This is a genomic window from Vibrio sp. 10N.222.49.C9, assembly GCF_041474985.1.
GTDB classification, from domain to species: Bacteria; Pseudomonadota; Gammaproteobacteria; order Enterobacterales; family Vibrionaceae; genus Vibrio; species Vibrio crassostreae_C.
This window is the reverse complement of sequence record NZ_JBFRVD010000024.1, coordinates 1-57671: the sequence shown is the minus strand read 5'-3', so window position 1 is coordinate 57671 and position 57671 is coordinate 1. Positions and strand designations below refer to the sequence as shown.

57 protein-coding genes and 1 riboswitch (1 of these 58 running past the window's edge) are annotated in these 57671 nt (G+C 44.8%); of the genes, 37 read left to right on the top strand and 20 right to left on the bottom strand.

From position 1 onward, the window contains the following. From pckA to hslR, 3 genes are all read right to left on the bottom strand, one after another. Positions 1–1618 carry the 5' portion of a phosphoenolpyruvate carboxykinase (ATP) gene (gene pckA / locus AB4585_RS11105; RefSeq protein WP_017062492.1) on the bottom strand. 8 nt of this gene lie to the left of the window's left edge, so the window shows 1618 of its 1626 coding nt (coding positions 1–1618); the start codon lies at positions 1616–1618; its stop codon lies off the left edge, out of view. A 337-nt stretch (positions 1619–1955) separates the two neighbouring features. Beyond that, positions 1956–2849 (bottom strand): Hsp33 family molecular chaperone HslO, encoded by an 894-nt coding sequence (gene hslO / locus AB4585_RS11100; RefSeq protein ID WP_017063067.1) that lies wholly within the window; start codon positions 2847–2849, stop codon positions 1956–1958. 18 nt (positions 2850–2867) lie between these two features. After that, the gene (hslR, locus tag AB4585_RS11095) at positions 2868–3254 is read right to left on the bottom strand and encodes a ribosome-associated heat shock protein Hsp15 (RefSeq protein ID WP_017062490.1); all 387 of its coding nucleotides are present in this window, start codon (positions 3252–3254) and stop codon (positions 2868–2870) included. Between the two features lie 331 nt (positions 3255–3585). On the opposite strand from hslR, the gene gspC reads away from it, so the two are divergent. The 12 genes from gspC (at position 3586) to AB4585_RS11035 (ending at position 15119) form a co-directional block, all read left to right on the top strand. After that, entirely contained in the window at positions 3586–4467 is an 882-nt protein-coding gene (gene gspC, locus AB4585_RS11090; protein ID WP_372123825.1) for a type II secretion system protein GspC, read from the top strand. A 41-nt stretch (positions 4468–4508) separates the two neighbouring features. Beyond that, on the top strand, positions 4509–6533 hold the full coding sequence (gene gspD, locus AB4585_RS11085; protein WP_372123823.1) for a type II secretion system secretin GspD: 2025 nt from the start codon (positions 4509–4511) through the stop codon (positions 6531–6533). Continuing rightward, complete coding sequence (gspE, locus tag AB4585_RS11080; RefSeq protein ID WP_065585034.1) at positions 6533–8035, top strand: type II secretion system ATPase GspE; 1503 nt, start codon at positions 6533–6535, stop codon at positions 8033–8035. Before gspD ends, gspE begins: the two co-directional genes overlap by 1 nt. Position 8036: 1 nt before the next feature. Then, positions 8037–9257 (top strand): type II secretion system inner membrane protein GspF, encoded by a 1221-nt coding sequence (gspF, locus tag AB4585_RS11075; RefSeq protein ID WP_010433558.1) that lies wholly within the window; start codon positions 8037–8039, stop codon positions 9255–9257. A gap of 88 nt (positions 9258–9345) precedes the next feature. Beyond that, positions 9346–9789: a type II secretion system major pseudopilin GspG gene (gene gspG, locus AB4585_RS11070; protein WP_017062485.1), complete on the top strand. Its 444-nt coding sequence runs from the start codon at positions 9346–9348 to the stop codon at positions 9787–9789. Between the two features lie 79 nt (positions 9790–9868). Beyond that, positions 9869–10462: a type II secretion system minor pseudopilin GspH gene (gene gspH, locus AB4585_RS11065; protein WP_372154382.1), complete on the top strand. Its 594-nt coding sequence runs from the start codon at positions 9869–9871 to the stop codon at positions 10460–10462. After that, the gene (gene gspI, locus AB4585_RS11060) at positions 10449–10844 is read left to right on the top strand and encodes a type II secretion system minor pseudopilin GspI (protein WP_017062483.1); all 396 of its coding nucleotides are present in this window, start codon (positions 10449–10451) and stop codon (positions 10842–10844) included. The genes gspH and gspI overlap by 14 nt, the downstream gene beginning before the upstream one ends. Next, positions 10831–11598, top strand: a complete 768-nt coding sequence (gene gspJ / locus AB4585_RS11055) for a type II secretion system minor pseudopilin GspJ (RefSeq protein WP_017063073.1) — start codon at positions 10831–10833, stop codon at positions 11596–11598. The genes gspI and gspJ overlap by 14 nt, the downstream gene beginning before the upstream one ends. After that, positions 11582–12631: a type II secretion system minor pseudopilin GspK gene (gspK, locus tag AB4585_RS11050; protein ID WP_017062481.1), complete on the top strand. Its 1050-nt coding sequence runs from the start codon at positions 11582–11584 to the stop codon at positions 12629–12631. The genes gspJ and gspK overlap by 17 nt, the downstream gene beginning before the upstream one ends. Then, the gene (gene gspL, locus AB4585_RS11045; protein WP_017062480.1) at positions 12600–13829 is read left to right on the top strand and encodes a type II secretion system protein GspL; all 1230 of its coding nucleotides are present in this window, start codon (positions 12600–12602) and stop codon (positions 13827–13829) included. The genes gspK and gspL overlap by 32 nt, the downstream gene beginning before the upstream one ends. Before the next feature lie 20 nt (positions 13830–13849). Beyond that, a complete protein-coding gene (locus AB4585_RS11040) occupies positions 13850–14338 on the top strand; it encodes a type II secretion system protein M (RefSeq protein ID WP_017062479.1) in 489 nt (162 codons plus the stop codon). A gap of 1 nt (position 14339) precedes the next feature. Beyond that, positions 14340–15119, top strand: coding sequence for a type II secretion system protein N (locus AB4585_RS11035; RefSeq protein WP_372169815.1), 780 nt, complete (start codon positions 14340–14342; stop codon positions 15117–15119). A gap of 119 nt (positions 15120–15238) precedes the next feature. On the opposite strand, the gene cysQ is transcribed toward AB4585_RS11035, so the two are convergent. From cysQ to AB4585_RS11015, 4 genes are all read right to left on the bottom strand, one after another. Next, on the bottom strand, positions 15239–16066 hold the full coding sequence (gene cysQ, locus AB4585_RS11030) for a 3'(2'),5'-bisphosphate nucleotidase CysQ (protein WP_017062477.1): 828 nt from the start codon (positions 16064–16066) through the stop codon (positions 15239–15241). A 36-nt stretch (positions 16067–16102) separates the two neighbouring features. Further along, positions 16103–16654 (bottom strand): ADP compounds hydrolase NudE, encoded by a 552-nt coding sequence (nudE, locus tag AB4585_RS11025; protein WP_017062476.1) that lies wholly within the window; start codon positions 16652–16654, stop codon positions 16103–16105. Positions 16655–16943: 289 nt separating this feature from the next. Next, positions 16944–17528, bottom strand: a complete 585-nt coding sequence (gene nfuA, locus AB4585_RS11020; protein ID WP_004741449.1) for a Fe-S biogenesis protein NfuA — start codon at positions 17526–17528, stop codon at positions 16944–16946. A 109-nt stretch (positions 17529–17637) separates the two neighbouring features. Beyond that, positions 17638–18351: a ComF family protein gene (locus tag AB4585_RS11015; protein WP_170962812.1), complete on the bottom strand. Its 714-nt coding sequence runs from the start codon at positions 18349–18351 to the stop codon at positions 17638–17640. Positions 18352–18444: 93 nt separating this feature from the next. Here AB4585_RS11015 and bioH point away from each other — a divergent pair, with 93 nt between their 5' ends. Together bioH and AB4585_RS11005 are read left to right on the top strand one after the other, a co-directional pair. Beyond that, on the top strand, positions 18445–19221 hold the full coding sequence (gene bioH, locus AB4585_RS11010; RefSeq protein ID WP_017063077.1) for a pimeloyl-ACP methyl ester esterase BioH: 777 nt from the start codon (positions 18445–18447) through the stop codon (positions 19219–19221). A gap of 353 nt (positions 19222–19574) precedes the next feature. Further along, entirely contained in the window at positions 19575–20048 is a 474-nt protein-coding gene (locus tag AB4585_RS11005; RefSeq protein WP_372154383.1) for an ATP-dependent Lon protease, read from the top strand. Between the two features lie 126 nt (positions 20049–20174). On the opposite strand, the gene AB4585_RS11000 is transcribed toward AB4585_RS11005, so the two are convergent. Beyond that, positions 20175–22505, bottom strand: a complete 2331-nt coding sequence (locus AB4585_RS11000) for a Tex family protein (protein WP_372169813.1) — start codon at positions 22503–22505, stop codon at positions 20175–20177. Between the two features lie 662 nt (positions 22506–23167). Beyond that, a complete protein-coding gene (gene greB, locus AB4585_RS10995) occupies positions 23168–23650 on the bottom strand; it encodes a transcription elongation factor GreB (protein WP_017062470.1) in 483 nt (160 codons plus the stop codon). Positions 23651–23828: 178 nt separating this feature from the next. Between greB and ompR the strand changes: the two genes are divergently transcribed. After that, the gene (gene ompR, locus AB4585_RS10990) at positions 23829–24548 is read left to right on the top strand and encodes a two-component system response regulator OmpR (RefSeq protein WP_008218409.1); all 720 of its coding nucleotides are present in this window, start codon (positions 23829–23831) and stop codon (positions 24546–24548) included. 153 nt (positions 24549–24701) lie between these two features. After that, the gene (gene envZ / locus AB4585_RS10985; RefSeq protein ID WP_102398527.1) at positions 24702–25997 is read left to right on the top strand and encodes a two-component system sensor histidine kinase EnvZ; all 1296 of its coding nucleotides are present in this window, start codon (positions 24702–24704) and stop codon (positions 25995–25997) included. 276 nt (positions 25998–26273) lie between these two features. On the opposite strand, the gene recG is transcribed toward envZ, so the two are convergent. The 4 genes from recG to gmk all read right to left on the bottom strand — a co-directional run bounded on the left by recG (position 26274) and on the right by gmk (position 31711). After that, positions 26274–28352 (bottom strand): ATP-dependent DNA helicase RecG, encoded by a 2079-nt coding sequence (gene recG, locus AB4585_RS10980; RefSeq protein WP_372169811.1) that lies wholly within the window; start codon positions 28350–28352, stop codon positions 26274–26276. A 177-nt stretch (positions 28353–28529) separates the two neighbouring features. Next, a complete protein-coding gene (spoT, locus tag AB4585_RS10975; protein WP_017062467.1) occupies positions 28530–30656 on the bottom strand; it encodes a bifunctional GTP diphosphokinase/guanosine-3',5'-bis pyrophosphate 3'-pyrophosphohydrolase in 2127 nt (708 codons plus the stop codon). Positions 30657–30695: 39 nt separating this feature from the next. Next, complete coding sequence (gene rpoZ / locus AB4585_RS10970) at positions 30696–30968, bottom strand: DNA-directed RNA polymerase subunit omega (protein WP_009848003.1); 273 nt, start codon at positions 30966–30968, stop codon at positions 30696–30698. 119 nt (positions 30969–31087) lie between these two features. Continuing rightward, positions 31088–31711 (bottom strand): guanylate kinase, encoded by a 624-nt coding sequence (gene gmk, locus AB4585_RS10965; RefSeq protein ID WP_017062466.1) that lies wholly within the window; start codon positions 31709–31711, stop codon positions 31088–31090. 348 nt (positions 31712–32059) lie between these two features. Then, a riboswitch (purine riboswitch) is annotated at positions 32060–32159 on the top strand. A 58-nt stretch (positions 32160–32217) separates the two neighbouring features. On the opposite strand from gmk, the gene AB4585_RS10960 reads away from it, so the two are divergent. The 3 genes from AB4585_RS10960 (at position 32218) to AB4585_RS10950 (ending at position 34759) form a co-directional block, all read left to right on the top strand. After that, positions 32218–33588, top strand: coding sequence for an NCS2 family permease (locus AB4585_RS10960; RefSeq protein WP_017062465.1), 1371 nt, complete (start codon positions 32218–32220; stop codon positions 33586–33588). 221 nt (positions 33589–33809) lie between these two features. Further along, positions 33810–34235, top strand: coding sequence for a phosphate-starvation-inducible protein PsiE (locus AB4585_RS10955; RefSeq protein WP_017062464.1), 426 nt, complete (start codon positions 33810–33812; stop codon positions 34233–34235). A gap of 311 nt (positions 34236–34546) precedes the next feature. After that, positions 34547–34759 (top strand): cold-shock protein, encoded by a 213-nt coding sequence (locus tag AB4585_RS10950; protein ID WP_017071067.1) that lies wholly within the window; start codon positions 34547–34549, stop codon positions 34757–34759. A 332-nt stretch (positions 34760–35091) separates the two neighbouring features. Here AB4585_RS10950 and AB4585_RS10945 read toward each other — a convergent pair whose 3' ends face one another. After that, on the bottom strand, positions 35092–35958 hold the full coding sequence (locus AB4585_RS10945) for a YicC/YloC family endoribonuclease (RefSeq protein WP_048618554.1): 867 nt from the start codon (positions 35956–35958) through the stop codon (positions 35092–35094). A 248-nt stretch (positions 35959–36206) separates the two neighbouring features. Here AB4585_RS10945 and rph point away from each other — a divergent pair, with 248 nt between their 5' ends. Both rph and pyrE read left to right on the top strand, forming a co-directional pair. Continuing rightward, the gene (gene rph / locus AB4585_RS10940) at positions 36207–36923 is read left to right on the top strand and encodes a ribonuclease PH (protein WP_009847983.1); all 717 of its coding nucleotides are present in this window, start codon (positions 36207–36209) and stop codon (positions 36921–36923) included. Between the two features lie 107 nt (positions 36924–37030). Continuing rightward, entirely contained in the window at positions 37031–37672 is a 642-nt protein-coding gene (gene pyrE, locus AB4585_RS10935) for an orotate phosphoribosyltransferase (protein WP_017059267.1), read from the top strand. A 77-nt stretch (positions 37673–37749) separates the two neighbouring features. Here pyrE and lpxL read toward each other — a convergent pair whose 3' ends face one another. The 3 genes from lpxL to coaBC all read right to left on the bottom strand — a co-directional run bounded on the left by lpxL (position 37750) and on the right by coaBC (position 40741). Then, the gene (gene lpxL / locus AB4585_RS10930) at positions 37750–38730 is read right to left on the bottom strand and encodes an LpxL/LpxP family Kdo(2)-lipid IV(A) lauroyl/palmitoleoyl acyltransferase (protein WP_017059266.1); all 981 of its coding nucleotides are present in this window, start codon (positions 38728–38730) and stop codon (positions 37750–37752) included. Positions 38731–38769: 39 nt separating this feature from the next. After that, positions 38770–39360 (bottom strand): nucleoid occlusion factor SlmA, encoded by a 591-nt coding sequence (slmA, locus tag AB4585_RS10925; RefSeq protein WP_004741428.1) that lies wholly within the window; start codon positions 39358–39360, stop codon positions 38770–38772. Positions 39361–39499: 139 nt separating this feature from the next. Further along, complete coding sequence (coaBC, locus tag AB4585_RS10920) at positions 39500–40741, bottom strand: bifunctional phosphopantothenoylcysteine decarboxylase/phosphopantothenate--cysteine ligase CoaBC (protein ID WP_372149076.1); 1242 nt, start codon at positions 40739–40741, stop codon at positions 39500–39502. Positions 40742–40964: 223 nt separating this feature from the next. Between coaBC and radC the strand changes: the two genes are divergently transcribed. From radC to AB4585_RS10865, 11 genes are all read left to right on the top strand, one after another. Continuing rightward, the gene (radC, locus tag AB4585_RS10915) at positions 40965–41639 is read left to right on the top strand and encodes a DNA repair protein RadC (protein ID WP_029236389.1); all 675 of its coding nucleotides are present in this window, start codon (positions 40965–40967) and stop codon (positions 41637–41639) included. Between the two features lie 291 nt (positions 41640–41930). Then, entirely contained in the window at positions 41931–42167 is a 237-nt protein-coding gene (rpmB, locus tag AB4585_RS10910; RefSeq protein ID WP_004728407.1) for a 50S ribosomal protein L28, read from the top strand. A 13-nt stretch (positions 42168–42180) separates the two neighbouring features. Then, entirely contained in the window at positions 42181–42348 is a 168-nt protein-coding gene (rpmG, locus tag AB4585_RS10905; protein ID WP_002535344.1) for a 50S ribosomal protein L33, read from the top strand. 204 nt (positions 42349–42552) lie between these two features. Beyond that, on the top strand, positions 42553–43077 hold the full coding sequence (locus tag AB4585_RS10900) for a hypothetical protein (RefSeq protein ID WP_372158117.1): 525 nt from the start codon (positions 42553–42555) through the stop codon (positions 43075–43077). A gap of 2 nt (positions 43078–43079) precedes the next feature. After that, entirely contained in the window at positions 43080–43889 is an 810-nt protein-coding gene (mutM, locus tag AB4585_RS10895) for a bifunctional DNA-formamidopyrimidine glycosylase/DNA-(apurinic or apyrimidinic site) lyase (protein WP_372169808.1), read from the top strand. Positions 43890–44078: 189 nt separating this feature from the next. Beyond that, positions 44079–45194 (top strand): O-antigen ligase family protein, encoded by a 1116-nt coding sequence (locus AB4585_RS10890; protein ID WP_372155740.1) that lies wholly within the window; start codon positions 44079–44081, stop codon positions 45192–45194. Then, positions 45191–46141: a glycosyl transferase family 90 gene (locus tag AB4585_RS10885; protein ID WP_372155739.1), complete on the top strand. Its 951-nt coding sequence runs from the start codon at positions 45191–45193 to the stop codon at positions 46139–46141. Before AB4585_RS10890 ends, AB4585_RS10885 begins: the two co-directional genes overlap by 4 nt. Beyond that, positions 46138–47193: a lipopolysaccharide heptosyltransferase II gene (waaF, locus tag AB4585_RS10880; protein WP_372155737.1), complete on the top strand. Its 1056-nt coding sequence runs from the start codon at positions 46138–46140 to the stop codon at positions 47191–47193. Before AB4585_RS10885 ends, waaF begins: the two co-directional genes overlap by 4 nt. A gap of 13 nt (positions 47194–47206) precedes the next feature. Then, entirely contained in the window at positions 47207–48526 is a 1320-nt protein-coding gene (gene waaA, locus AB4585_RS10875) for a lipid IV(A) 3-deoxy-D-manno-octulosonic acid transferase (RefSeq protein WP_372155736.1), read from the top strand. Beyond that, entirely contained in the window at positions 48523–49263 is a 741-nt protein-coding gene (locus AB4585_RS10870; RefSeq protein ID WP_102394578.1) for a glycosyltransferase family 25 protein, read from the top strand. The genes waaA and AB4585_RS10870 overlap by 4 nt, the downstream gene beginning before the upstream one ends. 3 nt (positions 49264–49266) lie before the next feature. Next, positions 49267–50160 (top strand): hypothetical protein, encoded by an 894-nt coding sequence (locus tag AB4585_RS10865; RefSeq protein WP_372155735.1) that lies wholly within the window; start codon positions 49267–49269, stop codon positions 50158–50160. Position 50161: 1 nt separating this feature from the next. On the opposite strand, the gene AB4585_RS10860 is transcribed toward AB4585_RS10865, so the two are convergent. Next, the gene (locus AB4585_RS10860; RefSeq protein WP_102394576.1) at positions 50162–50884 is read right to left on the bottom strand and encodes a 3-deoxy-D-manno-octulosonic acid kinase; all 723 of its coding nucleotides are present in this window, start codon (positions 50882–50884) and stop codon (positions 50162–50164) included. A gap of 71 nt (positions 50885–50955) precedes the next feature. Between AB4585_RS10860 and AB4585_RS10855 the strand changes: the two genes are divergently transcribed. From AB4585_RS10855 to AB4585_RS10835, 5 genes are read left to right on the top strand one after another with little or no spacing between them, the layout of a single operon-like run. After that, positions 50956–52056: a glycosyltransferase family 9 protein gene (locus AB4585_RS10855; RefSeq protein WP_372155734.1), complete on the top strand. Its 1101-nt coding sequence runs from the start codon at positions 50956–50958 to the stop codon at positions 52054–52056. Continuing rightward, positions 52049–53113 carry a glycosyltransferase family 9 protein gene (locus tag AB4585_RS10850; RefSeq protein WP_372155733.1) on the top strand — a complete coding sequence of 355 codons (1065 nt, stop codon included), beginning with the start codon at positions 52049–52051 and terminating at the stop codon, positions 53111–53113. The genes AB4585_RS10855 and AB4585_RS10850 overlap by 8 nt, the downstream gene beginning before the upstream one ends. A 9-nt stretch (positions 53114–53122) precedes the next feature. Further along, positions 53123–53611 carry a pantetheine-phosphate adenylyltransferase gene (gene coaD, locus AB4585_RS10845; protein WP_122046770.1) on the top strand — a complete coding sequence of 163 codons (489 nt, stop codon included), beginning with the start codon at positions 53123–53125 and terminating at the stop codon, positions 53609–53611. Positions 53612–53629: 18 nt separating this feature from the next. Continuing rightward, positions 53630–54586, top strand: a complete 957-nt coding sequence (locus AB4585_RS10840; protein WP_372155742.1) for a glycosyltransferase — start codon at positions 53630–53632, stop codon at positions 54584–54586. Further along, complete coding sequence (locus AB4585_RS10835) at positions 54576–55463, top strand: lipopolysaccharide biosynthesis protein (protein ID WP_372155732.1); 888 nt, start codon at positions 54576–54578, stop codon at positions 55461–55463. Before AB4585_RS10840 ends, AB4585_RS10835 begins: the two co-directional genes overlap by 11 nt. Before the next feature lie 50 nt (positions 55464–55513). On the opposite strand, the gene lpxM is transcribed toward AB4585_RS10835, so the two are convergent. Both lpxM and rfaD read right to left on the bottom strand, forming a co-directional pair. After that, positions 55514–56467 (bottom strand): lauroyl-Kdo(2)-lipid IV(A) myristoyltransferase, encoded by a 954-nt coding sequence (lpxM, locus tag AB4585_RS10830; RefSeq protein WP_102394571.1) that lies wholly within the window; start codon positions 56465–56467, stop codon positions 55514–55516. 75 nt (positions 56468–56542) lie between these two features. Further along, complete coding sequence (gene rfaD, locus AB4585_RS10825; protein ID WP_372155730.1) at positions 56543–57484, bottom strand: ADP-glyceromanno-heptose 6-epimerase; 942 nt, start codon at positions 57482–57484, stop codon at positions 56543–56545. Positions 57485–57671: the final 187 nt, after the last annotated feature.

The window sequence follows — 57671 nt, the reverse complement described above, 5'->3', positions numbered from 1 at the left end:
GTTGAGGGCCAGCCGCAACCAGTGATTTACCTTCAGCGTTGTCAGTGTACTTATCAAAGTTGTTGATGAAGCGCTCGGCTAGATCTTTCGCTTTGCTTTCCCATTGTAGAGGGTCAGTGTACGTATCGCGTGGGTCAAGGATCGCTGGGTCAACATCGTGCAGCGCTAGTGGCACTTCTAGGTTAAACATAGGGATAACCTTAGTTTCAGCGTTGTCGATTGAGCCATCTAGGATAGCGTCGATGATGCCTCGCGTATCTTGGATAGAGATACGTTTACCAGTACCGTTCCAACCTGTGTTCACTAGGTAAGCTTCAGCGCCAGCTGCTTCCATACGCTTCACAAGCACTTCAGCGTACTGAGTTGGGTGGAGAGTTAAGAATGCCGCACCAAATGCCGCAGAGAACGTTGGCGTTGGCTCAGTAATACCACGCTCAGTGCCCGCTAGTTTTGCAGTGAAGCCAGATAGGAAGTGGTACTTCGTTTGCTCTGGAGTCAGTTTAGAAACGGGTGGCAGTACACCGAATGCATCAGCAGTCAGGAAGATAACCTTTTGAGCGTGACCGGCTTTTGATACTGGTTTAACGATGTTATCGATGTGGTGAATCGGGTAAGAAACACGAGTGTTCTCAGTTTTTGAACCGTCATCAAAATCGATAGAACCATCACCACGAACTGTTACGTTTTCTAGTAGTGCATCACGACGGATTGCATTGTAGATTTCAGGTTCTGCTTCTTTAGATAGACGAATCGTCTTCGCGTAACAACCACCTTCGAAGTTGAAGATACCATCGTCATCCCAACCGTGCTCATCATCACCGATTAGCTCACGCTTAGGATCGGTTGAAAGCGTAGTTTTACCTGTACCTGATAGACCGAAGAAGATGGCTACATCGCCTTTCTCGCCGACGTTTGCACTACAGTGCATTGAAGCAATGCCTTGCAGAGGAAGCAGGTAGTTCATCATTGCGAACATGCCTTTCTTCATCTCACCGCCGTACCAAGTACCACCGATGATTTGAACGCGCTCTGTTAGGTTGAAAGCAACGAAGTTTTCAGAGTTTAGACCCTGCTTTTCCCAGTTAGGGTTAGTTGTTTTAGCACCGTTCATTACCACGAAATCAGGTTCGAACGTTGCTAGCTCTTCGTCAGTTGGACGAATGAACATGTTCTTAACGAAGTGCGCTTGCCACGCTACTTCAGTGATAATACGCACGCTTAAGCGCGTATCAGGGTTAGCACCACAATAACCGTCGATGACAAACAGGCGCTTGCCAGATAGCTGAGTTGTCACAAGCTCTTTCAGCTCATTCCATACTTCAGTTGTAATCGGTTTGTTGTCATTTTTGCCTTGATCTGACCACCACATGGTATCGCGGGTCGTGTCATCTTTAACAATGTACTTATCTTTTGGTGAGCGGCCAGTAAAGATACCAGTGTCTACCGCAACAGAGCCTAGTTCCGTTACTACGCCTTTTTCGTAGCCTTCCAAACCTGGCAGTGTTTCTTCAACGAATAACTGCTCGTAGCTAGGATTACGAAGAACTTCAGTAACGCCAGTCAGTCCGTGCTTAGTTAGATCAATTTGTGCAGCCTTTGTATGTTCCATAACGGTCATAGGTGCTCCTTGTAGGATATTTTGTAGGGATTTTGTATTAATTTTTTATTGTTATCTGCTCACCATGCTAGCAACGAGACTCGGGGGAAACAGGGATATAGCTCAAAAAATATCCATATTAGCCATGGGGTTTTAAGCGTCTCGTCACATATTGGCCCAACTAGTCTATCCTGTACGCAAACCTTTGCGCTAGGGGCGAGAACATTATTAATTGATTAAAATTAAGCGGTGATTTTATTACGAGATGTTACGGAGTTTGCGCTATTTTGATCACAAAAAAGGCCAGCTGAGGGCTGACCTTTTTGGGGTAAATTACGTGTTTTTGGTACGCCGTAAATTAATGAACCGTATTGCTGCCTTTATCTGCTGCTTCTGCGTACAGTGCATCAACATCATTCTTGTCGAACGAGTAGTTTGTGCCACAGTAATCGCAGTGTAGACCAACGCTTCCTTCGGTGCTTAGGATGTCGTAGATCTCTTCTTGAGCAACAGTAATGATTGCTGCTGCACTTCGATCGCGTGAACAGCCACAGAAGAACTCAACCGGTTGTGGTGTGAATAGCTGTACTTTCTCTTGGTTGTACAAACGGTAAAGCAGTTCGTTCGCTTCTAGAGTGAATAGCTCTTCGTTTTTCACGGTGTCTGTTAGTTGCTCTAGGTGCTCGAAGTCGTCTGGAGTACCGGTGCCGTCAGGCATTACTTGTAGCAACATACCTGCAGCGTGTGCTTTGCCTTCATGCTCGCCAGTGCGCAGCCATAGACGAGTCTTAAGCTGTTCAGAGTTAGCGAAGTAGCCTTCAAGCACTTGTGCAAGCGTGTCACCTTCAAGACCAACGATACCTTGGTAACGCTCACCTTTCTTAGGATCGATAGTGATCACTAGATGACCTTTACCCATTAGGGCGTGTAGACCTGCGTCGTCTGCGATATCGCCTTCAAAGCGAGCAACACCACGGATCTTCTGATCGTGATCGCCATTGATAACTGCTAGAGATACTGGGCCGTCACCTTGCAGCTGCATCGTGATAGAACCTTCAAACTTTAGGGTCGCCGTTAGTAGCGTCGTTGAAACCAGTAGCTCACCCAACAGCTTTTGTACTGGAGCTGGGTATTCCTTGCTAGAAATAATCTGTTGGTACGCTTCGTCCATCTGTACCAATTCACCACGTACTGATAGGTCTTCAAATAGGTAGCGATTTAAAACATTACTTGTAGACATTGGGTCTGCCATTTGGCTATTCCTTCTAGCTTATTGAGTCTTGAACTTGATGATGTCACGACGTTGCTTTTTATCTGGGCGACGTTCTGGTGCTGGGCTATGAGCATTTAGCTTGCGCTGTTGTGCAAACTCTTCTCTTTTTGCCAAGCTTTCGGTGGTTTCTTCATAGAGGGTTTGAGCGATCGGAGCTCCACCACGATGGGCTGAGATTTTCTCGATCGTTACCGTCTTTTCTTCATTACCTTGGCGCAGTGTAATCACAGCCCCAAGTTCGACAATTTTACTTGGCTTGCTGCGCTGACCATTATAGTGGACTTTGCCACCATCGACCATGTTGCGAGCAATAGACCGGGTTTTGTAAAAACGAGCTGCCCACAACCATTTATCGAGTCTGACAGCTTCATTAGCAGTTTTCATATAGGGCTGTGCCTTATTAAGTGAGAAATGAATGCGGTTTAACTGTAACGAACAGTGCGCAACATGTTTTTGATGACGCTTATCACATTTAGTAGAAGCTTATGTGGAGGCGATTGGCTTTTTTTTCAAGGAAGATTACAAAATAGCTCAGGTAATGCCGATTTATAGATTTGCTATGATATAGTTCAGGATCTTATTGCTTAAATAAGCTTGGTATCGAACGAATGAATAAAAAAGCTGAAAGTTTAATGATTTGCAGCGTTTGTCGTCATGAAAAGGGACTAGGAAAGTGAACTTTTTAGAGCTCAAAAATCGCGTAGGGAATTCTCCTATGTTGAGCCGCTTATTAGAGAATGGATTTGTACTTCAGCAGAAACTAAGCTTAGCGACCTGTTGTGTATTGATTGCAGCTTCCGCATGGATCTTAGGGCAGCTTGCATGGTTTATCGAACCTGCTGAGCAAACTATCGCGCCTTGGACAGCAACGGCTTCATCGTCTTCAGCACCTCAATCGACTCTTGATATCTCTTCTTTGCAGCAGAGCAACATGTTTGGTGCTTATAACCCAACCACGCCTGCTGTGGTTGAGCAGCAAGTTATCCAAGATGCGCCAAAGACGCGACTGAACCTCGTTTTAGTGGGTGCAGTAGCCAGTTCTAATCCAAAGCTGAGCTTGGCGGTGATTGCCAATCGCGGCACACAAGCGACCTACGGCATTAATGAAGAGATCGAAGGTACGCGAGCTAAGTTAAAAGCGGTATTAGTCGATCGTGTGATTATTGATAACTCAGGTCGAGACGAAACCCTGATGCTTGAAGGTATTGAGTACAAGCGTTTGTCTGTATCAGCACCTGCGCCACCTCGTACCTCTTCTTCTGTGCGTGGCAACAACCCAGCTTCTGCAGAAGAGAAGCTAGATGAAATTAAAGCGAAGATAATGAAAGATCCTCAACAAATCTTCCAATATGTTCGACTGTCTCAGGTGAAACGCGACGATAAAGTGATTGGTTATCGTGTGAGCCCTGGCAAAGATTCAGAACTTTTTAACTCTGTTGGGCTCCAAAACGGAGATATTGCCACTCAGTTAAATGGACAAGACCTGACAGACCCTGCCGCTATGGGCAACATATTCCGTTCTATCTCAGAGCTGACAGAGCTAAACCTCGTCGTCGAGAGAGATGGTCAACAACATGAAGTGTTTATTGAATTTTAAAACTTTGCGTCTAACGAAGGACGAAAGTGTAGGAGAAGTACGTGAAGCATTGGTTTAAGAAAAGTGCATGGTTATTGGCAGGAAGCTTAATCTGCACACCCGCAGCCATCGCGAGTGATTTTAGTGCCAGCTTTAAAGGCACTGATATTCAAGAGTTTATTAATATTGTTGGTCGTAACCTAGAGAAGACGATCATCGTTGACCCTTCGGTGCGCGGAAAAATCGATGTACGCAGCTACGACGTACTCAATGAAGAGCAATATTACAGCTTCTTCCTAAACGTATTGGAAGTGTATGGCTACGCGGTTGTCGAAATGGACTCGGGTGTTCTTAAGATCATCAAGGCCAAGGATTCGAAAACATCGGCAATTCCAGTCGTTGGAGACAGTGATACGATCAAAGGCGACAACGTGGTGACACGTGTTGTGACGGTTCGTAATGTCTCGGTGCGTGAACTTTCTCCTCTGCTTCGTCAACTAAACGACAATGCAGGCGCGGGTAACGTTGTGCACTACGACCCAGCCAACATCATCCTTATTACAGGCCGAGCGGCGGTAGTAAACCGTTTAGCTGAAATCATCAAGCGTGTTGACCAAGCGGGTGATAAAGAGATTGAAGTCGTTGAGCTAAAGAATGCTTCTGCGGCAGAAATGGTACGTATCGTTGATGCACTAAGCAAAACCACAGATGCCCAAAACACACCAGCCTTCCTACAACCTAAATTAGTTGCCGATGAACGTACCAATGCGATCCTTATCTCAGGTGACCCTAAGGTACGTAGCCGTTTAAGAAGGCTGATTGAACAGCTTGATGTTGAAATGGCAACCAAGGGCAATAACCAAGTTATTTACCTTAAATACGCAAAAGCAGAAGATTTAGTTGATGTGCTGAAAGGCGTGTCGGATAACCTGCAATCAGAGAAGCAAACTTCAACTAAAGGCAGTTCATCGCAGCGCAATCAAGTGATGATCTCCGCTCACAGTGACACCAACTCTTTAGTGATTACCGCACAGCCGGACATCATGAATGCGCTACAAGATGTGATCGCACAGTTGGATATTCGTCGTGCTCAAGTATTGATTGAAGCCCTAATTGTCGAGATGGCAGAAGGTGACGGTATTAACCTTGGTGTGCAATGGGGTAACCTTGATACTGGTGCTGTGATTCAGTATGGCAACACTGGTGCGTCAATCGGTGGCGTAATGGTTGGTTTAGAAGAAGCGAAAGACACTGAAACGACCACCGCGGTTTATGACTCTGATGGTAATTTCCAGCGTAATGAGACGACCACCGAAAAGGGTGACTACTCAACGTTAGCTTCTGCTCTTTCTGGCGTTAATGGCGCCGCAATGAGTGTCGTCATGGGTGACTGGACCGCCTTGATCAGTGCAGTAGCGACCGATTCAAATTCAAATATCCTATCTTCTCCAAGTATTACCGTGATGGATAACGGTGAGGCTTCATTCATTGTGGGTGAAGAGGTGCCTGTTTTAACTGGCTCGACCGCAGGTTCAAGCAACGACAACCCATTCCAAACGGTTGAACGTAAAGAAGTGGGTATCAAGCTTAAAGTGGTGCCACAAATCAACGAGGGTGATTCGGTTCAACTGCAAATAGAACAAGAAGTCTCTAACGTATTGGGCGCCAATGGTGCAGTTGATGTTCGTTTTGCTAAGCGTCAACTGAACACGTCTGTGATTGTTCAAGACGGTCAAATGCTGGTGCTTGGTGGCTTGATTGACGAGCGAGCACTGGAAAGTGAATCTAAGGTACCGTTCTTGGGTGATATCCCTTTTCTAGGCCACCTGTTCAAATCCACCAGTACTCAGGTTGAGAAAAAGAATTTAATGGTATTCATCAAGCCAACCATCATTCGTGATGGTATGACAGCCGATGGTATCACTCAGCGTAAATACAATTTCATTCGTGCGGAGCAACTGTATAAGGCTGAGCAAGGGCTGAAATTATTGGCCGACGATAATATCCCAGTATTGCCTAAATTTGGTGCGGAGATGAATCACCCGGCTGAAATTCAAGCCTTCATCGATCAAATGGAACAAGAATAATGGCTGAATTGGTAGGGGCGGCACGTACTTATCAGCGCTTGCCGTTTAGCTTTGCGAATCGCTACAAGATGGTGTTGGAATACCAACATCCAGAGCGCGCACCGATACTTTATTATGTTGAGCCACTGAAATCGGCGGCGATCATTGAAGTGAGTCGTGTTGTGAAAAATGGTTTCACGCCACAAGCGATTACTCTCGATGAGTTTGATAAAAAACTGACCGATGCTTATCAGCGTGACTCGTCAGAAGCTCGTCAGCTCATGGAAGACATTGGTGCTGATAGTGATGACTTCTTCTCACTAGCGGAAGAACTGCCTCAAGACGAAGACTTACTTGAATCAGAAGATGATGCACCAATCATCAAATTAATCAATGCGATGCTGGGTGAGGCGATCAAAGAGGGTGCTTCGGATATACACATCGAAACCTTTGAAAAGTCACTTTGTATCCGTTTCCGAGTTGATGGTGTGCTGCGTGATGTTCTAGCGCCAAGCCGTAAACTGGCTCCGTTATTGGTTTCGCGTGTCAAGGTTATGGCTAAATTGGACATTGCGGAAAAACGCGTGCCACAAGATGGTCGTATTTCTCTGCGTATTGGTGGCCGAGCGGTTGATGTTCGTGTTTCAACCATGCCTTCTTCGCATGGTGAGCGTGTGGTAATGCGTCTGTTGGACAAAAACGCCACTCGTCTAGACTTGCACAGTTTAGGTATGACAGCAGAAAACCATGAAAACTTCCGTAAGCTGATTCAGCGCCCACATGGCATTATCTTGGTGACTGGCCCGACAGGCTCAGGTAAATCAACGACCTTGTACGCTGGCCTGCAAGAGCTTAACAGCAACGAACGCAACATCCTTACCGTTGAAGACCCAATTGAATTTGATATTGATGGCATTGGTCAAACACAAGTGAACCCTAAGGTTGATATGACCTTTGCGCGTGGTTTACGTGCGATTCTTCGTCAAGATCCCGATGTGGTAATGATTGGTGAGATACGTGACTTAGAGACCGCAGAGATCGCTGTTCAAGCCTCTTTGACCGGTCACTTAGTGATGTCGACCCTTCACACCAATACGGCAATCGGTGCAATTACGCGTCTGCGTGATATGGGCATCGAACCCTTCTTGATCTCTTCTTCGCTGCTGGGTGTTTTGGCTCAGCGCTTGGTTCGCACCCTGTGTAACGACTGTAAAGAACCTTACGAAGCGGATAAAGAACAGAAAAAACTGTTTGGGTTGAAGAAGAAAGACAGCCTAACGCTTTACCATGCCAAAGGGTGTGAAAGCTGCAGTCACAAAGGCTATCGAGGCCGTACCGGTATTCATGAACTCCTGATGATTGACGATTCGGTACAAGAGCTGATTCACAGTGAAGCTGGCGAACAGGCAATTGAGAAAGCAATTCGTGGCACAACACCAAGTATTCGAGATGATGGCTTGAGCAAAGTTCTGAAAGGGGTAACGTCCCTAGAAGAAGTGATGCGCGTGACCAAGGAAGTCTAGTATGGCGGCATTTGAATACAAAGCGCTGGATGCTAAAGGTAAAAGTAAAAAGGGGTCTATTGAAGCGGATAACGCTCGCCAGGCTCGCCAGCGCTTAAAAGAGCAAGGCTTAATGCCGGTTGAGATGACTGAAGCCAAGGCAAAAAATGCCAAAGGCTCTCAACCTTCGACCAGTTTTAAGCGTGGTATCAGTACACCTGATCTTGCTTTGATTACGCGTCAAATATCAACGCTTGTTCAATCTGGTATGCCGTTGGAAGAATGTTTAAAAGCGGTCGCCGAGCAATCGGAAAAACCACGTATTCGAACTATGTTACTTGCCGTCCGCTCTAAAGTGACGGAAGGTTACTCGTTAGCCGATAGCTTGTCAGATTATCCACATATCTTTGATGAACTGTTCAGAGCCATGGTTGCGGCGGGCGAAAAATCAGGGCACTTAGATGCGGTATTGGAGCGATTAGCTGATTACGCGGAAAATCGTCAAAAGATGCGCTCTAAGTTACTGCAAGCGATGATCTACCCGATTGTGCTGGTGGTGTTTGCGGTGACGATTGTCTCTTTCCTATTGGCAACGGTAGTACCTAAGATCGTTGAACCCATTATTCAAATGGGCCAAGAACTTCCGCAATCGACACAATTTTTATTAGCATCGAGTGAATTTATCCAGGATTGGGGCATCCAATTACTGTTGTTAACTGTTGGTGTGATTGTTCTGATTAAGACGGCACTGAAAAAGCCGGGCGTTCGTATGAGTTGGGATCGAAAATTATTGAGTATCCCGCTGATTGGTAAAATAGCGAAAGGGATCAATACCTCTCGTTTTGCTCGAACACTCTCTATTTGTACCTCGAGTGCGATTCCTATTCTTGAAGGGATGAAGGTTGCGGTGGATGTGATGTCGAATCACCATGTGAAGCAACAAGTACTGCAGGCGTCAGACAGTGTTAGAGAAGGGGCAAGCCTGCGTAAAGCGCTCGATCAAACCAAACTCTTCCCTCCAATGATGCTGCATATGATCGCCAGTGGTGAGCAGAGTGGTCAGTTAGAGCAAATGCTAACAAGAGCGGCAGATAACCAGGATCAAAGCTTTGAATCGACCGTGAATATCGCGTTAGGTATCTTTACGCCAGCACTTATCGCTTTGATGGCAGGCTTAGTGCTGTTCATTGTGATGGCGACTCTGATGCCGATGCTTGAAATGAATAATTTAATGAGCGGCTAACCTACCGCTTATAAAACGTTAGTTTTTGGATTATCGAGAAGAAGGACATTATTACCTTCAACTCGCTGTCTGTAATTTGGAGAAAATAATGAAAAACAGAATGAAGAAACAATCAGGCTTTACTCTACTCGAGGTGATGGTTGTTGTGGTTATCCTTGGCGTATTGGCGAGCTTTGTTGTACCTAACCTATTGGGTAACAAAGAGAAGGCTGACCAACAAAAAGCCATCACTGATATCGTGGCGTTAGAGAACGCGCTAGATATGTACAAACTGGATAACAGCGTTTACCCAACAACGGATCAAGGTCTTGATGCATTGGTTTCTAAGCCAAGCAGCCCAGAGCCTCGTAACTACCGCGACGGTGGCTACATCAAGCGTCTGCCAAACGACCCATGGGGTAACGAGTACCAATACCTAAGCCCTGGTGATAACGGCACTATCGATATTTTCACTCTTGGTGCTGATGGCCAAGAAGGTGGTGAAGGTATTGCTGCGGATATCGGCAACTGGAACATGCAGGATTTCCAATAAGCTTCAGCTTATTGTTTGATTCGTTATTGTCGTTTGAAACGTTATTGATGGTAGGACGTAAACAGATGGAGTCTACAAGGTGAAAACTCAGCAAACACAGCCAGGTTTCACCTTGATTGAGATTCTCTTGGTGTTGGTACTACTGTCAGTAACGGCGGTTGCGGTGATCGCGACCATTCCTACCAATAGCAAAGATGTTGCTAAAAAATACGCTCAAAGCTTTTATCAGCGAGTTCAATTACTCAATGAAGAGGCTATTTTGAGCGGCTTAGATTTTGGCGTTCGAGTTGATGAAAAGAAATCGACCTATGTACTGATGGCGCTTAAGTCTGAAGGCTGGCAAGAAGTCGATTTTGAAAAAATCCCCTCTTTAACTGAACTACCGGAAGAACTCGCATTGTCACTGACCTTAGGTGGTGGCGCATGGGAAGACGATGATCGGTTGTTCAACCCAGGAAGCTTGTTTGATGAAGATATGTTTGCTGATCTTGAAGAGGAAAAGAAGCCGAAACCACCACAGATCTACATCTTGTCGAGTGCTGAAATGACGCCATTTGTATTGTCGTTTTATCCAAATACCGGAGACACCATACAAGATGGTTGGCGTATTCGAGTATTGGACAATGGTGTGATTCGACTGCTAGAACCGGGAGAAGAAGATGAAGAGGAATAACCGTTCTCCTTATCGTTTTCGTGGTATGCCCCTTGGTTCTCGAGGAATGACGCTGCTTGAGGTATTGGTTGCGCTCGCTATCTTTGCGACTGCGGCGATCAGTGTGATTCGTGCTGTTACTCAGCACATCAATACCCTCAGTTATCTCGAAGAAAAAACCTTCGCGGCTATGGTCGTTGATAATCAAATGGCTTTGGTGATGCTGCATCCTGAGAAGCTAAAAAAAGCGCAGGGCACACAAGAGTTGGCCGAGAGAGAGTGGTTTTGGAAGGTCACGCCAATCGATACTAGCGATGATTTATTAAAGGCGTTTGATGTGAGTGTGGCAACCAGTAAACAAGCTTCTCCAGTGGTCACGGTGCGCAGCTATGTGGTCAAGTAAAAGCGTGTCGTTAGCTCAGAGCAAGTCGCTAAGTAAGAGCATGTCCGCCAATAAGCGTGTGCCTCGTAAACAAGGACTATCTTCGAAAGGGAGAGGCTTTACCTTAATTGAGGTTTTGGTCTCGATCGCTATCTTTGCCACGTTAAGCATGGCGGCTTATCAGGTAGTCAATCAGGTTCAGCGCAGCAACGAGCTTTCAATCGAGCGCAGTGCTCGTTTAAATCAACTGCAACGTAGCTTAGTCATTTTAGATAATGATTTTCGCCAGATGGCGGTACGACAATTTCGTACCAACGGTGAAGAAGCATCATCTAAGCTGATCTTAATTAAAGAGTATTTACTGGATTCCGACAGCGTTGGCATCATGTTTACTCGCCTTGGCTGGCATAACCCACAGCAGCAGTTTCCTCGCGGAGAAGTCACCAAAGTGGGTTACCGCATTAAAGAAGAAACACTTGAGCGTGTGTGGTGGCGTTACCCCGATACCCCTGCAGGTCAAGAAGGTGTGATTACGCCTTTGCTTGATGATGTTGAAAGCTTGGAATTCGAGTTTTATGACGGAAGCCGCTGGGGGAAAGAGTGGCAAGCCGACAAATCGCTACCGAAAGCGGTAAGGTTAAAGCTAACCTTGAAAGATTATGGTGAGATAGAGCGTATTTATCTCACCCCTGGTGGCACGCTAGATCAGGCCGATGATTCTTCAAACAGTGACTCTTCAAGTAGTAATGAGGGGAATAATGACTCATCGAACTAATAAGTTTGCACTGACAAGGTCTGCCATGGGGCGCAAGCAGCGAGGTGTTGCGCTGATCATTATCCTGATGCTACTGGCGATAATGGCAACCATCGCAGGCAGTATGTCGGAACGCCTGTTTACTCAATTTAAGCGCGTGGGCAATCAACTGAATTACCAACAGGCTTACTGGTACAGCATTGGTGTCGAAGCGCTGGTGCAAGACGGCATTAGGCAAAGCTACAAAGACAGTGATACCGTCAACTTGAGTCAACCATGGGCGTTAGAAGAACAGGTATACCCGTTGGATTATGGTCAAGTTAAAGGCCGTATTGTTGATGCTCAGGCATGTTTTAATCTCAATGCGTTGGCTGGTGTGGCGACGACTTCAAGTAACCAAACACCTTATTTAATTACGGTTTGGCAAACCTTGTTGGAAAACCAAGATGTTGAGCCTTATCAGGCCGAGGTTATTGCACATTCAAGCTGGGAATTTGTTGATAGTGATACCCGAACCACCTCTTCAGCTGGTGTAGAAGACAGTACTTATGAGGCGATGAAGCCATCTTATTTGGCAGCGAATGGCTTAATGGCCGATGAGTCCGAGCTACGCTCGGTTTATCAAGTCACTGGTGAGGTGATGAATAAGGTTCGCCCCTTTGTTTGTGCTCTGCCGAGCGACGATTTCCGTTTGAATGTGAATACTCTTACGGAAAAGCAGGCGCCGTTATTGGAAGCGATGTTTGCCCCCGGCTTAAGTGAATCGGATGCCAAACAGCTGATAGACAAACGCCCATTCGATGGTTGGGATACGGTGGATGCGTTTATGGCTGAGCCTGCTATTGTGGGTGTGAGTGCCGAAGTCAGCAAAAAAGCGAAAGCATATTTAACTGTAGATAGCGCCTATTTTGAGCTAGATGCAGAGGTATTAGTTGAGCAGTCACGTGTACGTATACGGACGCTTTTCTATAGTAGTAATCGAGAAACAGTGACGGTAGTACGCCGTCGTTTTGGAGGAATCAGTGAGCGAGTTTCTGACCGTTCGACTGAGTAGCGAACCACAAAGCCCTGTGCAGTGGTTAGTTTGGTCGACAAGCCAACAAGAAGTGATAGCAAGTGGCGAACTGTCTAGCTGGGAGCAGCTGGATGAGTTAACGCCTTACGCTGAAAAGCGTAGCTGTATCGCTTTATTGCCGGGAAATGAATGCTTAATTAAGCGTGTTGAGATCCCGAAAGGTGCTGCTCGCCAGTTCGATTCTATGCTGCCGTTTTTATTAGAAGACGAAGTCGCACAAGATATCGAAGACTTACACCTGACTATTTTAGAGAAAGACGCAACGCACGCGACAGTGTGTGGTGTGGAACGTGATTGGCTTAAGCAGGCGCTGGATACTTTCCGCGAAGCGAACATTATCTTTCGTAAAGTATTGCCTGATACCTTAGCGTTGCCTTTAGAAGATCAGGGCATCAGTGCGCTGCAGATCGACCAACATTGGTTATTGCGTCAAAGCAACTATCAAGCAGTGTCGATCAATGAGGCGTGGCTAGCGATGTTCTTACAAAGCGATTGGGTTGCCTTAGATGACGAAGAGCAATCACCAACGATTTTTAGCTACACCGCACTGCCAAGTGATGACGTTCAACTGCAAAGTGGCATTGAGTGGCAAGCTAAACCTGCGGAACTGGTGATGTCTTTACTGAGCCAACAAGCCATTACAAGTGGCGTAAACTTACTGACTGGCACCTTTAAAACCAAATCTTCATTCAGTAAGTACTGGCGTGTATGGCAAAAAGTAGCGATCGCAGCTTGTTTGCTGGTGGCGGTGATCGTCACTCAGCAAGTCTTAAAGGTTCAGCAGTACGAAGCACAAGCCGAAGCGTACCGAACGGAGAGTGAACGTATTTTTAGAAGCGTACTTCCGGGCAAGCAACGTATTCCGACGGTCAGCTACCTTAAGCGCCAGATGAACGACGAAGCTAAGAAGTATGGTGGCTCGGGTGATGGTGATTCCTTACTTGGATGGCTAGCGTTACTGCCAGAAACTTTAGGACAAGTGAAAGCCATCGAAGTGAATAGTATTCGCTACGACGGCAACCGCTCAGAGGTGAGATTGGAAGCGAAAAGTACTGACTTCCAATATTTCGAGACTGCGCGAGTGAAACTTGAAGAGAAGTTTACCGTTGAGCAAGGGCCATTGAATCGTAATGGTGATGCCGTATTTGGCAGCTTTACTCTTAAACCCCATCAATAACCTGCGTAAGGAGATCAGTGATGAGAAATATGATTGAGCCACTCCAAGCGTGGTGGACTTCAATAAGTCAAAGAGAGCAACGACTAGTGATTGGTTGCTCAATTCTATTGGTGGTCGGTGTCGTTTATTGGGGGCTAATCCAGCCACTCAGTCAGCGAGCTGAACTTGCGCAGACCCGCATTCAAAGCGAGAAGCAACTACTGGCTTGGGTAACCAATAAAGCCAATGAAGTGGTTGAACTACGAGGCAGTGGCGGCATTAGTGCCAGTCAACCTCTGAATCAATCTGTGCCTGCTTCTATGCGTCGCTTTAATATCGAGCTGATACGTGTGCAACCACGTGGCGAGATGCTGCAAGTCTGGGTGAAACCTGTGCCTTTTAATCAGTTCTTAGATTGGCTGACATACTTGAAAGAGAAGCAGGGTGTCGAAGTTGAGTTTATGGACATTGATCGCTCCGATAACCCAGGGGTTATTGAGGTCAACCGACTACAGTTTAAACGAGGTTAATGTGAAACGCGGTTTATCTTTGAAGTTAGGTTTACTTTTTGGCGGCATCTTTATTGTCTTTTTCTCGGTTAGTCTGTTGCTGCATCTACCGGCCTCTTTTGTACTCAAACATGCACCGGCTGTGCGTGGCTTGAATATTGAAGGTGTTGAAGGAACGGTTTGGCAGGGCAGCGCCAATAATATCGCCTGGCAGCGTGTTAATTACGGTTCAGTGCAGTGGGACTTCCAGTTTTCTAAGCTATTTCAAGCCAAAGCAGAACTGGCGGTTCGTTTTGGTCGTAACAGCGACATGAACTTGTCAGGTAAAGGGCGTGTCGGGTACAGCACGAGTGGCGCGTATGCAGAGAACTTAGTGGCCTCAATGCCTGCTATGAACGTGATGAAATACGCCCCAGCCATTCCAGTCCCGGTTTCAATTGGTGGAAAGGTTGAGCTGACGATCAAGCATGCGGTTCATGCTCAACCTTGGTGTCAGTCTGGTGAAGGTACTGTGGCTTGGTCTGGTGCTGCAGTCGATTCACCTGTTGGTTCATTAGACCTTGGTCCTGTGATTGCGGACATAACCTGTGAAGACAGTACAATTGCAGCCAAAGGCGTTCAGAAGAGCACTCAAGTAGACAGTGAGTTCTCAGCGAGTCTAACATCTAACCAGCGCTACACATCTGCAGCGTGGTTTAAACCGGGTGTTGAATTCCCGCCAACGATGCAAAATCAGCTTAAATGGTTGGGTAATCCTGATAGCCAAGGTAAGTACCAGTTTACTTATCAAGGTCGTTTTTAGCTAAACGGCTAAGGGTCACTAAATTACGAGATATAAAAAACGGGCACCTCACTGAGGTGCCCGTTTTGTTTGTTCTGAGAATCTAGAGGATATCTGACAGTTAAAGGGAGCAAACTCGCCTAGTCTTTGCCTTGCAAAATTTCTACCCACGGTAAATCTGCATCACCGAGTACAATGAAGTTCGGGTTTTCTAGCGTTTCTCTTTCATTGTACGAAAGCGGTTCTAGTTGAGTACTTAAGATACGTCCGCCAGCTTCTTCAACAATGCACTGCGTTGCGGCGGTATCCCACTCTCCGGTTGGTCCAAGGCGCAGATAACAATCCACAGCACCTTCTGCGACTAAACAGGCCTTAAGCGCTGCTGAGCCTAGAGGAACCAAATCATAATTCCATGCTGAGCTCATACGGCTAGTGATGCGATTGATGTCCTGGCGACGGCTGATCGCCATGGCGATTGACTGGTTTGGCAGCTCGTGACGATGCGTTTTGATTTTCACGCTGTCATTAAGGTCTGGGATCTTCCAAGCGCCTTTGCCACTGTAAGCGTAATAGCTCACACCTGAAACGGGTGCGTATACCACGCCCATCACTGGCTTGTTATGCTCGATTAGGGCGATAATTGTCGCGAAATCACCACTTCGTGCGATGAACTCCTGGGTGCCGTCCAGTGGGTCAACTAACCAGTAGCGATCCCATTGAGAGCGTTGCTCTAGGCTGATGTCGGCGTCTTCTTCGGATAATACGGGAATATCAGGCGTCAATTCACTGAGTTTTTTTAATATCAGCTTATGTGCTGCAAGATCGGCACTGGTTACTGGAGTGTCATCACTCTTAATGAACTCTTCGTAATCCTTTTTCTCGTAGATCTCTAAGATGAGTTGACCAGCAGAGCGAGCAATCTCAATGACAGAGGGTAGGAGGTGAGACAAATCTTTTGTTATTGGCATAAATGTTCTCTTACTCTTAGAGCGAGCCTGAATGTTCTAGTTATTGTTTAATACACGAAGGCTTAAAAGCAGGGCTGTAATACTCCGAGCCTCACAGAAATCGAGATGTGTTAACAGTTCTTCGGCTTGAGCAAGTGGCCAGCGCACAATATCGAGAGGCTCTGGCTCATCACCTTCTAGCTTTTCTGGGTAGAGGTCTTCTGCAATAAACAGCGTCATTTTGCTAGAGAAGTAAGAGGGTGCAAGGATCACTTCCTTCAGCGGAGTAAGCTTGTTGGCACCGAAGCCTATCTCTTCTTTGAGTTCGCGAACGGCGGCTTCGTTTGGCTGCTCACCTGGATCAATCAGCCCTTTTGGAAAGCCAAGTTCGTAGCGTTCAGTTCCCGCTGCATATTCACGTACTAATAGAATATCGCCTTGCTCAGTAATAGGAACCATCATCACTGCGTTGCGCCCGCTGGGCTTCATGCGTTCGTAAGTGCGCTCTTCGCCGTTTGAAAAGCGTAAGTCGAGAGACTCGATAGAGAATAGTCTTGATTGAGCGACAGTTTGTTTAGCCAAAATCTCTGGCTTGGTCCTTTTCGTCATTGCGCTCGCTCCTTAGCTCATTGGAATTCTTTCTTATAAAGTCATTCTAATATAGGGGAAATGACCTTGAGTTCCTAGATCCGAGTTTTCATATCCGAAAATTATTGAAGCAGGAATCGATTACGATCACTTGAATACCTTACTCAAGATGGTAACGAGGTGAAAATATGGTTGTATAGCAAAAGAGTATAGAGAGAACGCGATAGTCCTAACTTGCTTATCCACATAACAAAAAAGGTTGATGCTTGCGCATCAACCTTTCAAATAACAACTAACACTAAATCAGTGATTAGTAGTAAGAGTGCTCACCACGATCGTGCTCAGTTGCATCACGAACAGCAGTCAGTTCACCTTCAAACTGTTGAAGAAGTTCTTTCTCGATGCCTTCTTTTAGCGTTACATCAACCATAGAACAACCGTTACAACCACCACCGAATGCTACAATAGCTGCGCCGTCTTCAGTGATTTCTACCAAGCTAACGTGACCGCCGTGACCAGCAAGTTGTGGGTTAACTTGTGTTTGAATTGCGTATTCAACACGTTCTAGAAGTGGTGCATCGTCTGCGACTTTACGCATCTTAGCGTTTGGTGCTTTAAGCGTTAGCTGAGAGCCCATTTTGTCAGTAACGAAGTCAATTTCAGCTTCATCTAGGAACGGTAGGCTTAGCTCATCTACGTATGCAGAGAAAGCTTCGAATTTAAGCTCTGTGTCAGACGCTTCGATAGCATCTGTTGGGCAGTAAGAAACACCACACTCAGCGTTTTGTGTGCCTGGGTTTACCACGAACACACGAATGTTTGTACCTTCAGGCTGCTGTGACAGCAGATTGGCAAAGTGAGTTTGAGCTGTTTCTGTAATAGTAATATTTGACACGACGAATACCTGAGTAGATTTGTAGGTTATTAGCGCCATTCTACTCCTGTCAGATTTGTAATTCAGCCCTTTTTTGTTGGATTGCTGTACAAGTAGTGATTCACAGCTTTTATCCAGAGGGCTCAGGAGTGCGGCAGATGCAGTAAATATCAATCCTTTTAACGTCCACTTCAAGTAGTAATTGGCATAATTGATACACAGTACTGCCGGTGGTTACAACATCATCAATTATCGCGACGTGAGAGGGGATAGTTCCTTGAACGTCTTGTTTTCGCAGCGCAAAAGCGCTCTTTAGATTGTGTAATCGTGCGGATTTAGTCAGCCCCTGCTGGGAAGCCGTTGAGCGAATTCGACGAAAGAGCACATCACTTTCAACGCCAAGCTCTTGAGCCGTGTAGTCGGCTAGCAGCTTACTTTGATTAAAGCCGCGATGAGTATATCGACGCCAATGCAGCGGCACGCTGGTGATCAGCGGAGCAGGATATTCGATACGTGATGCCAATAGCTTAGATAGATCACGTGCAAACCAAAACTTATCAGCGTACTTCATTTGCTGAATGTAACCTGCTGTAGGGAAGGTGTAATCGCCGACACAGTAGAGGCGATGCCAAGGTGGAGGTTGAGATAAGCACTGTCCGCACTGCTCTACTGTGAGCAGTGTTTTTAAACCACATCGTTGGCAGCGTGGTACTGGCTGAAAGAGTTTGAGACAAGAATTGCACCATCGAGGATGTGTATCACTGGGCAGTTTATCAAGTTTGCACAGGTGGCATTGAGGTGTGACCAGACGTGGTGTGTGTTTTTGTAGCCAATCGGATAACATAGCTCGTGATGCTTTTGGGTTATGGTGTTCCTTTTGCTCACCATACTGAAAAGCGCGGATTATCGCTGATGGAAAAAGTAGGGAATATTGAGAATGAGTGACGCGTTATATTGGCATGTTTCTGGGCAAGGGCCTGATTTAGTACTGGTTCACGGCTGGGGAATGAACGGTGCGGTATGGCAACAAACCGTTAATGCATTACAAGCTGATTTTCGAGTGCATGTTGTCGATTTACCAGGGTATGGACACAGCGCGCACTGCCACGCTCAAGATCTTGAAGAGATTGCTCAGCAGCTTTTGGCCGAAGCACCAAAGCAAGCGATTTGGGTGGGTTGGTCACTTGGAGGCTTGGTCGCAACGCACATGGCTCTCCATCACTCAGATTACGTGAGCAAGCTGGTGACTGTCGCCAGTTCTCCCAAATTCGCCGCTGCAAAAGAGCCCGTGTTATGGCGAGGCATTCAGCCCAACGTATTAAGCGCATTCACCGAGCAACTGGTTGAAGATTTCCAAACCACCATCGAACGCTTTATGGCATTGCAAGCCATGGGCAGCCCTTCAGCAAGGCAAGATGTAAAACAACTCAAGCAAGCGGTGCTGTCTCGCCCGTTGCCGAACCCTGACTCATTATTGGCAGGATTAAAGATGCTGTCGGATGTCGATCTGCGTGAACAACTGCCTGAGATTTCAGTACCAATGCTACGCTTGTATGGTCGATTAGATGGATTGGTGCCAATCAAGGTTGCGAAAGACTTAGGCACAGCCTTGCCTCATACCGAGCAATACATATTTACCCAGTCTTCGCATGCACCGTTTATGACCGAAGCGGATGCCTTTTGCAGTGAGCTTGTCAGCTTCGCACAAAAATAATTGCTAAATATATATCCGGCTTGGTCGATATATAAGCTAATACCAATCACAGTAAGTAAGTGTTCAAAAATAGCGTAGGTAAAAGGCTTGAGAACAAGGCAGCTTTTTTTTGACAAGTAGTTTCGATAAGTAGTTATTCTACAATCAAAAAATCTAACGCCGTTATCGAGCATTTTAACAAGCTAGGATGATCAGTTATTTACTACGATTGGTATAACACCAACGTGTTGCATGATACTCAGACCTAACTCTCTCCAGAGCTGATTGCGCTAAGTTGGGCTATGCCTGTTGTGCGTTCTCGGTACAACAGTGTTATGGCAATATTGATGGGCGATTCTTGAGGAGAGTTCGCGATGATTGTGTCACCTGCAACTGCAGTGAGTGTGCCACTAATCGCCCCGTCCGTTAATGTGCAAACAGAGCAAGTTGCGCGTGATAATAGAGTCCGAGAACCTATTGCTCCCGCAGTAGCATTGGCGAGAACCAATGCAGAGCGTAAGGTAAAACCGGACGATAAACGAAGGCAGCAGTCGGCTTGGGATCCTTCAGACCATCCAGGTTATGAAATGGAGAACGAGTCAGAGGCCAATTCGGTTAGCCAAGAAGAGCCACAAGACCCTTTTGATCGGCTGTTCAGCTTATTGGCACTGAAAACATACAGTGCTGATCAAGGCAAAGGCTATACCATGCGTTTCCGCCTGCCAAAGCATGTTTTAGATGCGGCGATTCAGGAAGGACAGATGGAGAAACGACGTAAGGTCATAAAGTATCATTATGGTCATGCTGTTGCGCCTCATGCTCCATCAGAGATGCTGGTGGTCTTATAAATCAAAAGTTTACGAGTCAACCAAGCTTCGATGTCTTTTTTGAACACATAATAAAAAAACCTGCATACCCTAAGGGATGCAGGTTTTCTGTTTTAAGCACATCAGCTTTTTAGATGAGCTAATGGATTACTTTTTCGCTTTAGCAAAAGCGGCAGCGAATGCTCCACCCATTGCAGCGTTTTGTTGCGGCTCTTCACGACGGCGTTGGCCACCTTGCGAGTTTTGATTCGAGCGGTTTTGTGTACGAGGTGCACTTGAACGTTGAGCACGGTTGTCTTGTCCAGGCTCGTCCTTCATACGCATGCTCAGTGCAATACGTTTACGCTGAACATCCACTTCCATCACCTTCACTTTCACGATGTCGCCCGCTTTAACCACTTCACGTGGGTCAGAGACAAAGCGATCGGTGAGTGCTGAAATATGAACTAAGCCATCTTGGTGAACACCAATATCAACGAAGGCACCAAAGTTAGCCACGTTCGATACCACACCTTCTAGAATCATGCCTGGTTCTAGGTCTGAAACGCTGTTTACGCCATCTGCGAAGGTTGCAGTCTTGAACTCAGGGCGAGGGTCGCGTCCCGGCTTATCCAGCTCTTTGATGATGTCGCTGACCGTTGGTACACCGAAGTTCTCATTGGTGTAATCGATGGCGTGTAAGCCACGTAAGAAGTCTGTGTTACCCACCAGAGATTTGATGTCTTTGTGGTTTTTCTCGGCAATGGTTTTCACTACTGGGTAAGCTTCTGGGTGAACCGATGATGCATCCAGTGGGTTTTTGCCATCCATAATGCGTAGGAAGCCGGCACACTGTTCAAAGGCTTTTGGACCTAAACGAGCCACTTTCTTCAACGTAGTGCGCGCTTCAAAACGACCATTCTCGTCACGGAAATCCACGATGTTCTGAGCAATGGTGCTAGACAGACCAGCAACACGAGTCAGTAGCGCGGCAGATGCGGTATTCACATCAACACCAACTGCGTTTACACAGTCTTCGACAATCGCATCTAGGCGCTTAGCAAGCATGGTTTGGCTCACATCGTGTTGGTATTGGCCCACACCGATCGATTTAGGGTCAATCTTCACCAGTTCTGCCAGTGGATCTTGCAGACGACGAGCAATAGACACCGCACCACGGATTGATACATCCATGTTCGGGAACTCTTTTGCTGCTAGTTCAGACGCAGAATACACCGATGCGCCTGCTTCGCTAACAATGATCTTTTGCGCTTTTAGGTTGCCGCGTTTAATTACGTCAGCCACAAAGCTGTCGGTTTCGCGTGAAGCCGTACCGTTACCAATCGCAATCAAATCAACATTAAATTGACGAACCATCTGCTCAACCACGTGTGCCGATTTGTCGTATTGCTTTTGAGGTGGGTGAGGGTAAATAGTTTCTGTTGCCAAAACCTTACCGGTTGAATCCACGACAGCGATTTTCGAACCGGTACGTAAACCTGGGTCCAAGCCTAAGGTTGCTCGAGGACCAGCTGGCGCTGCCATGAGTAGGTCTTTTAGGTTGGTTGCGAATACTTCAATCGCTTCGATCTCTGCACGCTCTTTCATTGCGCCCATCAATTCAGTTTCCATGTGCATAGAAACCTTGATGCGCCATGCCCAGCTAATCACTTGCTTACGCCAAGCATCCGCAGGTGCGCTGCTTAGGGTAATGTCGTAGTGATCAGAGATGATGTTTTCGCAGTATGAACCACGTACACCTTCTTCTTGCTCTGGGTCTGCGTTCATTGCCAGTGTTAAGAAGCCTTCATTACGGCCTCGTAGCATTGCAAGAGCACGATGTGACGGTACTTTGCTGAGTGTTTCGTTGTGCTCGAAGTAGTCTTTGAACTTCTCGCCTTCTTGCTCTTTACCTGTCACTACACGAGCGACTAGCTCTGCGTTGCGGTTTAGGTGTTGGCGAATCTTTTCAAGCAAGTTCGCATCTTCCGCAATGCGCTCCATGATGATCGCACGAGCGCCATCGAGAGCAGCTTTGGTATCGGCAATGCCTTTATCGTTGCTGATGAAGTTCGCCGCTTCCGTTTCTGGATCGTGCTGTGGTTCATTCCACAGTGTGTCGGCAAGTGGTTCTAAGCCCGCTTCAATCGCGATCTGGCCTTTAGTACGGCGCTTTGGTTTGTATGGCAGGTATAAATCTTCTAGGCGAGTCTTGCTGTCTGCTTGAGTGATATCACGCTCGAGTTCTGGCGTGAGTTTTCCTTGGTCTTGAATCGACTTAAGAATTGTTTGGCGACGATCGTCTAGCTCGCGAAGGTATGAAAGGCGGCTATCAAGGTTACGTAGTTGGGTATCGTCTAAGCCACCCGTAACTTCTTTACGGTAGCGGGCAATAAAGGGAACGGTGTTACCGTCGTCAATTAGGTTTACTGCGGCAGTGACTTGCTCAGAACGGACATTCAGTTCTTCAGCGATCAGTCGACAGATAGCTTGGCTCATCCGATGAATCTCTTATTTAATATCATGACAAATACATGGGGGTGAGCGTACGCTTTTTCTAGCTTTGGCTGTGTAATTATCCTGTCAGAAGTCGAATTTCCGTTTCTGATACCCGCTTTGTGCGAGATCTCTTACAAGTGATGTGAGACTAAGTCGCTTTAGACCGATGAAATCGTCTTGATGTTACACTAAGTTGCTGATTTTATTTGATTGTGTGTTTGTGGGCGTATTTCTCACCTGAAATGTTTTTTAAGACTATCTAGGAAACACGGCCATTTGCCGTAATATTAACTTGTCGACAGGGAGTTGGCAGGAACAGGAAAAAGCCTAATGGACTAGGTATCTTCAGGATGAAGATTTGATTACTTAGGATGAGTGGTCAGCAAGGAAGTGATAATCTCTGGATGAGATTCGCCAGTCAGGATGACAGGCTAGAATGGACACCGCTAGGATGGCGATGAACAAAAAGGAAATTGGTTAAAGGATTTAGCCACTATCAAGGAAAGATGCAGGGAGCACCTTATCTCGAAGAGATAAACAGTAGCCGGATTGCTGCGATAGAGACTTAACCCCGCTAGGCGAAAGCCTTGCGGGGTTTTCTTTTATCTGGAGTTTGGGTTTGCTGAACACTCAGTTTATCGCTAAGTGTTTATTAAGTTTGGTTATTCGTTGTCTGCGTAGCGAATCGAGTTAATGAACCACTCTTTGTCGCCTTCCGGTGTTTTTACCGTAAACTCGTCATCTACTTCTTTCTTGAGCAGAGCTCTAGCCATTGGTGAGTCGATAGAGATATAGCCTTTAGCATCGCCGTAGATCTCTTCTGGGCCGACAATTCGAAACTTCTTAATTTCCCCATCATCATTCTCAATTTCGACCCAAGCACCGAAAAATACCTTACCTTCTTGTTGTGGCGAGTAATCAACGATCGTGACATCAGGTAGGAACTTTCTTAAAAAACGCACTCGGCGATCGATCTGACGAAGTAGACGCTTATTGAAGGTGTAATCTGCGTTTTCTGAGCGATCTCCAAGGCTTGCCGCCCAAGTGACTATCTTAGTAATTTCAGGGCGTTTCTCGTGCCATAAGTGGTCATGTTCTGCTTTGAGCTTGTTATAACCTTCTCGAGTAATAAGTTTGGTTTTCATAAATCTGACTTAATGAAATGATGATCTAAGATAGAATATATAGAAAGGCAACATACGTTAACAATTATTTAGGCGACTTTTTCTCCAATAATGTTACATTTTTAATGTCTTATACCAATATACAATTTACCAAGAATGCTTAACCTTAGGTTTAAGCTTTAATAGGTGGAACCATTACATGCAAGAAAACTACAAAATTTTAGTGGTCGATGACGATGCTCGTTTACGTGCACTGTTAGAGCGCTATCTGTCAGAGCAGGGCTTTCAAGTGCGTAGCGTGGCAAACAGTGAGCAGATGGACCGCCTGTTAACCCGTGAAAATTTTCACTTGATGGTATTGGATTTAATGTTGCCGGGCGAAGATGGTCTATCGATCTGTCGTCGTCTACGAAACGCAAACAACTCGCTACCAATCCTGATGCTTACTGCAAAGGGTGATGAAGTGGATCGCATTGTGGGCTTGGAAGTGGGTGCTGATGATTACCTGCCAAAACCATTTAATCCACGTGAACTGCTTGCTCGTATTAAAGCTGTACTGCGTCGCCAAGTCATTGAAGCGCCGGGTGCACCAAGCACAGAAGAGTCTGTGGTTGAGTTTGGTGAGTTCCGCTTGAACTTAGGTACTCGCGAAATGTTCCGCGGTGAAGAGCCAATGCCGCTTACTTCGGGTGAATTTGCGGTTCTTAAGTCCTTGGTAACGAATGCTCGTGAGCCAATGTCTCGCGATAAGCTGATGAACATGGCTCGTGGCCGTGAGTATTCAGCAATGGAACGTTCTATCGATGTTCAGATTTCACGTCTGCGTCGTTTAGTTGAAGAAGATCCAAGCAAACCTCGCTACATCCAAACGGTGTGGGGCTTGGGTTATGTATTCGTTCCAGATGGCAAAGCTGTGTAATTCAGCTTAATAAGCTCTACAGTAGCTTTATCGATTCTGTGAATCTTACGGGTCATCTCATTAATATGCGATGGCCCGTTTTCTATTCAGCACAATGGTTTAGAGTTATAGTCATATAACACTTTCTTTATCTTTCTACATCTCGGGTGCCCCATGCGTATACGTAGCTCCTTTACTCAGTCGATAGTGCTTTTCTTAACGCTATTGGTCGCTAGCCAAATTTTTTCTTATTACGCGGTGTTTAACTATGCGTTGATGCCAAGTTTGCAGCAGTTTAATAAGATTTTGGCTCACGAGCTAAACCTGGTATTGGACCAAGGCAGTGATATCGAGATCGATGCGCCATTGCGTCAGCGTGTGCTTGAACAGCTCGGGGTAACCGTTCACGCCAAGGGCAGCGAAGCGGCGGGTGAGTATTACCATGCGGTCGCAATCGACCTGATGAGTGAGGAGATGACCAAGGAGCTGGGTTCTGAAACTGAAGTGCGGCTGATCTTGGGTAAAGAGAGCTATGTGCTTTGGATGGACATTGCGCAGTTACCCAACTCTTTAATTCGTATTCCGTTATCAGAGCTGCAAGAAGAGGATTTTGCACCACTGTTTCGTAACAGTCTGATCATGGCGCTGTTGATTGTCGCAGGTGGTTGGCTGTTTATCCGATTGCAAAACCGTCCGTTGATAGCGCTAGAGAAAGCGGCGCAAGGTGTCGGGCGAGGTGATATTCCACCGCCATTGCCAGTTCAAGGCGCACAAGAGATTCGCTCGGTAACTCGAGCCTTTAACCAGATGTCGAAAGGCATCCAAGAGCTAGAAGAAGACCGCGCCTTGTTGATGGCGGGTATCAGCCATGATTTACGTACTCCGTTAACGCGTATTCGCTTAGCGACTGAGATGATGTCACCAGAGGATGCCTACTTAGCTGAGGGGATTATCAGTGATACCGAAGAGTGTAATGAAATCATCAGCCAGTTCATGGATTACCTAAAGCCTGTCGACCGAGATTCATTCCAAGCGGTGTTTGTCGATGATATTGCTCGTGAGGTATCGAGCTCTGAGGGTGGCTACGAGGTTCAGATTGAAACCGATATTCCAGAATCGATGAAGCCAGCGCTAGGTAATCCGATCGCGATGAAGCGTGCTGTGAGCAACTTGGTGGTGAATGCGCTGCGTTACGGTAATGGTTGGGTCAAGGTATCAACTGGTATGACGGCGGATAACAAGCTTGCTTGGGTGACGGTAGAAGATAACGGGCCGGGTATTCCACAAGACCAGATCGGAAAGCTGTTTGAACCTTTCACGCGTGGTGACACGGCTCGTGGTAGCGAAGGAACGGGCTTGGGCTTAGCAATTGTGAAACGTATCGTTAGCCAGCATCAAGGTGCTGTTGTGGTCAATAACCGCAGTGAAGGTGGCTTAAAAGCGCAGATCAGTTTCCCGGTTAAGCCCTAGTTATCATCGGTCCGTTTGATGACGATAAGTTCGGTTCGGGGAACGGTTAAGAGATCCCCGACTCGGTCATTCTTCCCTCTCCGAGGATGACGAATTGCTAACCATGGACTTTGATGATGAAAGTTTACTTTGATCGTCATTCCCTATCGTGAGGAACGAGCGAATAGGGAATCTCGCTCTTGCTTGATGAAAGTAACGCACACTAAAAAGGCTTCCTTGAGGAAGCCTTTTTTACGTTTGAATACGGTCTCAGTGTTAACTATGCCTTAGTGTTAACTACGCCTTAGAGTAAACATCGCGTTCACCCAACCAACGGTTGATGATCGCCTTAGCATTGTCTGGGTAGCTATCGTGAATATGACGCGCAATACGCTGCACTTCAGGTATCAAACGTTGGTCACGAATTAGATCGGCGATCTTGAAATCAGCCAAGCCAGTTTGTTTGGTACCGAGCAATTCACCGGGGCCACGGATTTCTAAGTCGCGCTGTGCAATCACAAAGCCATCGTTACTTTCACGTAGCACACCTAGGCGTTTCTGAGCGGTTTTAGACAGCGGAGAGTGATACAACAATACACAATGACTTGCGACCGAACCTCGGCCGACACGGCCACGCAGTTGGTGCAGTTGCGCTAGGCCAAGACGTTCTGGGTTCTCGATGATCATTAAGCTCGAATTCGGAACATCCACGCCCACTTCAATCACGGTTGTCGCAACCAATAGATGCAGCTTGTTCTCTTTGAACTCTCTCATCACCGCCTGTTTCTCGGCGGGTTTCATACGGCCATGGACTAAACCAATTTTTACGTCAGGCAGTTTGCGTTGTAGCTCTTCTGCAGTGTCGGCCGCGGCTTGCGCTTCTAATACTTCGGATTCATCAATTAGCGTACATACCCAGTAGGCTTGTTTGCCTTCATTGAGACACGCATTACGCACCCGTTCGACAATATCATCACGTTTAGTATCAGGGATCGCTACGGTTTGAATCGGTGTTCGTCCCGGTGGTAGCTCATCAATGATTGAGGTTGCGAGATCGGCATAGGCGGTCATGGCGAGCGTTCGCGGAATCGGCGTTGCCGTCATCACCAACTGATGGGGGTAGTAGCCTTGCTTTGCACCTTTCTCACGTAGCTCTAATCGCTGGTGGACACCAAATCGGTGCTGTTCATCAATGATCACTAAACCAAGGTTTTTGAACTCGACATGCTCTTGGAACAGGGCATGAGTACCGACCACCATTTGCGCTTCGCCACTGGCAATACGTGTTAGTTCAGTTTCACGAGCTTTGCCTTTGAGCTTACCTGCTAGCCATCCAACTTGAATACCCATTGCCTCAAACCAGTTGGCAAAGTTAATCGCGTGTTGTTCTGCGAGTAGTTCAGTGGGTGCCATAAGTGCTACTTGTTGACCGTGTTCCAATGCGCGAACCGCCGCCAGTGCGGCGACTAAGGTTTTACCTGAACCTACATCACCCTGTACTAAACGCATCATAGGGTGTGGCTTTTCAAGGTCGGCTTCGATCTCTTTAGTCACCCTTACTTGAGCATTGGTTGGTGAAAACGGAAGTTGAGCTAACAACTTATCTTTGAGGATGTTTACCGGAGGGAAAGGCATCGCTTTGTCTTGCTGCCCTTTGCTACGAACAGACAACATAGACAGGTTTTGAGCCAGTAACTCTTCCATAATTAGGCGCAGTTGCGCAGGGTGCTTGCCTTCATCAAACAGCTCTAGGTCAATGCCCGGGGGCGGCCTGTGAATGGTATGCAGTGCTTGTGCGAGGGTAATTTGGTGGTCGTATAAACCTGATGGGAGAAGCTCGTTAACTGCGGCCTTGTCGATTAGCTCTAAGGCTTGATCGGTAAGATTACGCAGCGTGACTTGTCTTAGCCCTTCGGTGGTTGGGTACACCGGAGTCAGATTGGCTTCAACATCTGGCTGTTGCCTAGGCGCAAAGAATTTGTAGTCGGGATGGACAATCTCCAGCCCCATGTTACCGCGCTTGATCTCACCGTAGGCATGCACTTGTTTGCCTTCAGCAAAGTTGTTCTTCATACCTGCGGTGAAGTTGAAAAAGCGTAGGGTAATGGTGCCGTTACCATCGCTGATCTTTACCGCCAACATCTTACGTTTACCGAAAATGGTATCGACATGCATGACCTTGCCTTGCACTGCAGCCCATAAGCCCGCGTGCAGTTTTACGATGGGGTAGATACGTGTTCTATCTTCATAGCGCAAAGGGAGGTGAAAAAGCAGATCTTGTACGTTGTTAAGCCCAACCTTTTCCAGTTTCTCTGCGACTTTAGCGCCGACTCCAGATAAAGAGTTGAGAGGGATAGCAGATAAAAGCTGTGACATAACAAGGCTCATAAACGTAAGAGAGATGATCTATTCAAGCATTTTACTGGATTTTTGTACAGGCAGGAATGGGAGGGAGCGCGGTAAATACTAGGATTACGGTTATAAAAATCCCCTTAAGCGATAAAGCATTAAGGGGATTTAAATTCTTGGCAAAACTATTATCAAGTTTAAACGTTAGTTCTTACGACGTCTTACTTTCAGCGCGTGTGGCATCACACGTAGCTTTTTCATAATACTTGCAAGATGAACACGATCTTTGGTGGTCAGCAAGATAGTCACTGTGTACAGGCGTCCATCACGTTCTTCAGTTGAAATACCGTGAATGTTCGAGCCTGTTTTCGAGATAACGTTAGTTAACTCAGCCAGTGCACCTTGGTGATTCTGCAGATCAACCTGAAGTTCAGCAGTGAACTCTTGGTCGTAATCGTCAGACCATTCAACCGCCATGTATTTGTCTGGTTCTTTCTGGTAACCACGAACGTTTGGACACGTTTCACGGTGAACCACAAGGCCACGACCTGGCGATACATGGGCAATGATGTGATCATCTGGAATTGGGTGACAACAGTTAGCGAACGTCAGTAGTAGACCTTCAGCACCACGGATAGCCAATTTCTTCCTTGGTGTGTCGCTGTTGTTTTCCACTTCAGTCAGTTCGTCAGCATCACCCAGTAGACGACGAGCAATAACGATACTCATCAGCTCACCAAGACCAATCGATGCCAGTAAGTCTTCAACATTGTCTAGGCGAAGATCAGACAATACGTGGTCGATATTCTCTTGGCCGATATCGCCAATAGAGTGTTCGCCAAGTGCATGATTCAGTAGACGACGGCCTAGCGTGATCGACTCTTCACGACGCATCGTTTTCAGAACCTGACGGATCTTAGTACGTGCACGCGATGTCACCACGTAGTTGAGCCATGCTGCGTTCGGGCGTGCGCCCGGAGCACTGATGATCTCAATGGTTTGACCGTTCTTCAGTGATTTGCTGAGTGGGTAAGGGTTCATGTCTACACGAGCACCTACACACATGTTGCCGACATCGGTATGCACCGCGTAAGCAAAATCGACCGCTGTTGCGCCTGCCGGAAGCTCGACAATGCGACCCTTCGGCGTGAACACGAAGATCTCATCTGGGAACAGATCAGACTTAACGTTTTCAATGAATTCGAATGAGTTACCCGCGCTTTGTTGCAGCTCAAGTAAGCTCTGCATCCAACGTTGTGCTTTAACCTGTGCGGTTGTGCCATTACTGCTGCGTGAGCCGTTGCCTTTGTAAGACCAGTGCGCTGCGACACCTTTGTCTGCCATTTGATCCATATCTTCAGTACGGATCTGAACCTCAACTGGCACCCCGTGAGGGCCGATCATTGACGTGTGCAGAGATTGGTAGCCGTTGGCTTTTGGTACCGCAATGTAATCTTTCATGCGGCCAGGGCGAGGCTTGTACAGGCTGTGAGCCTGACCAAGTACGCGATAACAAGTATCTGGGGTATCAACCACGACGCGGAAAGCGTAGATGTCCATAATGGTGTGGAAGCGCTGCTCTTTAGTTTTCATCTTGTTGTAGATGGAGAACAGGTTTTTTTCACGACCAAGTACGCGAGCAGGCAAACCGACCTCTTCAAGGCGGCCTTCAATTTCGCTATGGATACGTTGGATCATTTCCTTACGGTTACCACGCGCAGCTTTCACTACGTTTTTAAGTACGCGATAACGGTTAGGATAGAGGGCTTCAAAGCCCAGCTCTTCTAGTTCGGTCTTGATGTTATGAATACCAAGACGGTGAGCTAGTGGAGAATAAATCTCTAGGGTTTCACGAGCAATACGACGCTTTTTGTCAGGACGAAGTGCCCCAAGCGTGCGCATGTTGTGAGTACGGTCAGCTAATTTGATCAAGATAACGCGGATGTCTTGCACCATGGCGAGAACCATCTTGCGGAAGTTCTCTGCTTGCGCTTCTTTGCGATCACGAAATTTAAGCTTATCCAGCTTAGATACACCATCAACCAATTCAGCAACGGTATTGCCAAATTTTTCCTCTAGATCTTCTTTAGTGACATCACAGTCTTCGATGACATCATGAAGCAGAGCAGCTTGCAGGGTTTCGATATCCAGACGCATTTCTGCCAGGATTCTTGAAACAGCTACAGGGTGGATAATGTATGGTTCACCGCTTGAGCGGGTTTGCCCTTCATGGGCGTCTCTCGCTACCACATAAGATTGACGCAGAGCCTCAATTTGAGGCTCTGTTAGGTATTCTTGGGCAACGTCTTTGAGGCTATCGAATAGATACAAATTAAAGGCCCGGAAGGTTAATTAGTTCGAATGACGTTCTTAACGAGTGTGAGCGATGCTGCTTACTGCTGCAAGTTCAGCCGCTTCTTGCTCTTGTTGCTCTTGACGTTCACGAGCATCTAGTACGTCTTTAGTGATAAGACCTTCTTCGATTTCGCGAAGAGCGATAACCGTTGGCTTATCGTTTTCTTCAGGCACTAGTGAATCTTTACCGCCAGTTTGCATTTGACGTGCGCGGCGAGCCGCAATAAGAACTAGGTCGAAACGGTTGCCAACTTTTTCAACAGCGTCTTGAACAGTTACGCGTGCCATGAGGACTCCAAATAGTAATTAACTAATAAATTTTTGATGACGAGAAAGTATACAAGTTTAACTAGATACTTTCTAGATCACCGTATACTTATCTCAATAGAAAATCTAGGGGATCTAGATTATTCCGCTAATAAAGCAGTAAGCATGCCGCTGTATTTCGCTGCTTGCTTATCTTCTTTTAAGCGCTCCGCACGAATGATAGCTCTGAAGTCCATTAGGGCTGCATCAAAGTCGTCATTCACGATCACATAATCATATTCTGCATAGTGAGAAATCTCTGATTTTGCTTCGCTCATGCGTTTCGCAATAACTTCGTCGCTGTCTTGACCGCGAACATTCAAACGACGCTCTAGTTCACCATTTGATGGTGGAAGAATGAATACACTCTTCGCTTGAGGCATTTGTTCACGGATCTGACGAGCACCTTGCCAGTCGATATCTAGGAATACATCGATACCGCGGTTTAGGTTTTCTTCAATCCAAACGCGTGAAGTACCGTAGTAGTTGCCGAACACTTCAGCGTACTCTAGGAATTCACCTTTAGTAATAAGGTCTTCAAAATGATGCTTCTCTACGAAGTGGTAGTGAACACCATTTTCTTCACCAGGGCGCATACCGCGAGTGGTGTGTGAAACAGATACCTTCATTGCGTAGGTTGGATTGGTTTCTAGCATTGCTGAGATCAAGCTCGACTTACCTGCGCCACTAGGTGCAGATACGATGTAAAGAGTACCTTTGCCCATCTGTATATTTCCACTGTTGGTTGGATTGAGTGAAGGCAATAAACCTACACTTTAAAAGATAGCACTGACTCTAATTTTTGTTCCGATGGCGCATCTACTAATTGTGCCGTTGGTTACGTCTATAAAGAGATAACGAGTAAAACTAATAGAAGCAACTGGTGAAAATTAGGTCAGAAAAATGGAGGCGAAGAGTAGCATATTTAGATGATTGAGAACAACTGGCTTGATCGTTATTTATCAGCAAATGATCTTCTCAAAGATCTTTGTATAAATGTAATGACTCGTCATCGGTACTTTTTTATGTGATCTGGACAAAATTTGTTGAAGTTTTAATCTCAATCCTTACAATCCGCGCAAACGATTAAATGCTGTATATATCTAGTGATATGGACTAGATGTTTCTACTACCGAGCCTACCTTGGTGACTACAGTTTTTAGTGTAGAGACCTCTCTATTCTCACAGCATTTGAATCACCAAATTCTTAATTTATTGCATAGGTTTTGTTGTGAGTACCGATTCCACCCTGAAAGCCCAGAACACCTCTGGCTCGCTTGATTCGATGTTTAAAATCACTGAAAGAAAAACCACGATTGGCACTGAGCTGTACGCGGGTTTCATTACTTTCTTGGCGATGAGTTACATTCTGGCGGTTAACCCAGCAATTTTGGGTGATATTCCAGGCATGGACAAAGGTGCCGTGTTTACAGCAACGGCTCTGTCTGCGGCAATCGCAACCCTAATTATGGGCATTTGGGGCAACTACCCTGTAATGCTAGCGCCGGGCATGAGTATGAACGGCTTTTTCAAAGGTCTGCTGTTAAGTGGATCTGTTGCCGTGCTTTGGAATGAAGCGCTGTTCGGTATCTTCCTATCTGGTATTTTGTACCTTGCGTTCTCATTGACCAATATTCGTAAATCGATGATTGAATCGATTCCTGAAGATTTGAAGTTGGCGATTACCGTGTCTCTCGGACTGTTCATTGCTTTCTTAGGTCTTAAGAATGCGGGCATCATCGTTTCTAACCCATTCGTATTGGTAGGCTTAGGCGACATTTCTGATCCAAAAGTGATCATCGCTTACGTGAGCATCTTCATCGCACTGGGTTGTATGGTTCGTGACATCAAGCTAGCAACGTTCATCTCATTCGTTTCTGCTATCGTGTTGACGATTCTTGCTGACGTCTTCATGGGCACTTCAAACGCACCAATCCCAGAGCAGTTCATTGCTATGCCACCAAGCATGGCTGGCAGCTTCGGCGCTATCTTCGATTTCTCTGCTTTCACGCCAGAGAAAATGTTCGACTTACTGTTCATCGTACTTATTTTCTTGATTGTCGATTTCTTTGATGGCTTGAGCACCATTGTCGGCGTTGGCCGTGATGCGGGTATCATCGATAAAGACGGCAAGGTGCCAAACGCGAAATCGGCTCTAGTAGCAGATGCGGGCGGTACTGTGATTGGTTCAATTCTTGGTACCACATCGATCACTGCTTTCTCTGAGTCTGGCATCGCTTCTTCTCAAGGTGCAAAAACGGGTTTGGCAGCAGTCATGGTGGCTGGTCTGTTCCTAATCTCGCTATTCCTATACCCAATCTTCTCTATCTTCTCGGCTGCAATGGTTGCACCGGCGATGGTAGTAGTCGGCATCTACATGGTAGGTCGTCTTGGTCAGATCAACTGGGAAAAGAAAGAGTCACGCATTGCAGCCTTCTTTACCATCATGTTCACAGTGCTAAGCTTCTCTCCAGCGAACGGTATGGCGATGGGCTTCATCAGCTACGCATTCACAATGGTTGTGGCAGGTAAGCGCAAAGAAGTACACCCGCTTATCTACGGACTGTGTGTGGTGTTCTTAACTTACCTGATTCTGCTTTAAGGCTAATTAGTCACTAAGAAGTCGCTAAGTAAAAGACAAACAGATGGCTCTGCAGTGAATGCGGGGCCATTTTTGTATTTGTTGCTTTTTACCGTTGCTTCTTAATGTTGGTTACCGATGAGTTGATGGCGTTAGCCTAAAGTCGGTGCTTTGACAGTACGCGACTTATATTGATGCATGCTATTGTAGAGACTGGATTAATTATTTTTTGAAGAGTGACTATGCCTTCTCACTTACCTAAATCTTTTAGTAAGCCGTTTTTAAAAGTATTCCACATTATGGAAGCGGTATTGCTGGTGGCGATCACGCTCGCGACCTTGTTTGCGATGGTCGAAGAGTTCATGCATGTCTTCGCTGAACGCCGAGTGCAATTGACCGACATTCTGCTGATGTTCATCTATTTAGAAGTGTTGGCGATGGTTCAGCAGTTTGTGATGAACGGTAAGATTCCAGTGCGATACCCGATCTATATCGCGATGATGGCGATTGCTCGTTACATCACTTTGGGCATGAAAGAACTCGATGCGGTATTGATCGTTTGGTTATCTTTAGCGGCATTTATCTTGGCCGCGGCAACATTGTTGATTCGTGTTGGACATCATTATTGGCCGTATGTAGACCTTAGAACCAAGCAGCCAGATGAGTAACACTTTGAAGGTTAAAGTTTTATAAATGAAGCCCAACGATATCGTTGGGCTTTTAATTTAAGCCAGTTGAACAAAAAAACATCAAATTGTCCAAATAACGCTTTACAAGCAGGCTCAGATCACCAAGAATGGCGTCGCTCTGTTCTCAGGGTTATTAAATGAAACATCCAGTTGTAAAGTAGAACCCTTAGTATTGCTTCATTGTTATTCTCAGTGTTTCCCTTAGCTTCATAGATACATTAAATAATTCAAGCTTTCAGCGCATCGCACTTTTGGCGATTAATTTTTTATTTTTATATAAGGGACACATCATGTCTAACAAAGTAAACGGCGTAGTAAAATGGTTTAACGAAGAGAAAGGCTTCGGTTTCCTAACTCAAGACAACGGCGGCGCTGACGTATTCGTACACTTCCGTGCAATCGCTTCTGAAGGTTTCAAGACTCTTAAAGAAGGCCAACAAGTGTCTTTCGAAGTAGAGCAAGGCCAAAAAGGTCTTCAAGCTGCAAACGTTGTAGCTCTATAAGATTTTAAGTCGGCGCAGGTTGCAACAGCAACTTGCGTCACTTTCTCTCTCAAATTTGTTTCCCCCCTCAGTTTTACCGCAACACTCTTCTCCATTAGCAATACCCTCTCTAAGTATTCAAAAATCCTGTTTTACGTCCGTTATCTCGTTCTAACTATCGTTGTATCTGTTCTTTGCTCTAACTCAACCTTCTACGTAACAACCAGTCACTTGCTCATCCTGATTACTATTACTGTATCCATAAAAAAAAGCCCCTAAAATTAGGAGCTCATTTTGATCTAATCAACACTGATTAAGCTGATTATTCTTTATCGTGTACAGCTTACAGACTGTTATTCAATGTTTTGGATCTGCTCACGCATCTGTTCGATAAGAACCTTAAGCTCTACGCCTGATGCTGTGATGTCTGTGCTGATAGACTTAGACGCTAGCGTGTTTGACTCACGGTTGAACTCTTGCATCATGAAGTCTAGCTTACGGCCACAAGCGCCACCTTTCTTCAGTACTGCATTTGCTTCTTTCACGTGAGAATCTAGACGGTCTAGCTCTTCTGCTACGTCTGACTTCTGCGCAAGTAGGATAAGCTCTTGCTCAACACGAGAACCTTCAAGTTCGATTTTCGCATCTTCAAATTTGGTAAGAAGACGCTCACGTTGCCACTCTAGGATCTCAGGCATGCGTGCACGAACTTTCACTACTTCTTCAGTGATTGCATCTAAGCGCTGTACGATTAGCGCCTTCATGTTCTCACCTTCACGAGCACGAGCATCAATGAACTCTGCGATAGCATCGTTGAATGCTTCAAGTAGGTCTTTGTTGATGGCATCCATGTCTTGCTCTGGCGTTTCCATCACACCAGGCCAGTTCATGACTTGGAATGGGTTCAAACGGCTCTCTTCGCCAGTCATCGTCATTACTTGGTTCGCCGCATTGATTACTTGCTGAGCCAAACCTTCGTTAATGCTTAGTTCTCCCTTTGCAGCAGGGTTTGCTTCAAAGCGTAGGTTACATTCAACCTTACCGCGTGCAAGACGCTTACGGAAACGCTCACGCAAGATTGGCTCTAAACCACGGAACTGTTCAGGCATACGGAAGTAAGTTTCTAGGTAGCGTTGGTTTACACTACGGATTTCCCATACTGCTGTGCCCCAATCGCCTTTTACTTCTTTGCGTGCGTACGCGGTCATACTATAAATCATCGAATTTTCCTGTCTTTTATCATTCTGAAAATAACGCGCACGCATAGTATCACGATATGGTGTGCTCTCGAAGCCTGTCGCTTTTCACTGTAAATAGCCTTTCGTGATAAATAGCTTTGAACGGTAAATAGATTTGCACGATAAACTGCTATATAATCTTGCCCCAATCAAAACTGTCTCACCCCTTTCTTAGGTGATGCACTCTTTCGATAGTAAATCACTTCAGACTGTTAATAAGGTAGATACCAATGCGTCCAAATGACCGCGCTGTAGATCAAATTCGTCCAATTAAAATTACTCGTAACTACACAGCTTATGCTGAAGGTTCTGTATTAGTTGAGTTCGGCAACACTAAAGTTCTATGTAATGCGACGGTAGAAGAAAACGTACCGCGTTGGTTAAAAGGCCAAGGAAAGGGTTGGGTAACGGCTGAATACGGCATGCTGCCACGTGCAACGCACACTCGTAACCGTCGTGAAGCGGCGAGCGGCAAGCAAGGTGGTCGTACGATGGAAATCCAACGTCTGATCGCTCGTAGCCTACGTGCTGTTGTTGACCTGAAAGTAATGGGTGAAATTATGATCACTGTCGATTGTGATGTTATCCAAGCAGACGGCGGTACTCGTACTGCTTCTATCTCAGGTGCAAGCGTTGCAATGGCTGATGCTATCAACAGCCTACTAGCAAGCGGCAAACTGAAAAAGAACCCAATGAAAGGCCACGTAGCGGCAGTTTCAGTGGGCATCGTTGGTGCACAAGCACTGTGTGACCTTGAGTACGTTGAAGACTCAGCAGCCGATACCGACATGAACGTTGTAATGACGGAAGACGGTAAGATGATTGAGATTCAAGGTACCGCAGAAGGCGAACCGTTCAGCCACGAAGAGTTGATGCAGCTTTTAGCCCTGGCGAATAAGGGCATTGCTGATATTGTTGAAGCGCAGAAAGCTGCGTTGGCCGACTAGTCATTTTTAATAGCTCCCAATTTGGGGGCTATTTTTTTGTCTGTAAAACCTGAAAGGGTGGTACAGGGCGTAAGTTAAGTTTTATTGAGTAAACATAGAGGATGAGCATGAAAGCATATCAACGTGAATTTATTGAATTTGCACTAGAGAAAGAAGTACTTAAGTTTGGTGAGTTTACTTTAAAGTCTGGCCGCAAGAGCCCTTACTTCTTCAATGCTGGATTGTTTAATACAGGTCGTGACCTAGCGCGCTTAGGTCGCTTCTACGCAGCAGCATTGGCTGATTCTGGCATTGAGTTTGATGTACTATTTGGTCCTGCATACAAAGGTATCCCAATTGCAACGACGACAGCGGTTGCACTAGCGGATCACCACGATGTAGACACGCCCTACTGCTTCAACCGCAAAGAAGCGAAAAACCACGGTGAAGGTGGCAACCTTGTCGGTAGCGCGCTTGAAGGTCGCATCATGTTAGTGGACGACGTGATCACTGCAGGTACTGCGATTCGTGAGTCGATGGAAATCATCCAAGCAAATGGCGCTGATTTAGCGGGCGTGCTTGTTGCTATCGACCGTCAAGAGAAGGGCAAAGGCGAACTGTCTGCGATTCAAGAAGTTGAGCGTGACTTCGGTTGTGCGATTATCTCAATCGTTAGCCTGACTGACTTGGTGACTTTCCTTGAAGAGAAAGGCACAGACGCAGCACATCTAGAGTCAGTAAAAGCGTACCGCGCTCAATACGGCATCTAATACTACTCGTAATTAGACTATAGAATGCACAAGGGGCTGATGATTCATCAGCCCCTTTTCTTTTGGTTCAGTATTCATTATTTATAACGAATGCCGCGCTCCACTTCTGGGTCTTCCATGGTCTTAAAGCGCTTGTGCAGCCACATCCACTGTTCTGGTGCTCTTAAGATAATCTTCTCAAGGTAGCGGTTCATGTAGGCGGCAGCCGCTTTCTCATCTTTCTGTGGATAGTCATCTTCGATCGATTCATCGGCCATGATCTCATACTTGCCATCGGCATTTCTAAAACCAGAACCCGGAACAAGTGCGCATCGGCTCGTATAAGCCAGAATACTAGTGCCTGTTGTAGTACATGCATCTTCTACAGCGAAGAAAGGCACAAACACAGACTTGTTACGACCGTAATCATGATCCGGTAGGTAGAAAAGGATCTCACCCTGACGCAGGATTCGAATCATACGCTTCACGTCTTTACGGTGAATCAGGCGGTTGCCGTTTTGAGTACGACCACGGTATTGAATGAATTCATAAGCCGGATTGTTGTGCGGGCGATAAACACCTAAACCTGAAATACCGAGAACAGCCATTGCTCGCGCAGTGATCTCTAGGTTTAAGGCATGCACACAGCATAGAAGAACACCTTTACCGTTAGCTTTGTGCGTACGCAGTGTTTGGGTGTCTTTATCTACTAGGATGCGCTTGAAACGCCACGTTGGCCAAAACCAGGTAATGCCCGTTTCGATGAGTGCCATACCGGTGTTCTTGAAGTTCTCACTGACCATTGCCGCGACTTCATCTGCTGGCTTGTCTGGGAAGGCGAGCTCCAAATTACGTGTTGCTACCGCGACGCGCTTTTTACCATAGCGAGCCCCCAAAGAGCCTAACGATCGGCCTAACAGCAGTAAGAGGCGATAAGGGAGAACGTTAACGATAAGCGCCAATAACCCAAAACCGAACCATACTCCCCAGTATTTAGGGTGGAGTAACGCCAGAGTAAAGGGTGGCTTAGTAATAACATGTTGTGCAGTGCTGTTTGTCGGAGAAGTTTTCGTCGTCATAACCATCACTTAAGATTTGATTGCTACTTAATTTGATTGTTACTTAATCTGAGCGCTTAGCAGAGCCCAATAAGCATCAAAGTTTTCTGTTGGTTGATATTTGAAGTCTGAGCGAACAAATCGATTCAAGCTGCCTTCAACTTGACCGAGCAGTTGAGCGGCTAAGATTTTCTCATCAACCGGGAATGATTTCCCTTCACGAAGCTTTCTTTCACGCAGGATCTGGCGAAGTTGCGTCTCAATGCGTTCGAAAAGTTGGTTGATGCGATCACGCAGGCGTTCATTTTCAAACATTAGAGCATGACCAGATAAAATTCGAGTCAGGCCTGGGTTACGTTCTGAGAAAACTAAGATAAGTTGTAGTACTAGGCGTATGCGCTCTAGCGTGTCTTTCTCTTCATCCAGAATACGGTTGATTCGAGACATCAACGCTTCTTCAATGAACTCGATCAGGCCTTCAAACATGCGGGCTTTGCTTGGGAAGTGGCGGTATAACGCAGCTTCAGAAACACCCACTTGCTTGGCCAACTTTACCGTTGTGATACGAGAAGCACCTTCGGTCGATTCCAACATTTGTGCGAGAGCTTGTAGGATTTCTTCACGACGGTTTGATTTTCGAGTACCAGCCATCTATTTACTTCCTTTCCTAAAGATGAGGATTGAGTGAAGAAGGATTATAAACACCATTCAATTCTGTTTCCTAGTTTTGTAAGCCCTAGGTCAACAGAATCGAGAGGTGTCAGCAGATTATCAGAGCAAATTTGTGCGTTTATACATTAATAAGCTGTTGGATCTGATCGAGGATCTGGAAACCAAGTGTGTCTTTGCTTTCCAGTGGCAGAGATTTATCGCCGCCTTTCCAATAAAGGTGCAGCTCATTGCTACTGCTATTGAAGCCTTGGCCTTCAACTGAGACGTCGTTGGCGCAGATCATATCGAGGTTCTTTCTTTCCAGTTTACCGCGTGCGTACTTCTCAACATCTTGAGTTTCTGCTGCGAAGCCGACAGTAAATGGGCGACCTTCGGTCATTGAAGCGACAGAAGCGACAATATCTGGGTTTTTAACCATTTGAATGGTCATGTCGTCTTTACCGTCGACCTTTTTAAGCTTTTGGTCTGCAATGGTCTCAGGGCGGTAATCGGCAACTGCGGCGCAGCTGATGAAAATATCGTGTTGAGAAGCGTTAGCAGTAACGGCATCAAACATCTGTTGTGCGCTGTCGACATCAATACGATTAACTTTATTTGGCGTTGCTAATGAAACAGGGCCGCTGATTAGAGTCACTGTTGCGCCTTGTTTCGCGGCTGCTTTAGCCAGTGCATAGCCCATCTTGCCCGAGCTGTGGTTGGTAATGTAACGCACCGGGTCAATCGCTTCACGAGTCGGGCCTGCAGTAATAAGCACAGAACGGCCAGCAAGTGGCTTAGGTTGGAAGAAGTCTTCACAGCGATGCACGAGCTGCATTGGCTCTAACATACGACCCATACCGACATCACCACACGCTTGCTCGCCAGCCGCTGGCCCCCAAACTTCACAACCACGACGTTTTAGTGTCGCAATGTTCTCTTGAGTCGCAGGGTGGCTGTACATTTGTTGGTTCATTGCCGGAGATACCGCAACTGGCGCATCGGTTGCTAAAACCAAAGTGGTCAGTAGGTCGTTACCCATGCCCGCTGTCATACGAGCAATCAGGTCTGCGGTTGCTGGCGCTAGTAATACCAAGTCAGCCCACTTTGCGAGCTCGATGTGCCCCATGGAAGCCTCAGCAGCAGGATCAAGCAAACTATCAGACACTGGCCTTCCAGAGACGGCTTGCATGGTGAGAGGAGTGATGAACTCCTTGGCTGCATTTGTCATCACGACTTGTACTTGCGCCCCACGCTCAATTAAGCGTCGAGTCAGTTCGGCACATTTATACGCAGCGATACCACCACTAATGCCAAGTAGGATTTTTTTCCCAGCTAGGCCTTGTAGGTCAGCGTTATCCAGTTGATTAACCAATGTTTGCATGATTCTGTTCCTTAATTTCTCTGGGACTTACGATATCAGAACAAAGGATTAGTGCCTAGAAGCAGAACTCGAACAGAGTTGACGCTCATCAAGTTGGTGTTATCAAACTTATCAATTACACGATTTTGTTAGTGTCTCGTTTCCTTTGATCTCTATCGAAGGATCTCTGATTACGATCTCATTAAGGTGATGGGTTGTGTTCATGACCAATGATTGTCTTTATATGCCAATAGATAAAATACCTGCCGAATCGATGCCGAGAGAAAAGTTGTTAAATAGAGGGCCTGATTCTTTGAGTGATGCTGAACTGCTCGCGATATTCCTGCGAACAGGGACACAAGGAATGAACGTCTTGGAACTCGCTGACAAGTTGATCAAAGACTTTGGCTCACTCCGTCATCTTTTTTCAGCAACACAGGAAGAGTTTTGTGCTCATAAAGGGATGGGGCAGGCCAAGTATGTTCAATTGCAGGCTGTATTAGAGATGACGCAGCGTTATCTAGCAGAGACTTTATCTCGTGGAGATGCGCTTACGAGCCCTAGCCATACTAAGCTTTATCTTTCGAGCATGTTGCGTGATCGCCAGCGAGAAGCCTTCTATATATTGTTCCTCGATAACCAAAATAGGGTAATAAAGGACGAGGTGATGTTTGAAGGAACCATCGATGCCGCATCGGTTTACCCGCGGGAAGTGGTTAAACGGTCACTTCATCACAATGCGGCGGCATTAATCTTGGCTCATAACCATCCTTCGGGTGTTGCGGAACCCAGCCAAGCGGATAGGCGGATTACACGCCGATTAACCGATGCATTAGCGCTGGTGGACATACGAATACTCGACCATTTTGTGGTTGGAGATGGCGAAGTTGTCTCTTTTGCAGAGCGTGGATGGATTTGAATCACATTTTAGGTTGTTAGTTGCGTTAAATCTGCTATTATTCCGGCCACATTTTTAGACCTAAAATCAGCTCTGATTACTCAAGCAAGCTGCGCTGCACAAAAAAAGATCACGAAATCCGTAAAAAGGATCTGTTCGGGTCTTGAGCAATGCGTGTCAAGTTAGTATAATGCGCGACCTTTGATAGCCTTGTATGGATTTTCCATAACGGTTTTTACCTTCTATTTTAATTGATAGAGAGGTTCGGCCACCAAGGTTGATATCGAGCTGAAACGATTGGAGAAGACATTCATGTCCCGAGTATGCCAAGTAACTGGTAAGCGTCCAGTAACGGGTAACAACCGTTCACACGCACGCAATGCTACTAAGCGCCGTTTTCTGCCGAACCTACAAACTCATCGTTTCTGGGTAGAGAGCGAAAAACGTTTTGTTAAACTACGTCTAACTGCTAAAGGCATGCGTATCATTGATAAGAAAGGCATCGATGCTGTTCTTGTTGATATCCGTGCACGTGGCGAAAACGTTTAAGAGGAATTAAGCAATGGCTAAAGGCATTCGTGAGAAAATTCGTCTAGTATCTTCTGCAGGTACTGGTCACTTCTACACAACTGATAAGAACAAGCGTAACATGCCAGGCAAATTTGAGATCAAAAAGTTTGATCCAGTAGTTCGCCAACACGTTATGTACAAAGAAGCTAAAATCAAGTAATTGATGCTTTTTTTGCTCTTCTTCAGTAGAAGAAAGAATTGAAAAACCCAGTTTAATCGCTGGGTTTTTTTATATCTACAATTTGAGGAACTCAATTATTCTTGCTTGATATAGCCTCTGATAGATAGAAATCTGTACAACATAGAAAGTATTGCCACTTTCACGATATACTGAATGTTCAATAGGTTAGATGAGCAGAATCAGATGAGATATCGTGGACGCCGGTGGAACAACATACTCATGTTCAGTGTGATCGCTTTTATTGGCGTGTTAAACCTTCCAACATTGATCAAAGCGTACCTTATCGAACCTGAGCCTCAGGTTGAGAGCCCTTATCCTTATCTCCTGAACCCAACAGCAAAGCTTCAAGCGTTACACTTTGCTAAGTGGTCTGTCATTCAACAAGATAATCAATGGGTTTACCAGTTCGAAGATACTGACTTTCCTCAAGCCACCAATGCACAAGAGCTGTCACAACGTTGGAAAGAGCTTGTGGGCACGGAAGTCGACTCACAGACCTACACAGACCTTACGCCTCGGTTAAATACACCACACACCATCGAAGTATGGTATCAAGACCAAGAAGAGCCCCAGCGTATTACCTATTATCAATTGCCTGAGTTCTGGTTGTTAAAAAACTGGAATGATCAGTGGTTGGCGGTGTCTATTGAAGAGAGCTACCTGTTTCCAAGCTTTAACGCTAACCACTCCTCTAAATCGGACGACTAACTATGCCTGAATTACCCGAAGTCGAAGTAAGCAGAATGGGGATCTCGCCTCATTTAGTCGGTGAGACCATTAAAACCCTTACTTTTCGCACGCCTAAATTGCGTTGGGATATCCCTCAAGAACTTAAGCGATTAGAAGGGCAGGTGATTCGCTCTATTTCACGCCGAGCTAAGTACCTATTGATAGAAACTGATACCGGAACAGCCATTGTTCACCTTGGGATGTCTGGCTCACTGCGCGTGTTAGATGCTGACTTCCCAGCAGCAAAGCACGATCACGTGGATCTTAAGCTCACTAATGGAAAAGTACTACGCTACAACGATCCACGTCGTTTTGGCGCTTGGCTGTGGTCTGCTCCCGACGAAACACACCCTGTGTTACTCGGTTCTGGTCCTGAGCCGTTAACGGACGACTTTAACGCTGATTACATCGCTGAGAAAGCAGAAAAGCGTAAAGTTGCCGTCAAACAGTTCATTATGGACAACAAAGTGGTGGTGGGAGTGGGAAATATCTACGCCAATGAAGCGCTATTTTCTTCACGTATTAATCCTTTGCGCCCTGCAAGCAAAGTCACAAAAGAAGAGTGGGTCTTGTTAACCCAAGAGATCAAACAAGTACTTGCTACTGCTATTAAACAAGGTGGCACTACACTAAAAGACTTCGCTCAAGCAGATGGTAAACCAGGATACTTCGCACAAGAGCTACAAGTTTATGGAAAAGCAGGCGAAAAGTGCCCTAATTGTGAAGCTCTGATTCAAGAGCTAAAAATAGGGCAGAGGAACACGTTTTTTTGCTCTAGTTGTCAGCTATAGATGTGTAGCCCTCAATACAAAGGTTGATATCACTTGAAGCTGTGTCTATAGCACTTTATCTGATAAAATTGCCGGAACTATTTTTATTATTACTTTGGAATTATGTTGTCTTCATTTCTAAAGGCAGAGTCTATCTCTAGATCTCTGTTACTAATTCCTTACCTATGGTTAGCTATAGGTATTATTTGGATGCCTCAGGGCAACAAACCTTTGGTAGCTTTGGTTTTGGCTGCCGCTATTGTTCATATATTTACTTATGGCTTGTTCCAGATTAAGTCCAACTTTAAAAGTAATGTTTGGCTATGGGGAACTCTATTTACTGGGATATTTACTGTAATAGGCTATGTTACTTATGGCGCCAGTTCTCAAGAATTGAGAGGTTTCCTTGTTACTACTGTACTCTTGTGCTTGCTCCCTCAAAAGCAACTTCTCAATGCAAAGCTATCTCAATATTTACTTTTTAGTGCGGCTTTGGCATGTTTAGCTTTGTCATGTTGGTACTTTTTTATTTATCCGACCGAGCGAATATTTTGGCCAACTAATCCAATCCCGCTAGCAACACATCAAGGTTTAATATCCATGCTTTCAGTAGGGGCATTATTGACAAAGTTCAAAGGTAAAATCGCCTGGATGTTAGTTTTAAGTGCGATTATTTCCGGTTTTTCTTTGATCTTAACGCAATCTAGAGGGGTTATTTTAGGGGGTGGAATTCTATATATCGTAATAGGCTTAATTCTACTTTACCAAAGAAAAATAAGCATAAAAATCATATTACTATCGTTAACTTTGTGTTTTGGTGCTGTTTTTTTCTCTAAAGAGGCTATTGTCGAGCGTTACGACCAGACATGGAAGGAGATCAGCGAAATTGAACAAGGTGACCTCAATTCATCAATAGGTCTCAGATTGCAGATGTATCAAGCTGGCATTGAACTTTTTGAAAGTAGTCCTATATTAGGGCATGGATCATTTAATCGAGAGCATATTGAAGAGAATATACCTGGGTATACACCTATGGCTTATAGCTATATTTCAGAAGGGCATTTACACAATAACTATATTGATAAACTAGCGCGCTCTGGAATTATAGGTTTAAGTATCTTTTTGTTCTTTATTTTCTATCCAGTATATTTGGGGCTGAGAAAGTATCCCGACTTATTTTGGTTGTTTAGCTTGCCTTCTATCCACTACGCTGTGGCCAGTTTAACAGATTCACCTTTTAGAAATGGCGATGCTCTCGTTGTATATTTAATTGTCACCGGAACTTTAGTTCATTATGCAAAAATAAAATATAAAGAGAAACTATGAAGATATTTTATTATTTAAAACATGCCTTGCTCTCTATCGCACCTAGTCTGTATTTTTCAAAACAGTTTGAAAAGCTGGAAAAGTCATATTCCGATCAAGCTGATTATATAAAAAGCAGAGTAAATTATTACGTAAAAGGGCTCGGTGACTTTGATAAGGCTAGTTTAAATTGCGAAATTAAGAATTATTCTCGAAAGGGTTACACATCTTATTACTTTGATCTTAAAGAGTTTCTTTATTATTTTCCAAAGTACTTTCGTTTCAGTTACTACTTTGGTGATGAAACACATATCGAGCCAGTTCCAACTTTATTTAAAGCTCGTCCGGTTAATGGGAACAATAGTAAATCTGTACTCTTCAAGTTAGATAAGCGTCGTCATTTTCGATTCGTAAATGATAGTTTAAGCTTTGCTGATAAAAAAAATATGGCCGTGTTTCGTGGTGCTGTGACTCAACCACATAGAATTCGTTTTATGGAAGCTCTGTATGGTCATCCACTGATGAATGCTGGTCAATCGAATACTTCAGAGCAAAACCCAGAGTGGCAACAGCCATTTATGACAGTAGAAGATCAGCTTCAGTACAAATTCATTATTTGCCTTGAAGGGAACGATGTTGCATCAAATTTGAAATGGGCAATGTCTTCAAACTCGCTTGTCGTTACTCCAAAAATGAAATTTGAAACGTGGTTTATGGAAGGCACTTTGCAGCCAGGCATACACTATGTAGAGGTGAAGGATGACTGGTCGGATTTTGAGCAAAAAATTCAATACTATTTAGACAACCCTAAAGAGTCTGAACAGATGATCAAGAATGCGCATAAATACCTTGCTCCTTTCCAGGATGAACAACTAGAAAAATTGGTTTGCATTAAAACACTTCAAGAATATTTTAGACTATCTGGCCAAGCTATTAACGAACACGCTATTAACGAGCAAGACAAATGAAAATTCTGATTATTGGCCCGTCATGGGTTGGAGACATGGTGATGTCTCAAGGCTTATATATCGAGTTGCAAAGACAGTATCCTGACGCAAAAATTGATGTTTTAGCGCCAGCATGGTGTAAGTCTATTTTGGAAAGAATGCCACAAGTCAATCAAGCTCTTGAAATGCCACTAGGGCATGGGCAATTTGATCTGAAATCTCGTTATAAGATCGGCAAATCGTTGAGGGAAGTACAGTACGATAAAGCGTACGTATTACCTAACTCCGCGAAATCAGCTTTAATTCCCCTGTTTGCACGCGTTCCTGAACGAGTTGGCTGGAAAGGTGAAATGCGTTTTGGTTTGCTTAATGACGTTAGAACCAATAAAAAAGCGTTTCAATACATGTTAGAGCGATATGTAGCGTTAGCGCACCCTAAAGCTGAAATGACGGGTAGTGGTTGTTTAGGTGAATTGTCATCATTACCTTTTCCAAGCCTACAAGTTGTTGACTCCAGCCAACAAAAGGCTATGGAGCAATTTGGTTTAAACAATCAAAGGCCTGTCCTTGGTTTATGTCCTGGTGCTGAGTTTGGCCCTGCGAAACGTTGGCCTGATAATCACTTTGCAACAGCAGCGACAGCGATGATAAAGCAAGGTTACCAAGTGTGGTTGTTTGGCTCGGCTAAAGATCGAGAAGTAACCCAAAAGATAATCGAACAAGTCCCTGTTAATATGCAGCAGTATTGCTTCAATTTAGCTGGAGATACGAGCTTAATTCAGGCTGTAGACTTGATCGGGGCTTGTCGTACTGTCGTTAGCAATGATTCTGGGCTGATGCATGTAGCCGCCGCGGTGGGCTGTAATGTCGTGGCTGTTTATGGCTCTAGTTCACCTAAATATACGCCTCCGCTAACGAACAAACTGGCGATCATCAATACCGATATTGAGTGCCGACCTTGCTTTGAACGAACTTGTCCCAAGCAGCACCTAAAGTGCCTAACTGAGTTAATGCCGAGTAGAGTCATTAGTGCTATTGAGCAGTTTGATGTTATTTCTCAAGGCAAAATATAAATAAGGTCGTTATATGAGCATCGTCGTTCGTTTGGCCTATACTGCGCTACTTTTCCTTGTTAGCCCTATTCTGCTTTGGGGCTTATATCGCTCCAAAGCAAACAAGCCGCCTTTTGGTCATCGCTGGAAAGAGCATTTCGGATTTACACCGCCTATTAAGAATAGACAATCGGGTGTGATTTGGATTCATGCCGTTTCAGTAGGGGAAGTGCTGGCGAGTAAGAAGTTAGTTGAACAACTGGCGATACAAAACCCAGATAAAAGAATACTGATCACTACAACAACGAGTACAGGCGCTGAGCAGGTAGAAAAGATGAGCGGTTCGATTAGCCACCGTTATATGCCTATTGATTTTAGTTGTTGTGTTCAACGTTTTATCAACCGCATTCAGCCAGACAACATGCTCATTATTGAAACGGAATTATGGCCGAACACCATTAACACCGTTGCTAAAAATGATATTCCGATGATATTAGTCAATGGACGATTATCAGAAAAATCAGCCAGTAATTATCAAAAAATGAGTTCGTTAATTTATCCGACAATTTCTAAGTTAAGTTTAATATTGACGGTACACTCTGATGATAAATCTCGATTTGAGTTACTAGGTGCGCCGAGCGAAAAAGTCATTGTCACAGGGTCAATTAAGTACGATGTGTCGATTGATAATAATGTAATCGCACAAGGCGAGCATCTTAAAGATATTTTGGGGCAGGGTAGGCAGATTGTTGTCGCCGCGAGCACTCATGCGGGCGAAGATGAACAAATATTTAGAGCTTATCAACAAGCCAAAAGAGAACTGCCAAAATTACTCTTAGTGATAGTACCTCGTCACCCTGAACGGTTTGATTCAGTTGCTGAATTGGCCAAAAGCCAAGGCTTAGTTTTGGTTCGTCGAACCGAAGTTGTTGACGAGTTACCGCTCGATGTCGACGTCTACTTGGGGGATACGATGGGAGAGCTTATGGTTATGCTTTCTGCGAGCGATCTTGTTTTTATGGGAGGAAGCCTACTTGGAAAGAAAGTAGGAGGGCATAACTTCATCGAACCTGCGCTGCTTCAAAAATACTGCTTAACAGGGCCGAGCTATTTCAATTTTGCAGACCTGGCGAATCAATTGATCGACTCGAGCGCACTGTCTGTTGTAGCCGATGAGAATGAGCTTGCTTTACAAATGATCAGTGCATTATCCAAGCCTAAAGAGTTAATTGAAAAAGGGCGAATAGGCTATGGTATAGTTCAACAGAATCAAGGTGCGTTACAACAAACACTCCAATTGATACATCATTCAGCCACCAATAATCAGTCAACCAATATTGAGACATCACCATGATCAAAACTTTTGTTATTCATGTAAGCAAAGGCTACGAAGAACGTAGAAAACATATAGATAAGCACCTGCCAGAAGTGGGCATCACTGATTACGAATATATGTTAGCTGGTGATATCGATGATCTATCTGATGACGTTAGAAATGGTTTTTTTGACGATTCACTGAGACTCCCTGAGAAGTCTTGCTTTTATAAGCACTACTTAGTGATGAAAAAAGTCGTAGAAGAACAAATTCCACAAGTATTAGTGTTAGAAGATGATGCTTTTTTAAATAGCGATTTTATTGAGCAACTAGAAGCTTTCCAAAGCGAGCTTGCTGGTGAAGAAAAGTATCTTGTAAATATTGAAGAGGCGTCGAGCTTAGTACCTGCATCAGTAAGAGTACCAAATCAGCACCTGTACTTGTGTAAAACGAACAAGCTTACTGGTGGTTTGCTTTATGACCTTAGTTTTGCTCGCGCAATGGTAGAGCATATGGAAAACAATATAACCGACGCACCTATTGATGGTTATATTGGTAATGAACGAACGACATTAGAGTACAATATTTTTTGGACACACCCACCTTTGGTTCGTCAGGGCAGTAAAACCGGTGCATTTGATAGTGAGTTGAGTGGTAGAACTTCAGGGCTTTATGCGACGGTTAGAAGTTGGTTTAAAGAGGGATACCGAACTCATGTTCGAAGCCATGTCAGCAGCAAGCACAAAGCACTTTTTAAAAATATTACGAAGTACTAAATTATGAAATCAGAATTGGCTAGAAAACACTTAACATTTGTCATTTATGGCAATGATAGAACTTACTATCAAGGCGCAAGGTTTTGCATTTTGTCTTTTTTAGCCAATTGGGTTGAGGCAAATGGAACTCGGCCTGAAATTTCTGTTCTAGCGGAAGAGCCTGAGCACTTCGCTAATATGCTAATTAAAGTGTTTCCGATATCGCCTGATCAAAAGGCTGAATGGAGTCTAGACAATACTTATCACTTTAGAATCAAGAACCGCGGCTTAAAATATCTTTGTGATAATTTAGAGTTGAGTCCTGAAGATAAACTGCTTTTTCTAGATACAGATACGTACTTTAACGTGCCAACAAACGTTTACTTCGACTCTATATCGGATAAAAACGCGTTACTGTTTTGCTCAGAAGTAAACATCAATACTTTGCCAAGCACCAATGAGTATGCACATATCAGAGATAGAGATATAGAACTTATGGATGGCAGTGTCTACCGCACCAATCCAGACTCAGTTATGTGGGCGTCGGCAGTCATTGGTATTACAGGAAAACACACATCGGCTTTTGATTATGCCGATGTGTTGATTCAAGCGTTACGTCAAGAAGGGTGTGAGGCACACACTTTAGAGCAGTTTGCGTTATCTGAAGCGCTCTCTACACAGGTGAATATTGAACCAGCGAAAGCTTGGCTCAATCATTATTCAACGAGTGGACGAAAAGACTGGGCGAGAACGGTGTTGGAACAGTTCTTTGAAGAACATGGAGATAAACCATTTGAAGAGCAAATACGCTTAGCTACAGAAGTGTCCTTCAAGCGCCCTCTTGCTGAAGTGATTCGAGGGCATATCTATAAAAAGAAAAAGAAACTTCGTAAGTTATTTGGTTTGAAAGAAGAATAAATCATAGACTCTCAAGGGTACTAACTTTGTACCCTTGTTCAATTTGTGAAAAATCAAAGTGCTGAGCATCAATCCTTCCTAATCGAACTTCTTTTTCGAATGAACGCTTAAGTCGCTTTAAATTACTCTCTTTCCAGTTGCTGCCTGTCTGCGTTAGGCATTTATCAAAATCGATAATCCAAACCTTGCCGGCTTTATCAACGAGAATGTTATGGATATTGAGGTCGGTATGATTGACCCCGGCATCGTGCATTTTTCGAATTTGATGACCTATATCGTTGAAATGGGAATCGGATAGTTTTTTGTTCGACAATATCTTTACTAAGTCTTCTGCGTCGGAAATCTTTTCAATTAAAATGTCGGCTTTGTAAATGAGCCCTTCTTGCGAAACTTTCGCAGCAACGGGTGTCGGGACATTAACTTTATGTGTAGCTAGAAGCTCAAGTAACATTAGCTCTTGGTATGCTCGTGAGCTCTCTAATCCAGTAAATAAATAGCTGTCTCTAACTAGCTTTCCAAACAAGCCGCCGCGATGATAATGTCGAAGAGCGAAATCGCTTTTTTCTCCCTTAACAAACCATGTTGTTCCTCTACCTTGAGCGTGCCCCAGTATTGCTTGATTCGCCTTCCAATAATCCACAGAAAAAGCCAATTCAACGTCTTCGGTGAGTAACTTAGGGTTATACCAGTACGTTGTTTTATGGATTTGCTTTGTTGTAAACATGAATCACTGTCTCGTATTGGGGAGTTTATGGCATACTTGGTAGAACAGTATATCAAACGCCGAACAGATTAATGAACGATTCATGTAGTTACCAAAAAATATTAGTTGTTGCCACTCATTGCATTGGTGATAGTTTGTTGATCTCTGCTTTTACCCATAGTCTGAGAAAAGCGTTTCCGACCGCCACAATAGATGTTTTAGTTAATGCTAGAGGGGAGATGGTTTTTGGTACCAATCCAGACGTTGACTCTTTAGTTGAAATTCCGCCAAGAGCATCAATTAAGGACTATTACCGGATTTTAAAAGCGCATGGTCGATATGATTTAGTCATCAATGAAATGCTTAATGATAGAACCGCTATCTATAGTTTTATCTTTGGCAAGAAAAGACTGGGTGCAATTGATGAATCGCTTTCTGGAGCATGGGTTAAAAAATTAATTTATACTCATTACATTAAAGAACAGCATCGCTTTGAGCATAAAATGAGTCGCGTTGCTCGTATGCTGGATACCATAGATGTTAATTGTATTGCACGGCTTGTATCTCCCGAAGAGTTATTACCTTCAGCGGTTCAACAGAAATTGCCCTCAAACTACATTGTTGTGCATGCGCCATCCTCCAACGAAATTAAGCAGTGGCCAGTCTCGTATTGGGTTGAAGTCATCAATCGTCTGATATCTGCAGGTTATAATATTGTCTTATCTGGCGCTAAATTAGAACGAGACGAGACCATTGTGGAACAAATCATTAGCCAAGTTCCTGAGTCGAATCAGTTGGTCAGTGTTTTGGGGGAATTAACATTGGCTCAAACCTCTGTATTAATTAAACACAGTGATGGTTTTGTTGGACCTGATAGTGGTCCGGGTCACCTCGCGTCAGGTTACTCTATCCCAATTGTATCTATTATTAGTGTGGCGCCAGCAAGCATGTGGTCACCTTGGCCATATGAAGAGCCAATTGTTGTAACGAACAATTTATACAGCAATGGTGTTAGCTCCCAAAGAGTCGCCAATATTAGACTTGTGCAATCTGAACGTAACTGCGTCCCTTGTTATAAAAACAGATGTCAAATTAGCGATGATGTCTATTCGCCATGCCTTCAAGATATCAAGCCAGATAACGTTGTTTCTGCTGTCCTAGAAATGATGCCATTGGAACCGATCAATGAATAACGCTCTTTCTGCTCCAAAATCTATTTGTATTCTGCGTTTATCTGCTATTGGTGACGTTTGTCATGCCCTTTCTGTGGTGCAACTGATTCAATCTACTTATCCAGAATGTCAGATCACGTGGGTGATGGGAAAAGTCGAAGCTCAATTGCTTGGTGATATATCTGGAATTCAAGTTGTTGTGTTTGATAAAAAACGCGGCTTAAAAGGAATGAAAGAAGTATGGGGAACTCTGCGTTCAACTCGGTTTGATTATTTGCTGCATATGCAAGTTGCACTAAGAGCCAGTCTGTTAACGTTAGGAATAAATGCAAAAGTAAAACTTGGTTTTAGTTGGACACGTGCCAAAGAGGGGCAGTGGCTCTTTACTAATCGCAAGCTGCCAAAAACGGACGCATTTCATGTGTTAGATAATTTCTCTGAATTTGCTTACTTTTTGGGATGTCCCAAACAGGTGCCGACATGGGATCTTGCTTTGTCTGATGAAGATCAAAGACTATCGATGGAGCTTGCGCATGAGCCGTATATTGTTATTAGCCCTGCCGCGAGTAAAGATGAGAGAAACTGGTTAGTTGAGCGCTATGCCGCTGTCGCCGATTATGCCTATCAGTTAGGCTTTAAGGTGGTTTTTTGTGGTGCTCCAACGGATAGAGAGCGCAATTTAACCGACAATATATCCCAGTACATGACATCACCTTGTATTAACTTAGTAGGCTCAACCTCGTTAAAGCAGCTTACCGCAGTGATTGGTAAATCCAGTGTTGTGATCGCTCCTGATTCAGGGCCTGCACACATTGCGACGACTCAATGTGTCCCCGTGATTGGTTTGTATGCACACAGTAACCCAATACGAACAGGGCCTTATCATAGTTTAGACAGTGTGGTTTCTGTGTATGAACAGGTTGCTGAAGAGCAACACGGTAAAGCGGTTGACGAGCTTCCATGGGGAACCCGAGTAAAAGGAAAAGATCTTATGGCTCTTATTTCTACAGAATCGGTGATTGAGCAGCTAGACCGTGTATTAGGCCGATTGAAAAACAAGAAAACATCCAGTGAATAAAGGAATGTCATGAAAATAGCAATATACCCAGGTACTTTTGATCCAGTGACTAACGGCCACTATGACTTAATTAAACGTGCCGCATGTATGTTTGAAAAGCTTGTCATTGGTGTCGCAGAGAGCCCAAGTAAAGCCACCTTATTTAGCTTAGATGAGCGGGTGGCCTTATTGCGAGAAACTTGCCATGAATTACCTAATGTCTCCGTCGAGGGTTTTAGCGGCTTGCTGGTTGATTTTGCGACCGAGCAAAATGCCTCAATTTTGGTGCGTGGCTTAAGAACAACAATGGACTTTGAGTATGAATTTGGTTTGACGACAATGTATCGTCGATTAAAACCAGAACTAGAGAGCCTGTTTTTGACACCTTCAGAAGAGTTTGCTTTTTTATCATCAACATTGGTTCGTGAAGTCGCTATTCATGGTGGAGAAATAGAGCAATTTGTTCCAGAGTGTGTTCATCAAGCTGTTGTCGCTAAAGTAAAAGCTTTTAAAAATTAAGTTATTATGAATATTTTAATGTATACAAGAGCCACGTTACCTGTGGTGAATTATGGTGGAACCGAACGAGTCATTTGGGACTTAGTTTATGCTTTGCATCTTGCCGGGCACCGAGTGACGCTGCTTGCTGGCAAAGGAACAAAGTGTGCTTGGGCGAGAGTCATAGAATATCAACCGAATGTACCACTGCAAAGTCAGCTTCCAAATGATATTGATGTTGTGCATTTCCACTCTGATCTTGAGCCTATCTCTTATCCATACATTTTAACGCAGCATGGTAATTCAGACGGTCCTATTGACCCTAATACCGTCTTTGTTTCTTCTCAGCATGCAAAAAATCATGGTGCACAAGCTTATGTTTACAATGGCTTGAATTGGGACAACTACCAAAAGCCTAACTTTAACTTAAAACGTGAACGTTTCCATTTTCTTGGGAAAGCGGCGTGGCGAGTTAAAAATGTTCAAGGTGCCATTGATATTACCAAGAAAGCTGGCCAGCAGCTTGATGTCTTGGGCGGCCATCGATTGAACCTAAAAATGGGTTTTAGGTTAACGCTAGATCGTCATGTTCGTTTTTTAGGGATGGTGGACGATACAACGAAATCTCAGATCATGACTCAGTCAAAAGGTCTGATATTCCCCGTGACTTGGCATGAACCGTTTGGCTTAGCGATTACAGAAAGTTTGTATTTTGGTTGTCCAGTGTTTGGTACACCCTATGGCTCACTGCCGGAGTTAGTTTCTAGTGAGGTAGGTCTTTTATCGAGCTGTGAACAAGAGCTCGTAGAAGGGATCTTAAATTCTGACACCTATGATTCAGCTCGTTGTAATGAATACGCGAGAGATCAATTCAATGCCAATGTCATGGCTGCAGCGTATGTTAGTTATTACGAGAAGGTAGTTGAAGGTAGTAAAGCCAATAGTGCATTAGGAAGTATTGTCGAGTCTTTTAAAAGGTTGCCTTATGAACGATAAATTGAAACCGAAACTGGTTTTTGTAGGCTATAAGCAACAGTATGAAAAACTAGAAATTGACGTCCTATCGTCTGATTATGAAAAGCATCATATTTTCCTAAGTAAGTGGCTAGTTAAATTAGTTTCCTTTTTATTTTTCTATAGTAAAAAACATTATCATGAGGCTTATGGAGCGATCATAAGACGAAAAATAAAGGCACTAAATGGCTTCGATGTAATATTCACCACCGATTCTCTGAGAGATATAAAGTCGATATCAAAGATTGACGGGAGGAAGGTGATTGTTTTTAGAAATGTCACAGATGGAAGCCTGAACCATCACCTAAAAGGTTTTGAAACATATACTTTTGATGAAGGTGATGCAGCAAAGTATGACTTTAAGCATATTTACCTACCTATGCCTCAACTAAAAATCATCGGTGAGATAGAAAGAACATCTGATTTCGATGTTTCTTTTGTCGGCATGGATAAAGGAAGGAAAGAAAAGGTTCAGAAAATAAAAGATGCATTAGATGGTTTTAAGTGCAATTTTATTGTTTTTGACAAGAAACCGTCTTATTCCTATGTTGAATACCTAACCGTGATGCTCAATACCAAATGTGTATTGGAAATGGTTCTTGATGGACAGACGTCTGATACAATGAGGGTTAAAGAGGCGTTGTACGCCAGAAAGAAAGTTATAACGAATAATACGAGTCTTTATAATCACCCTTTATACTCAAAAGATAACTTTCTTATATTTGACTGTCTAAATGAACTTACTGGTAATATTGAAGGCTTTATTTCTAGCGAGTTTGACGAATCAGTTTTGATTAAGCTTGAAGATTACACTGTTGATGGTTTTTATCACAAGCTACTAACGGACAATGGTGAATGATTAGTTAGAACTTCTAACTAATCAATAGAATCGATATGTCTACGTGTAGGTTAATAACCCACATATGGATCTTGTCCATTCCTGCGTGTTTTTAACAACTTTAAAATCCACATGTACTGTTCAGGTCTAGGGTTAACAAAACCTTCAACGACTTCATTCATTGCCCTAGCGTCTTGATGTTCATCGCCGGATAGCTCAATGGGTGCTTTGATTTCAATTTCGTATTTACCCGTCTCAATATTATAGTTGGCAAAGGTTGGAACGATCTTCGCTCGGCTTACTTTTGCTAGTTTTCCAAGTCCAGGTAAGGTTGCTTTTTCAGTCGCAAAGAAGTCTGAGAATACACTTTGCTCTGGGCCATGGTCTTGATCTGGCAGGTAATATCCCAAGTAGCCATCTTTGACTGATTTGATAAAAGGTTTAATACCGCCACTGCGATCATAAACTCGCCCGCCATACTGAACTCTTTGCTTGTGCATGAGCCAATCGGTCAGAGGGTTTTTCTGGCTATTTGCCATCGCAGAAACGGGTAAGCCTCTTGAAGCTAAAAGGATAGCCGGAATGTCGATGCACCAAGAGTGAGGTACGAGCAAAATAGCACTTTGATTGTCTTTTTGCAGCTGCTGTAAGTGTTCTAATCCAATGATTTCTGAGTGTTTTTCAAGCCAACGTTTACTGCGTAATGATATGGCAGGAAAACCAAGTAAAAAGGCACCAGCAGTTGTTAGGCAATTGGTTAGAATAGTTTCACGCTCTTGAACAGACTTTTCTGGAAAACAAAGCGCGAGGTTTATACGTGCCTTTTGTACTGATCCACGTTGCTTCTTCGTCATTTTTGTCGCCACGAATTTTGCTATGGCTACTCGAATCGAGTTTGGCAGCAAAGAAATGGGCAGGCATAGGCATAGCCCGAGCCAAGTTCCCCAGTGTTTTGGTGATAAAAACGCACTGGTGAATTTAGGGTTGTATGCTTTAGGATCGTAGTCGTCGCGTTGAGTTGTCACTGTAAACCTTTAACTGGCGATATAGATTGAACAAGCTAACAGTATACCGTTAGCTTGTTTTCGGGAGAGTGTAATCTAGCGATTAACTGACTGCATGTACTCGCTGACGCCTTCAGCAACCGATTTAAATTGAATATCGCAACCTGCATTACGAAGCTTGGTCAAGTCAGCTTGGGTGAACTCTTGGTAAGCACCTTTCAAATGCTCGGGGAAAGGAATCGTTTCAATCTCGCCTTTACCATGGTGTGTGATTACTGCTTTTGCGACTTCTTCAAACGACTCAGCATTGCCGGTGCCTAGGTTGAAAATACCTGAAACACCGTTTTCTAAGAACCACAGCTTTACCGCTGCGACATCACCCACATACACAAAATCACGCTTGAAGGTTTCGCTTCCTGCGAATAATTTCGGGTTTTCACCTGCGTTCATTTGATTGTTTAGGTGGAAAGCGACAGAAGCCATGCTGCCTTTGTGCTGTTCACGTGGGCCGTAGACATTGAAGTATCGAAAACCAGTGATTTGAGAAAGCGTTTCGTTGTGCGCGGCTGCATCTGCAGTTAAGCGACGCACATAGTTATCAAATTGCTGTTTTGAATAACCGTATACGTTTAGCGCGCCTTCGTACTGCGGCTCTTCGATAAAAGTATCGGTTTCACCATAAGTGGCAGCAGAAGAAGCATACAAGAAGGGGATCTCACGCTCGATACAGTAATGTAGTAACTCTTTAGAATATTCATAGTTGTTGAGCATCATGTATTTGCCATCCCACTCGGTGGTTGCAGAGCATGCACCTTCATGGAAAACAGCCTCAATGTGACCGAAATCATCACCAGCCATCACTTGAGTTAGAAAGTCATCACGATCCATGTAATCGGTGATATCTAGGTCAACCAGGTTCTTAAATTTTTTGCCATCTTTTAAGTTGTCGACAACTAGAATATCGTTGTGGCCTGCTTCATTGAGCGCCTTAACAATATTGCTGCCAATCATGCCTGCACCACCAGTTACGATAATCATATTTCTTCCTACTTTTTTGAATACAAACTCACACGAGTATAGCAAGGAACAAACGAAGCGAGCTAGCGGAATAATTCTTTAACATAGTCTTGTCACTATATTTAACCGTCAGAGTATTTTGAGGGATTTCCCATTAATTAGGAGCTTGTGATGAAACTAGTTGTGATACATAGACAGAACCTTAAGC

What these genes read in the sequence shown, in the direction of transcription:
- hslO (WP_017063067.1), bottom strand. Translation starts at nt 2,849, where the DNA reads ATGGCAGACCCAATGTCTACAAGTAATGTTTTAAATCGCTACCTATTT.
- hslR (WP_017062490.1), bottom strand. Translation starts at nt 3,254, where the DNA reads ATGAAAACTGCTAATGAAGCTGTCAGACTCGATAAATGGTTGTGGGCA.
- gspC (WP_372123825.1), top strand. Translation starts at nt 3,586, where the DNA reads ATGTTGAGCCGCTTATTAGAGAATGGATTTGTACTTCAGCAGAAACTA.
- gspE (WP_065585034.1), top strand. Translation starts at nt 6,533, where the DNA reads ATGGCTGAATTGGTAGGGGCGGCACGTACTTATCAGCGCTTGCCGTTT.
- gspF (WP_010433558.1), top strand. Translation starts at nt 8,037, where the DNA reads ATGGCGGCATTTGAATACAAAGCGCTGGATGCTAAAGGTAAAAGTAAA.
- gspG (WP_017062485.1), top strand. Translation starts at nt 9,346, where the DNA reads ATGAAAAACAGAATGAAGAAACAATCAGGCTTTACTCTACTCGAGGTG.
- gspI (WP_017062483.1), top strand. Translation starts at nt 10,449, where the DNA reads ATGAAGAGGAATAACCGTTCTCCTTATCGTTTTCGTGGTATGCCCCTT.
- gspJ (WP_017063073.1), top strand. Translation starts at nt 10,831, where the DNA reads ATGTGGTCAAGTAAAAGCGTGTCGTTAGCTCAGAGCAAGTCGCTAAGT.
- gspK (WP_017062481.1), top strand. Translation starts at nt 11,582, where the DNA reads ATGACTCATCGAACTAATAAGTTTGCACTGACAAGGTCTGCCATGGGG.
- AB4585_RS11040 (WP_017062479.1), top strand. Translation starts at nt 13,850, where the DNA reads ATGAGAAATATGATTGAGCCACTCCAAGCGTGGTGGACTTCAATAAGT.
- cysQ (WP_017062477.1), bottom strand. Translation starts at nt 16,066, where the DNA reads ATGCCAATAACAAAAGATTTGTCTCACCTCCTACCCTCTGTCATTGAG.
- nudE (WP_017062476.1), bottom strand. Translation starts at nt 16,654, where the DNA reads ATGACGAAAAGGACCAAGCCAGAGATTTTGGCTAAACAAACTGTCGCT.
- AB4585_RS11015 (WP_170962812.1), bottom strand. Translation starts at nt 18,351, where the DNA reads ATGTTATCCGATTGGCTACAAAAACACACACCACGTCTGGTCACACCT.
- bioH (WP_017063077.1), top strand. Translation starts at nt 18,445, where the DNA reads ATGAGTGACGCGTTATATTGGCATGTTTCTGGGCAAGGGCCTGATTTA.
- AB4585_RS11005 (WP_372154383.1), top strand. Translation starts at nt 19,575, where the DNA reads ATGATTGTGTCACCTGCAACTGCAGTGAGTGTGCCACTAATCGCCCCG.
- AB4585_RS11000 (WP_372169813.1), bottom strand. Translation starts at nt 22,505, where the DNA reads ATGAGCCAAGCTATCTGTCGACTGATCGCTGAAGAACTGAATGTCCGT.
- greB (WP_017062470.1), bottom strand. Translation starts at nt 23,650, where the DNA reads ATGAAAACCAAACTTATTACTCGAGAAGGTTATAACAAGCTCAAAGCA.
- ompR (WP_008218409.1), top strand. Translation starts at nt 23,829, where the DNA reads ATGCAAGAAAACTACAAAATTTTAGTGGTCGATGACGATGCTCGTTTA.
- envZ (WP_102398527.1), top strand. Translation starts at nt 24,702, where the DNA reads ATGCGTATACGTAGCTCCTTTACTCAGTCGATAGTGCTTTTCTTAACG.
- recG (WP_372169811.1), bottom strand. Translation starts at nt 28,352, where the DNA reads ATGTCACAGCTTTTATCTGCTATCCCTCTCAACTCTTTATCTGGAGTC.
- rpoZ (WP_009848003.1), bottom strand. Translation starts at nt 30,968, where the DNA reads ATGGCACGCGTAACTGTTCAAGACGCTGTTGAAAAAGTTGGCAACCGT.
- gmk (WP_017062466.1), bottom strand. Translation starts at nt 31,711, where the DNA reads ATGGGCAAAGGTACTCTTTACATCGTATCTGCACCTAGTGGCGCAGGT.
- AB4585_RS10955 (WP_017062464.1), top strand. Translation starts at nt 33,810, where the DNA reads ATGCCTTCTCACTTACCTAAATCTTTTAGTAAGCCGTTTTTAAAAGTA.
- AB4585_RS10950 (WP_017071067.1), top strand. Translation starts at nt 34,547, where the DNA reads ATGTCTAACAAAGTAAACGGCGTAGTAAAATGGTTTAACGAAGAGAAA.
- AB4585_RS10945 (WP_048618554.1), bottom strand. Translation starts at nt 35,958, where the DNA reads ATGATTTATAGTATGACCGCGTACGCACGCAAAGAAGTAAAAGGCGAT.
- rph (WP_009847983.1), top strand. Translation starts at nt 36,207, where the DNA reads ATGCGTCCAAATGACCGCGCTGTAGATCAAATTCGTCCAATTAAAATT.
- pyrE (WP_017059267.1), top strand. Translation starts at nt 37,031, where the DNA reads ATGAAAGCATATCAACGTGAATTTATTGAATTTGCACTAGAGAAAGAA.
- lpxL (WP_017059266.1), bottom strand. Translation starts at nt 38,730, where the DNA reads ATGACGACGAAAACTTCTCCGACAAACAGCACTGCACAACATGTTATT.
- slmA (WP_004741428.1), bottom strand. Translation starts at nt 39,360, where the DNA reads ATGGCTGGTACTCGAAAATCAAACCGTCGTGAAGAAATCCTACAAGCT.
- coaBC (WP_372149076.1), bottom strand. Translation starts at nt 40,741, where the DNA reads ATGCAAACATTGGTTAATCAACTGGATAACGCTGACCTACAAGGCCTA.
- radC (WP_029236389.1), top strand. Translation starts at nt 40,965, where the DNA reads ATGCCAATAGATAAAATACCTGCCGAATCGATGCCGAGAGAAAAGTTG.
- rpmB (WP_004728407.1), top strand. Translation starts at nt 41,931, where the DNA reads ATGTCCCGAGTATGCCAAGTAACTGGTAAGCGTCCAGTAACGGGTAAC.
- rpmG (WP_002535344.1), top strand. Translation starts at nt 42,181, where the DNA reads ATGGCTAAAGGCATTCGTGAGAAAATTCGTCTAGTATCTTCTGCAGGT.
- AB4585_RS10900 (WP_372158117.1), top strand. Translation starts at nt 42,553, where the DNA reads ATGAGATATCGTGGACGCCGGTGGAACAACATACTCATGTTCAGTGTG.
- mutM (WP_372169808.1), top strand. Translation starts at nt 43,080, where the DNA reads ATGCCTGAATTACCCGAAGTCGAAGTAAGCAGAATGGGGATCTCGCCT.
- AB4585_RS10890 (WP_372155740.1), top strand. Translation starts at nt 44,079, where the DNA reads ATGCCTCAGGGCAACAAACCTTTGGTAGCTTTGGTTTTGGCTGCCGCT.
- AB4585_RS10885 (WP_372155739.1), top strand. Translation starts at nt 45,191, where the DNA reads ATGAAGATATTTTATTATTTAAAACATGCCTTGCTCTCTATCGCACCT.
- waaF (WP_372155737.1), top strand. Translation starts at nt 46,138, where the DNA reads ATGAAAATTCTGATTATTGGCCCGTCATGGGTTGGAGACATGGTGATG.
- waaA (WP_372155736.1), top strand. Translation starts at nt 47,207, where the DNA reads ATGAGCATCGTCGTTCGTTTGGCCTATACTGCGCTACTTTTCCTTGTT.
- AB4585_RS10870 (WP_102394578.1), top strand. Translation starts at nt 48,523, where the DNA reads ATGATCAAAACTTTTGTTATTCATGTAAGCAAAGGCTACGAAGAACGT.
- AB4585_RS10865 (WP_372155735.1), top strand. Translation starts at nt 49,267, where the DNA reads ATGAAATCAGAATTGGCTAGAAAACACTTAACATTTGTCATTTATGGC.
- AB4585_RS10860 (WP_102394576.1), bottom strand. Translation starts at nt 50,884, where the DNA reads ATGTTTACAACAAAGCAAATCCATAAAACAACGTACTGGTATAACCCT.
- AB4585_RS10855 (WP_372155734.1), top strand. Translation starts at nt 50,956, where the DNA reads ATGAACGATTCATGTAGTTACCAAAAAATATTAGTTGTTGCCACTCAT.
- AB4585_RS10850 (WP_372155733.1), top strand. Translation starts at nt 52,049, where the DNA reads ATGAATAACGCTCTTTCTGCTCCAAAATCTATTTGTATTCTGCGTTTA.
- coaD (WP_122046770.1), top strand. Translation starts at nt 53,123, where the DNA reads ATGAAAATAGCAATATACCCAGGTACTTTTGATCCAGTGACTAACGGC.
- AB4585_RS10840 (WP_372155742.1), top strand. Translation starts at nt 53,630, where the DNA reads ATGTATACAAGAGCCACGTTACCTGTGGTGAATTATGGTGGAACCGAA.
- AB4585_RS10835 (WP_372155732.1), top strand. Translation starts at nt 54,576, where the DNA reads ATGAACGATAAATTGAAACCGAAACTGGTTTTTGTAGGCTATAAGCAA.
- rfaD (WP_372155730.1), bottom strand. Translation starts at nt 57,484, where the DNA reads ATGATTATCGTAACTGGTGGTGCAGGCATGATTGGCAGCAATATTGTT.